General features: G+C 64.2%; 52 protein-coding genes (1 of these 52 running past the window's edge). 21 read left to right on the top strand and 31 right to left on the bottom strand.

The annotated features are described in order from the left end of the window. A protein-coding gene (locus PMI40_RS18740; protein ID WP_008118583.1) for an NUDIX hydrolase crosses the window boundary here: on the bottom strand, positions 1 to 73 show its beginning. The gene continues 419 nt to the left of window position 1, outside the view; 73 of the gene's 492 nt are visible here — the first part of the coding sequence; the start codon lies at positions 71 to 73; the stop codon falls past the left edge of the window. 165 nt (positions 74 to 238) lie between these two features. Between PMI40_RS18740 and PMI40_RS18745 the strand changes: the two genes are divergently transcribed. From PMI40_RS18745 to PMI40_RS18760, 4 genes are all read left to right on the top strand, one after another. Then, positions 239 to 1,354, top strand: coding sequence for a Re/Si-specific NAD(P)(+) transhydrogenase subunit alpha (locus PMI40_RS18745; RefSeq protein WP_008118585.1), 1,116 nt, complete (start codon positions 239 to 241; stop codon positions 1,352 to 1,354). A 63-nt stretch (positions 1,355 to 1,417) separates the two neighbouring features. Continuing rightward, on the top strand, positions 1,418 to 1,780 hold the full coding sequence (gene panD, locus PMI40_RS18750) for an aspartate 1-decarboxylase (RefSeq protein ID WP_008118587.1): 363 nt from the start codon (positions 1,418 to 1,420) through the stop codon (positions 1,778 to 1,780). Between the two features lie 42 nt (positions 1,781 to 1,822). Beyond that, positions 1,823 to 2,137, top strand: a complete 315-nt coding sequence (locus PMI40_RS18755; RefSeq protein ID WP_008118588.1) for an NAD(P) transhydrogenase subunit alpha — start codon at positions 1,823 to 1,825, stop codon at positions 2,135 to 2,137. After that, positions 2,134 to 3,573: an NAD(P)(+) transhydrogenase (Re/Si-specific) subunit beta gene (locus PMI40_RS18760; protein WP_008118590.1), complete on the top strand. Its 1,440-nt coding sequence runs from the start codon at positions 2,134 to 2,136 to the stop codon at positions 3,571 to 3,573. The genes PMI40_RS18755 and PMI40_RS18760 overlap by 4 nt, the downstream gene beginning before the upstream one ends. A 75-nt stretch (positions 3,574 to 3,648) precedes the next feature. On the opposite strand, the gene upp is transcribed toward PMI40_RS18760, so the two are convergent. The 5 genes from upp to PMI40_RS18785 all read right to left on the bottom strand — a co-directional run bounded on the left by upp (position 3,649) and on the right by PMI40_RS18785 (position 8,609). Then, positions 3,649 to 4,296 carry a uracil phosphoribosyltransferase gene (upp, locus tag PMI40_RS18765; RefSeq protein ID WP_008118592.1) on the bottom strand — a complete coding sequence of 216 codons (648 nt, stop codon included), beginning with the start codon at positions 4,294 to 4,296 and terminating at the stop codon, positions 3,649 to 3,651. A 63-nt stretch (positions 4,297 to 4,359) separates the two neighbouring features. Then, the gene (locus tag PMI40_RS18770) at positions 4,360 to 5,517 is read right to left on the bottom strand and encodes an FAD-dependent monooxygenase (RefSeq protein ID WP_008118595.1); all 1,158 of its coding nucleotides are present in this window, start codon (positions 5,515 to 5,517) and stop codon (positions 4,360 to 4,362) included. After that, positions 5,514 to 6,863: an aminopeptidase P N-terminal domain-containing protein gene (locus PMI40_RS18775; protein ID WP_008118597.1), complete on the bottom strand. Its 1,350-nt coding sequence runs from the start codon at positions 6,861 to 6,863 to the stop codon at positions 5,514 to 5,516. Before PMI40_RS18775 ends, PMI40_RS18770 begins: the two co-directional genes overlap by 4 nt. Further along, complete coding sequence (gene murU, locus PMI40_RS18780; RefSeq protein WP_008118599.1) at positions 6,860 to 7,576, bottom strand: N-acetylmuramate alpha-1-phosphate uridylyltransferase MurU; 717 nt, start codon at positions 7,574 to 7,576, stop codon at positions 6,860 to 6,862. Before murU ends, PMI40_RS18775 begins: the two co-directional genes overlap by 4 nt. Before the next feature lies 1 nt (position 7,577). After that, positions 7,578 to 8,609 carry an aminoglycoside phosphotransferase family protein gene (locus PMI40_RS18785; protein WP_008118602.1) on the bottom strand — a complete coding sequence of 344 codons (1,032 nt, stop codon included), beginning with the start codon at positions 8,607 to 8,609 and terminating at the stop codon, positions 7,578 to 7,580. Positions 8,610 to 8,706: 97 nt separating this feature from the next. Between PMI40_RS18785 and PMI40_RS18790 the strand changes: the two genes are divergently transcribed. From PMI40_RS18790 to PMI40_RS18810, 5 genes are all read left to right on the top strand, one after another. After that, a complete protein-coding gene (locus PMI40_RS18790) occupies positions 8,707 to 10,986 on the top strand; it encodes an LPS-assembly protein LptD (protein ID WP_008118604.1) in 2,280 nt (759 codons plus the stop codon). A 27-nt stretch (positions 10,987 to 11,013) separates the two neighbouring features. Beyond that, positions 11,014 to 12,555 carry a peptidylprolyl isomerase gene (locus PMI40_RS18795; protein ID WP_008118606.1) on the top strand — a complete coding sequence of 514 codons (1,542 nt, stop codon included), beginning with the start codon at positions 11,014 to 11,016 and terminating at the stop codon, positions 12,553 to 12,555. Positions 12,556 to 12,648: 93 nt separating this feature from the next. Then, positions 12,649 to 13,698: a 4-hydroxythreonine-4-phosphate dehydrogenase PdxA gene (gene pdxA / locus PMI40_RS18800; RefSeq protein WP_008118608.1), complete on the top strand. Its 1,050-nt coding sequence runs from the start codon at positions 12,649 to 12,651 to the stop codon at positions 13,696 to 13,698. Further along, positions 13,695 to 14,477, top strand: a complete 783-nt coding sequence (gene rsmA, locus PMI40_RS18805) for a 16S rRNA (adenine(1518)-N(6)/adenine(1519)-N(6))-dimethyltransferase RsmA (protein WP_008118610.1) — start codon at positions 13,695 to 13,697, stop codon at positions 14,475 to 14,477. The genes pdxA and rsmA overlap by 4 nt, the downstream gene beginning before the upstream one ends. Positions 14,478 to 14,624: 147 nt before the next feature. Then, the gene (locus PMI40_RS18810) at positions 14,625 to 14,984 is read left to right on the top strand and encodes a hypothetical protein (RefSeq protein WP_008118613.1); all 360 of its coding nucleotides are present in this window, start codon (positions 14,625 to 14,627) and stop codon (positions 14,982 to 14,984) included. 100 nt (positions 14,985 to 15,084) lie between these two features. Here the strand turns inward: PMI40_RS18810 and PMI40_RS18815 are convergent, their stop codons facing one another. Continuing rightward, on the bottom strand, positions 15,085 to 17,052 hold the full coding sequence (locus PMI40_RS18815; protein ID WP_008118615.1) for an AsmA family protein: 1,968 nt from the start codon (positions 17,050 to 17,052) through the stop codon (positions 15,085 to 15,087). A gap of 146 nt (positions 17,053 to 17,198) precedes the next feature. Beyond that, the gene (locus PMI40_RS18820) at positions 17,199 to 17,816 is read right to left on the bottom strand and encodes a biliverdin-producing heme oxygenase (protein WP_008118617.1); all 618 of its coding nucleotides are present in this window, start codon (positions 17,814 to 17,816) and stop codon (positions 17,199 to 17,201) included. Between the two features lie 533 nt (positions 17,817 to 18,349). On the opposite strand from PMI40_RS18820, the gene infA reads away from it, so the two are divergent. After that, positions 18,350 to 18,613: a translation initiation factor IF-1 gene (infA, locus tag PMI40_RS18825; RefSeq protein ID WP_008118619.1), complete on the top strand. Its 264-nt coding sequence runs from the start codon at positions 18,350 to 18,352 to the stop codon at positions 18,611 to 18,613. A 159-nt stretch (positions 18,614 to 18,772) separates the two neighbouring features. Here the strand turns inward: infA and gloA are convergent, their stop codons facing one another. Continuing rightward, positions 18,773 to 19,177: a lactoylglutathione lyase gene (gloA, locus tag PMI40_RS18830; RefSeq protein ID WP_008118621.1), complete on the bottom strand. Its 405-nt coding sequence runs from the start codon at positions 19,175 to 19,177 to the stop codon at positions 18,773 to 18,775. Positions 19,178 to 19,262: 85 nt separating this feature from the next. Then, positions 19,263 to 21,764, bottom strand: coding sequence for a DNA ligase D (ligD, locus tag PMI40_RS18835; protein ID WP_008118622.1), 2,502 nt, complete (start codon positions 21,762 to 21,764; stop codon positions 19,263 to 19,265). A 209-nt stretch (positions 21,765 to 21,973) separates the two neighbouring features. On the opposite strand from ligD, the gene PMI40_RS18840 reads away from it, so the two are divergent. After that, positions 21,974 to 22,855: a ZIP family metal transporter gene (locus tag PMI40_RS18840; RefSeq protein ID WP_008118623.1), complete on the top strand. Its 882-nt coding sequence runs from the start codon at positions 21,974 to 21,976 to the stop codon at positions 22,853 to 22,855. Between the two features lie 97 nt (positions 22,856 to 22,952). Next, complete coding sequence (locus tag PMI40_RS18845) at positions 22,953 to 23,960, top strand: SDR family oxidoreductase (protein ID WP_008118624.1); 1,008 nt, start codon at positions 22,953 to 22,955, stop codon at positions 23,958 to 23,960. A 69-nt stretch (positions 23,961 to 24,029) separates the two neighbouring features. Here PMI40_RS18845 and PMI40_RS18850 read toward each other — a convergent pair whose 3' ends face one another. The 12 genes from PMI40_RS18850 to PMI40_RS18905 form a co-directional block, all read right to left on the bottom strand. Continuing rightward, positions 24,030 to 24,818 carry an enoyl-CoA hydratase-related protein gene (locus PMI40_RS18850; protein WP_008118626.1) on the bottom strand — a complete coding sequence of 263 codons (789 nt, stop codon included), beginning with the start codon at positions 24,816 to 24,818 and terminating at the stop codon, positions 24,030 to 24,032. Beyond that, positions 24,818 to 26,020: a 3-oxoadipyl-CoA thiolase gene (gene pcaF / locus PMI40_RS18855; protein WP_008118627.1), complete on the bottom strand. Its 1,203-nt coding sequence runs from the start codon at positions 26,018 to 26,020 to the stop codon at positions 24,818 to 24,820. Before pcaF ends, PMI40_RS18850 begins: the two co-directional genes overlap by 1 nt. 30 nt (positions 26,021 to 26,050) lie before the next feature. Continuing rightward, positions 26,051 to 27,379 carry a phenylacetate--CoA ligase PaaK gene (gene paaK, locus PMI40_RS18860; protein WP_008118630.1) on the bottom strand — a complete coding sequence of 443 codons (1,329 nt, stop codon included), beginning with the start codon at positions 27,377 to 27,379 and terminating at the stop codon, positions 26,051 to 26,053. 45 nt (positions 27,380 to 27,424) lie between these two features. Beyond that, entirely contained in the window at positions 27,425 to 27,892 is a 468-nt protein-coding gene (gene paaI / locus PMI40_RS18865) for a hydroxyphenylacetyl-CoA thioesterase PaaI (RefSeq protein ID WP_008118631.1), read from the bottom strand. Continuing rightward, positions 27,885 to 29,414 (bottom strand): 3-hydroxyacyl-CoA dehydrogenase, encoded by a 1,530-nt coding sequence (locus tag PMI40_RS18870; protein WP_008118633.1) that lies wholly within the window; start codon positions 29,412 to 29,414, stop codon positions 27,885 to 27,887. The genes paaI and PMI40_RS18870 overlap by 8 nt, the downstream gene beginning before the upstream one ends. After that, positions 29,411 to 30,202, bottom strand: a complete 792-nt coding sequence (gene paaG, locus PMI40_RS18875; RefSeq protein WP_008118634.1) for a 2-(1,2-epoxy-1,2-dihydrophenyl)acetyl-CoA isomerase PaaG — start codon at positions 30,200 to 30,202, stop codon at positions 29,411 to 29,413. The genes PMI40_RS18870 and paaG overlap by 4 nt, the downstream gene beginning before the upstream one ends. A gap of 48 nt (positions 30,203 to 30,250) precedes the next feature. Further along, positions 30,251 to 31,324 carry a 1,2-phenylacetyl-CoA epoxidase subunit PaaE gene (paaE, locus tag PMI40_RS18880; RefSeq protein ID WP_008118635.1) on the bottom strand — a complete coding sequence of 358 codons (1,074 nt, stop codon included), beginning with the start codon at positions 31,322 to 31,324 and terminating at the stop codon, positions 30,251 to 30,253. Between the two features lie 31 nt (positions 31,325 to 31,355). After that, the gene (gene paaD, locus PMI40_RS18885) at positions 31,356 to 31,895 is read right to left on the bottom strand and encodes a 1,2-phenylacetyl-CoA epoxidase subunit PaaD (RefSeq protein ID WP_008118636.1); all 540 of its coding nucleotides are present in this window, start codon (positions 31,893 to 31,895) and stop codon (positions 31,356 to 31,358) included. Further along, a complete protein-coding gene (gene paaC, locus PMI40_RS18890; RefSeq protein ID WP_040502430.1) occupies positions 31,892 to 32,644 on the bottom strand; it encodes a 1,2-phenylacetyl-CoA epoxidase subunit PaaC in 753 nt (250 codons plus the stop codon). The genes paaD and paaC overlap by 4 nt, the downstream gene beginning before the upstream one ends. A gap of 20 nt (positions 32,645 to 32,664) precedes the next feature. Next, positions 32,665 to 32,949 (bottom strand): 1,2-phenylacetyl-CoA epoxidase subunit PaaB, encoded by a 285-nt coding sequence (paaB, locus tag PMI40_RS18895; protein ID WP_008118638.1) that lies wholly within the window; start codon positions 32,947 to 32,949, stop codon positions 32,665 to 32,667. Between the two features lie 45 nt (positions 32,950 to 32,994). Further along, positions 32,995 to 33,981 carry a 1,2-phenylacetyl-CoA epoxidase subunit PaaA gene (paaA, locus tag PMI40_RS18900; RefSeq protein ID WP_008118639.1) on the bottom strand — a complete coding sequence of 329 codons (987 nt, stop codon included), beginning with the start codon at positions 33,979 to 33,981 and terminating at the stop codon, positions 32,995 to 32,997. A 99-nt stretch (positions 33,982 to 34,080) separates the two neighbouring features. Next, on the bottom strand, positions 34,081 to 34,683 hold the full coding sequence (locus tag PMI40_RS18905; RefSeq protein ID WP_008118640.1) for a phenylacetic acid degradation protein PaaY: 603 nt from the start codon (positions 34,681 to 34,683) through the stop codon (positions 34,081 to 34,083). 398 nt (positions 34,684 to 35,081) lie between these two features. On the opposite strand from PMI40_RS18905, the gene PMI40_RS18910 reads away from it, so the two are divergent. The 8 genes from PMI40_RS18910 (at position 35,082) to PMI40_RS23435 (ending at position 45,030) form a co-directional block, all read left to right on the top strand. Further along, on the top strand, positions 35,082 to 35,702 hold the full coding sequence (locus tag PMI40_RS18910; protein WP_008118642.1) for a TetR/AcrR family transcriptional regulator: 621 nt from the start codon (positions 35,082 to 35,084) through the stop codon (positions 35,700 to 35,702). A 108-nt stretch (positions 35,703 to 35,810) separates the two neighbouring features. Next, positions 35,811 to 36,956: an ABC transporter substrate-binding protein gene (locus PMI40_RS18915; RefSeq protein WP_008118643.1), complete on the top strand. Its 1,146-nt coding sequence runs from the start codon at positions 35,811 to 35,813 to the stop codon at positions 36,954 to 36,956. 87 nt (positions 36,957 to 37,043) lie between these two features. Then, complete coding sequence (gene paaZ / locus PMI40_RS18920; RefSeq protein WP_008118645.1) at positions 37,044 to 39,095, top strand: phenylacetic acid degradation bifunctional protein PaaZ; 2,052 nt, start codon at positions 37,044 to 37,046, stop codon at positions 39,093 to 39,095. Positions 39,096 to 39,183: 88 nt separating this feature from the next. Next, on the top strand, positions 39,184 to 40,236 hold the full coding sequence (locus PMI40_RS18925; protein WP_040502403.1) for a branched-chain amino acid ABC transporter permease: 1,053 nt from the start codon (positions 39,184 to 39,186) through the stop codon (positions 40,234 to 40,236). A gap of 10 nt (positions 40,237 to 40,246) precedes the next feature. Continuing rightward, entirely contained in the window at positions 40,247 to 42,037 is a 1,791-nt protein-coding gene (locus PMI40_RS18930; RefSeq protein ID WP_008118649.1) for an ATP-binding cassette domain-containing protein, read from the top strand. Positions 42,038 to 42,051: 14 nt separating this feature from the next. After that, entirely contained in the window at positions 42,052 to 42,828 is a 777-nt protein-coding gene (locus tag PMI40_RS18935) for an ABC transporter ATP-binding protein (protein WP_051001850.1), read from the top strand. Between the two features lie 370 nt (positions 42,829 to 43,198). Beyond that, entirely contained in the window at positions 43,199 to 44,116 is a 918-nt protein-coding gene (locus tag PMI40_RS18940; protein WP_008118654.1) for a hypothetical protein, read from the top strand. 17 nt (positions 44,117 to 44,133) lie between these two features. Continuing rightward, positions 44,134 to 45,030 carry a hypothetical protein gene (locus PMI40_RS23435; protein WP_238540980.1) on the top strand — a complete coding sequence of 299 codons (897 nt, stop codon included), beginning with the start codon at positions 44,134 to 44,136 and terminating at the stop codon, positions 45,028 to 45,030. Positions 45,031 to 45,204: 174 nt separating this feature from the next. On the opposite strand, the gene PMI40_RS24120 is transcribed toward PMI40_RS23435, so the two are convergent. Continuing rightward, positions 45,205 to 45,642, bottom strand: coding sequence for a hypothetical protein (locus PMI40_RS24120; protein ID WP_157221612.1), 438 nt, complete (start codon positions 45,640 to 45,642; stop codon positions 45,205 to 45,207). A gap of 131 nt (positions 45,643 to 45,773) precedes the next feature. On the opposite strand from PMI40_RS24120, the gene PMI40_RS23445 reads away from it, so the two are divergent. Continuing rightward, complete coding sequence (locus PMI40_RS23445; protein WP_238540981.1) at positions 45,774 to 46,661, top strand: hypothetical protein; 888 nt, start codon at positions 45,774 to 45,776, stop codon at positions 46,659 to 46,661. 99 nt (positions 46,662 to 46,760) lie between these two features. Here PMI40_RS23445 and PMI40_RS18955 read toward each other — a convergent pair whose 3' ends face one another. The 8 genes from PMI40_RS18955 to PMI40_RS18990 all read right to left on the bottom strand — a co-directional run. Next, a complete protein-coding gene (locus tag PMI40_RS18955) occupies positions 46,761 to 47,708 on the bottom strand; it encodes a M48 family metallopeptidase (protein WP_008118659.1) in 948 nt (315 codons plus the stop codon). 30 nt (positions 47,709 to 47,738) lie between these two features. Further along, positions 47,739 to 48,542, bottom strand: coding sequence for a 1-acyl-sn-glycerol-3-phosphate acyltransferase (locus tag PMI40_RS18960; RefSeq protein WP_008118660.1), 804 nt, complete (start codon positions 48,540 to 48,542; stop codon positions 47,739 to 47,741). Between the two features lie 24 nt (positions 48,543 to 48,566). Next, positions 48,567 to 49,124, bottom strand: a complete 558-nt coding sequence (gmhB, locus tag PMI40_RS18965; RefSeq protein WP_008118662.1) for a D-glycero-beta-D-manno-heptose 1,7-bisphosphate 7-phosphatase — start codon at positions 49,122 to 49,124, stop codon at positions 48,567 to 48,569. Between the two features lie 64 nt (positions 49,125 to 49,188). Then, positions 49,189 to 51,309, bottom strand: coding sequence for a glycine--tRNA ligase subunit beta (gene glyS, locus PMI40_RS18970; RefSeq protein WP_008118664.1), 2,121 nt, complete (start codon positions 51,307 to 51,309; stop codon positions 49,189 to 49,191). Between the two features lie 62 nt (positions 51,310 to 51,371). Then, positions 51,372 to 52,283, bottom strand: coding sequence for a glycine--tRNA ligase subunit alpha (gene glyQ, locus PMI40_RS18975; RefSeq protein WP_008118666.1), 912 nt, complete (start codon positions 52,281 to 52,283; stop codon positions 51,372 to 51,374). A gap of 90 nt (positions 52,284 to 52,373) precedes the next feature. Continuing rightward, the gene (gene lnt, locus PMI40_RS18980; protein ID WP_008118668.1) at positions 52,374 to 53,960 is read right to left on the bottom strand and encodes an apolipoprotein N-acyltransferase; all 1,587 of its coding nucleotides are present in this window, start codon (positions 53,958 to 53,960) and stop codon (positions 52,374 to 52,376) included. Between the two features lie 22 nt (positions 53,961 to 53,982). Beyond that, positions 53,983 to 54,864, bottom strand: a complete 882-nt coding sequence (locus PMI40_RS18985) for an HlyC/CorC family transporter (protein WP_008118670.1) — start codon at positions 54,862 to 54,864, stop codon at positions 53,983 to 53,985. Positions 54,865 to 55,130: 266 nt separating this feature from the next. Continuing rightward, a partial coding sequence (locus tag PMI40_RS18990; protein ID WP_008118671.1) for a methyl-accepting chemotaxis protein occupies positions 55,131 to 55,640 on the bottom strand: 510 nt, incomplete at its 5' end.

The following is a 55,640-nucleotide window of genomic DNA, read 5'->3' on the forward strand; positions in this document are numbered from 1 at the left end:
CCACCATCAGGAAGCGACCCTGCTGTTCGATGATGGCCGCCACCGTGACGGAAGGTTTCCAGACTTCAGACATTGATTACCTCGTTAATTCGTTATTTTAACGCGTTGCGTGAGACTCTTCAGCGCAAAGCCCCGCCCGGTGGGCGCTTCACGCTGGCCTCATACCTGGCTGGAATTATCGTTTTTTAATTTTTGTCGTGTAAGATTCGGGTAAGAAATCAACTAACAGGAGCTTTGCATGAGGATAGGTATTCCCGCCGAAAGTCGGGATGGCGAAACGCGTGTTGCGGCGACTCCGGAAACAGTCAAGAAACTGGTGGCCGCCAAGCACGAGGTGATGATCGAGTCCGGGGCCGGCGTCAAATCCAGCATCCCGGACGACGCCTATATCGCCGTCGGCGCCAGTATCGGCAGCGCCGAGGCGGTCTATACCGCCGAGATCCTGCTGAAGGTGCGTGCTCCCAGCGAACAGGAGCGCGCGCGCATCAAGGCCGGCACGGTCGTCATCGGCATGCTCAACCCGTTCGACGCCGACAACAATGCCGCCATGGCCAGCGCCGGCCTGACTGCCTTCGCCCTCGAAGCCGCGCCGCGTACCACCCGTGCGCAGTCGCTCGACGTGCTGTCGTCGCAGGCCAACATCGCCGGCTACAAGGCCGTGCTGATGGCCGCCAATACCTACCAGCGTTTCATGCCGATGCTCATGACCGCGGCCGGCACCGTCAAGGCGGCGCGCATGCTGATCATGGGGGCCGGTGTGGCGGGCCTGCAGGCCATTGCCACGGCCAAGCGGCTGGGGGCGGTGATCGAGGCGTCCGACGTGCGTCCGGCGGTCAAGGAACAGATCGAGTCGCTCGGCGCCAAGTTCCTCGATGTGCCCTTCATCACCGACGAGGAAAAGGAAATCGCCCAAGGCGTGGGCGGCTATGCCCGTCCGATGCCGGCCGACTGGATGCGGCGCCAGGCCGAACTGGTGCACGAGCGCGCCAGGCAGGCCGACATCATCATCACCACCGCGCTGATCCCGGGCCGCAAGGCACCGGTGCTCATCAGCGAAGAGACCGTCAAGGCCATGAAGCCGGGTTCGGTGATTCTCGACATGGCGGTCGACCAGGGCGGTAACTGCCCGTTGTCGGAGTCAGGCAAGACCGTCGTCAAGCATGGCGTCCACATCATCGGCGAAGGCAACCTGGCAGCGCTGGTGGCAGCCGATGCCTCGGCGCTGTATGCCCGCAATGTACTGGACTTCCTCAAGCTGATCATCGACGCCGAAGGGCGCCTGGTGATCAACAAGGAAGACGACATCGTCGCCGCCACCCTGGTGTGCCAGGGTGGCGAGGTATTGCGCAAGTAAGGCCGTTGCCCGCCACGTGCAAGCGGCCGGCGGGCATGCCATGTTCAACAAGGAAATAAGCCCATGCAACGCATCATGCTGCGCGCCAAGATCCATCGCGCAACCGTCACCGAATGCGATCTCAACTACGAAGGCTCCTGCGGCATCGACGAGGACCTGCTGGAGGCGGCCGACATTCGCGAGTTCGAGAAGATCGAGCTGTACAACGTCAACAACGGCGAGCGTTTTTCCACGTATGCCATCCGTGGCAAGCGAGGCAGCGGCGAGATTTCACTCAACGGTGCGGCGGCCCGCCGCGCCCACCTGGGTGATCTGCTGATCATCTGCACCTATGCACCGATGAGCGAGGAAGAAGTCCGGCAGTACGTGCCCCGGATCGTGTTCGTCGACGCCGGCAACCGCATCACCAGTCTCAAGGCGATCTGACCCCGCGATGCCGCCATCGCGCAATAACCAGAGGAATCAATAATGGAAGTCAGCCATACCATCATCAACCTGATCATTTTCGTGCTGGCGATCTACGTCGGCTACCACGTGGTCTGGACCGTGACCCCGGCCCTGCATACACCGCTCATGGCCGTCACCAACGCCATCTCGGCCATCATCATCATCGGCGCCATGCTGGCCGCCGGCCTCACTGAAGGTCCGGTCGGGCGCATCGCCGGCACGCTGGGCGTGGTCCTGGCCGCGGTGAACGTGTTCGGTGGCTTCATGGTCACGCAGCGCATGCTCGAGATGTTCAAGAAAAAAGAACCCAAGGCCAAGGCAGGAGCATCGGCATGAGCATGAACCTCGTCACCCTGCTGTACCTGGTCGCCTCGATCTGCTTCATCCAGTCGTTGAAGGGCCTGTCGCACCCGGCCACCGCCCGTCGCGGTAACAACTTCGGCATGGCCGGCATGTTGATTGCGGTAGTGACCACGCTGGCGTTGATCGTCAAGTTGAAGGGCGATGGCGCCGATTCGGCCAGTAGCATCGGCTATATGCTGGTGGCTGCCGGCGTGATCGTCGGTGGCGGCATTGGGGCCTACCTGGCGCGCAGCGTCGAAATGACCAAGATGCCCGAACTGGTGGCGGCGATGCACTCGCTCATCGGCCTGGCCGCGGTGTGTATTGCCGTCGCGGCCGTGGCCGAACCGTGGGCGCTGGGCATTTCCGCGCATGGCGCGGCCATTCCCGTGGGCAACCGCGTCGAACTGTTCATCGGCACCTTCGTGGGCGCCATCACCTTTTCGGGTTCGGTGATCGCCTTCGGCAAGTTGTCCGGCAAGTACAAGTTCCGCCTGTTCCAAGGCGCGCCGGTCAGCTTCTCGGGCCAGCACTTCCTGAACCTGCTGCTGGCGGTGGCCATGCTCGGTTTCGGCATCATCTTCGTGCTCACGCAGGACTGGCTGCCGTTCATCATCATGGCGGCCATCGCCTTCGTGCTGGGCGTGTTGATCATCATCCCCATCGGCGGCGCCGACATGCCGGTAGTGGTGTCGATGCTCAACAGCTACTCGGGATGGGCCGCAGCCGGCATCGGCTTCTCGCTCAACAACTCCATGCTGATCATCGCCGGCTCGCTGGTGGGATCGTCGGGGGCGATCCTGTCGTACATCATGTGCAAGGCGATGAACCGTTCGTTCTTCAACGTGATCCTGGGCGGCTTCGGCGGTGAAGCGGCGGCCGCCAGCGGTGGCGCGCAGCAGCAGCGGCCGGTCAAGTCGGGTTCGTCCGACGATGCGGCGTTCCTGATGGGCAACGCCGAGACCGTGATCATCGTGCCCGGCTACGGCCTGGCGGTGGCGCGTGCCCAGCATGCATTGAAGGAACTGACGGAGAAGCTGACCCACAAGGGCGTGACCGTCAAGTATGCGATCCATCCCGTAGCCGGTCGCATGCCCGGTCACATGAACGTGCTGCTGGCCGAAGCCGAGGTGCCGTACGACCAGGTGTTCGAGATGGAAGACATCAACGGCGAGTTCGCCCAGGCCGACGTGGTACTGGTGCTGGGCGCCAACGACGTGGTCAACCCGGCCGCCAAGGACCCCAAGTCGCCGATCGCCGGCATGCCGATCCTGGAAGCCTACAAGGCCAAGACCGTGATCGTGAACAAGCGCTCGATGGCGGCCGGCTATGCCGGCCTGGACAACGAGCTGTTCTACATGGACAAGACCATGATGGTCTTCGGCGACGCCAAGAAGGTCATCGAGGACATGGTCAAGTCCGTCGACTGACAAGTGCCGCACCAACCATGAAAAACCCCGCTGCGATAGCCGTCGCAGCGGGGTTTCTTGTTGGGTGGTCCGGTCTTACTTGGTGCCGAAGATCCGGTCCCCGGCATCTCCCAGGCCCGGGACGATGTAGGCGTCCTGGTCCAGGTGCGAATCGAGCGAGGCGACGTAGAGCTTGACGTCGGGATGGGCGTCGCAAAACACCTGTACCCCTTCGGGCGCGGCTACCAGCGCCACGAACACGATGTGTTCGCTGGGCACGCCGCGCTTTTTCAGGGCATCGACCGCGTATACCGCCGAATTGCCGGTGGCCACCATCGGGTCGCACAGGATCATGGTGCGGTCCTGCAGGTCCGGCAGGCGCACCAGGTATTCGACCGGTTGATGGTCCTGGTCGCGATAGACGCCGATATGCCCGACGCGGGCCGACGGAATCAGTTCCAGCAGGCCGTCGCTCATGCCGACCCCGGCACGCAGCACCGGTACGATCGCCAGCTTCTTGCCGGCGATCACCGGTGCGTCGTAGGTCACCAGGGGCGTCTCGATCTTCTCGGTGGTCAGCGGCAGGTCACGTGTGATCTCGTAGCCCATCAACAAGGTGATTTCGCGCAGTAGGTCGCGGAAGGTACGGGTGGAGGTGCGCTTGTCGCGCATGTGCGTGAGCTTGTGCTGGATCAGCGGGTGATCGAGGATGAACAGGTTCTTGAAGCGCGGATCTTGTTTCATGTTGGCTGGCGTTGTGGCAGGTTGGATGACGGCATTGTCTCATGCCCGGGGCCCGGGGCATGCCTAGCGCCGGCCGAACATCATCTGCTGCGCCAACAGATCCCGGGCCGGCGAGACCAGGTCGATCATTCCCAGCGAAAACCCCAGGGCAGCCTGGATCAACGAACCTTGCGGCGCACTGGCGAAGACCCGTGCCATGGTATCGGTCAGCCCTACGGTAAGCCGGCGGTCGCTGCGGCGTCGCTGGGCGAACGTGCGCAGCGCCTGCGGCGCGTGGTCGTGCGCCAGCAGCCCGGCCAGCACGCGCGCGTCGCGCAGGCCCAGGTTGAGCCCCTGGCCGGCCACCGGGTGCAGGGTCTGCGCCGCGTTGCCGATGGCCACCACCCGGGCCCCGGGTTCGACGCCGGCGTTCAGGCCCAGTGGATAGGCATGGCGGGAACCGATGGCCGTGAACCGGCCCAGGCGCTGTCCGAAGGCCTGTCCCAGCGCCGCCAGGAAGGCGGCGTCGTCCAGCGCCTGCAGGGCGTCGGCACTGCCGGGACTGACGCACCATACCAGCGCGTAACCGTCGTCCTGGGGCAGCAGTGCCAGCGGACCCTCGTCGGTGAAGCGCTCGAAGGCGCGATGCGCGATGGCGCCGTCGACCTGCACATGGCCGATCAATGCGACTTGCCGATAGTCGCGCTGCATGTTCTTTTGCAATTGCTGGCCGAACACCCCGCCCTCGGCCTGTATCGCCAATGCCGCGGTCAGGCTGCGGCCATCGCGCAGCTGCACCGCCACATGGTCGTGGTGCTGTTCCAGTGCCACCACCTCGGCCGGACGCAACAGCTGCACGCCGCTGGCGACGACGACGCTGTCGAGCGCCTGGTTGAGCGTGCCGTAGCGGGCCACATAGCCCAGCGCCGGAAGTTGATAGTCGCGCCGGTCCAGCAGGGTGCGACCGAAATGTCCGCGGCGCGAGACGTGGATCTGCTCGATGGCAGTGGCGCTGCGCCCGACCGCTTGCCAGGCACCCAGTTCCTCGATGATCTGGCGGCTGCCGTAGGACAGCGCAATGGTGCGCGGGTCGGCCGCGGCCTGCGCCGCCGGTTTCTGGTCGACCAGCGCGATGCGCGAGACTTCTGCGCCGCGTGCGGCCAGCAAGGCCGCGGTGGCCAGGCCGACCGGGCCGCCGCCGCAGATGACGAGGTCGACATCGGGAGACGTATGGCTGGTCATGAGCCCTGGCGCATCAATGCCTCGATGTCGGCCACCGTCGATGGCACGCCGGTGGTCAGCAATTCGCAACCGCTGGCCGTGACATGGGCGTCGTCCTCGATGCGAATGCCGATGTTCCAGTACTGCTCCGGCACCCCTTCGGCCGGCCGCACATAGATGCCCGGTTCGATGGTCAGCACCATGCCCGGCTGCAGGGTACGCCAGGGTTTGCTGCCGTCGGCCGCCGGCGGGTCGCGATAGTCGCCCACGTCGTGCACGTCCATGCCCAGCCAATGGCCGGTACGGTGCATGTAGAACTGGCGGTAGGCACCCTGTTCGATCACATCGTCGCGCGTGCCCAGCTTGTTGCCATCGAGCAGCCCGGTATCGAGCATGCCCTGGGCCAGGATGCGCACGGCCGCATCGTGGCCGTCCATGAAGCGCTTGCCGGGGGCGGTCTCGGCCACTGCCGCGGCATGCGCGGCCAGCACGATTTCGTAGAGTTCGCGTTGCGGGCCCGAAAAACGGCCATTGGCCGGGAAGGTACGGGTGATGTCGGCGGCGTAGCTGTCGAGTTCGCAGCCGGCGTCGATCAGCACCAGGTCGCCATCCCTGAGTTCGGCGTCACCGGCCCGATAGTGCAGCACGCAGGCGTTGGCGCCGGTGGCCACGATCGAGCCGTAGGCCGGGAACTGCGAACCGTTGCGGCGGAACTCGTGCAGCAGTTCCGCCTCGAGATGGTATTCGCGCAGGCCGGGACGCGAGATGCGCATGGCGCGACAATGCGCCTCGGCCGAGATCACGCCGGCGCGCCGCATGGTGTCGATCTCGGTGGCATCCTTATGCAGTCGCATGTCGTCCAGCAACACGTTGATGTCGACGATGCGCCCGGGCGCGGCCACGCCGCTGCGGGCCATGCCGCGCACGCCCTGCAGCCAGTCCTGCAGTCGCGCATCGCGACCGCGGTCCTGTCCCAGCGAATAGAAGATCGCCGGCGCGTCCGCCAGCAGGGCCGGCATGCTCTTGTCGAGCTCATCGATCGGATGGGCGGCATCGAAGGCGAACTCCTGCTGCGCGGCCTGGGGCCCGAAGCGATAGCCGTCCCAGATCTCGCGTTCCAGGTTCTTGTCGCGACAGAACAGGATACTGCGTGGCTCGGACCCGGCTACCAGCACCATCACCGCTTCCGGTTCGGTAAAGCCCGAGAGATAGTGAAAATAGCTGTCATGCCGATACGGATAATCGGCGTCGCGGTTGCGCATCACCTCGGGCGCGGTGCCGATGATAGCGACCCCGCCGCCGGCAGCCTGCATGCTGGCGAGCAGGCGACGGCGGCGCTCGACGTGGGGAGTGGCATTGAAAGTCATGGGCGTTGGGCTCCGGGCGGCTGGTTCAGTTCTTCCAGTTGTTCGACGGTACCGACGTTATGCCAGGGGCCGCGATAGACATCGCCGCCGACCTGGCCGCGTGCGGCATATTCGCGTAGCAGCGGCCCCAGTTTGGCATGTTCGCCGGCGCTGATGGCGTCGAACATCTGTGGACGATAGACGCCGATATTGGCGAAGGTCAGGCGCGGCTGGCCCTCGTTGGCAATCGAGAAATTGTTCAGTGCGAAATCGCCCCCGGGGTGGAATGGAGGATTCTTGACCAGGTACAGCCAGGCCACGTCGCGCCGTTCCGGCGCCAGCGGATTGCCCCACGGGTCGTTGTCCTCCAGCACCGTCTTGACCTGTTCGTAGTCGAAATGAGGGCACCAGATGTCGCCCGAGACCGCCACGAACGGTTGCTCGCCCAGCAGGTGCCGGGCCTGGGCGATACCGCCTGCCGTCTCCAGCGCGCTGGCCTCGGGCGAGTAGTGCAGTTGCGCACCGAACTGGCTGCCGTCACCCAGGGTATCCTCGATCATCTGCCCCAGGTGGGCGTGGTTGATGACGATCTCGGTGATGCCGGCCCGCACCAGCGACAGGATCTGCCACACGATCAGTGGCCGGCCGCGCACCTTCAGCAGCGGCTTGGGACAGGTGTCGGTGAGCGGGCGCATGCGCGTGCCGCGACCGGCGGCGAAGATCATGGCCTTCATGTCAGAACGTATAGCCGAACTTGGGCGCCAGGTCCTTGTGCAGGGACTCGATCAGGCGCACCAGCGGCGAGAAGGCAACATAGCGGCGTGCCGTCTTGAGCACGTACTGCATCACCAGCGGAATGTCGTCGAGGTAGGCGTCCTTGCCATCCCGGTGATGCAGGCGGGCAAAGATGCCCAGTACCTTCAGGTGGCGCTGCAGCCCCATCCATTCGAAATCGCGATAGAAGCCGTCGATGTCGGGCGCCACCGGCAGGCCTGCACGGCGGGCCTTTTCCCAATAGCGGATGGCCCAGTCCAGCACCAGTTCCTCGTCCCACTGGATGTAGGCGTCACGCAGCAGCGACACCAGGTCGTAGGTGATGGGGCCGTACACGGCATCCTGGAAATCGAGCATGCCCGGATTGCCGCTGGGCAGCACCATCAGGTTGCGTGAATGGTAGTCGCGATGCACATAGACCTGCGGTTGCGCCAGGGTGTTGGCCAGGATGGCGTCGAACGCCTTGGTCAATACCGCGTTTTGTTCGTCCGACAGCGTCACGCCCAGGTGCTTGCCGATGTACCACTCGCGAAACAGCTCCAGTTCGCGCGACAGCAATGTCCGATCGTATTCGGGCAGGACGTCCGGTTTGCTTTGCGCTTGTAAAAGCACCAGGGCGTCGATCGCATCCATGTATAGTCTGTGCGCGCTGTCGACGTTGAGCTGGTGCAGGTAGGTGGTGGACCCGAGGTCGGACAGCAGCAAAAAGCCCTGTTCGACGTCTTGCGCCAGGATCCCGGGCACTGTCACCCCGGTGGCGCCGAACACCCCGGCGACGTGGATGAAGGGACGCACGTCCTCCTGGGGCGGCGGCGCATCCATGGCGATGACGCTGTCCCCGGCGATTGTGTCCACCCGGAAATACCGGCGGAAACTGGCGTCGGCGGAGGCCGGGCGCAGGGTGGAGAGGTCGACCGGGACGGAGTCGAGCGTAGCGAGCCAGGTTTGCAACAGCAACTGGCGATGATCTGGGGTAGAACTTGGTGAAGACATGAACAATCTGAGGAATTCGTTTGATGGGGAGGAGTTCTCATATAATAAGGGATTAACTTCAAAAAATCCGCCTGCACGGTGTCTTGCCACTCTTTTCATGATCCGGTTCCCCAAGTCTCTCTCTGAACGTACCGTCCACTGGCGGACCGCACGGCGTTTCTCATCGCTGCTGATGGCGGCATCGGCCGCCAGCCTGTTGCCCTTGACGGTGCATGCCCAGATGACGCTGCCCGCACCGGCGGCCACGCCGGTCGACGACAAGGACGCTCCCGTCAATGTCAGCGCCGAACAGATGACCGGCCGGCCGGATCGCCAGGTCAATCTCGATCGCGACGTCGAGATCGTCAAGGGCGGTACCACCATCAAGGCCGACCGCGCTGAATACCGCATCATCCAGGACGAGGTCGAGGCCACCGGGCACGTCTGGATGAAGCGCTTGCAGGACCGCTATACGGGCGATCATGCGCAGATGAACATGGGCTCGGGCGCCGGCTTCGTGACCAACCCGACCTACCTGATCGGCAAGAACGGCGGGCGCGGCCGGGCCGAGCGCATCGACTTCCTGTCGGACGACCAGGCCGAAGTGACCCAGGGCACCTACAGCACCTGCGAGGCCACCGATCCCGACTGGTACCTGCGGGCCAATACCATGGACCTCGATAGCGGTCGCGAGGTCGGCACCATGCATGGTGGCCTGCTGTACTTCAAGGGGGTGCCGATCCTGGGTTCGCCCTGGATGTCCTTCCCGCTGTCGGGCGAGCGCAAGTCGGGCGTGCTGCCGCCGACCATCGGCATGACCAGCAACGGCGGCGCCGAGATCTCGGTGCCGTATTACTTCAACCTGGCACCGAACTACGACCTGACGCTGTTTCCCAAGTACATCGCCCGTCGCGGCCTGCAGATGGGGGCCGAGACGCGCTACCTGGGCGAGAATTATTCAGGCATCACCCATGTCGAGGGGATCCAGGATCGGGTCACCGGCACCGGTCGCTATTCGTTGTCGTCACAGCACCAGCAGACCCTGGCGCCTGGCTGGTTGCTGAACTGGAACCTGAACAAGGCCTCGGACAACGACTATCCGTCCGACTTTGCCCATTCGATCACCGGCAGCACCCAGCGCTTGCTCACGCGAGAAGTCAACCTGAGCTACAGCAGCACGTATTGGAGCGTGACCGGACGGGTTTCCAAGTACCAGTTGCTGCAAGACGTCAATAGCCCCATCACCAAGCCATACGAACGGGTACCGCAGTTGGTCTTCAGCGGCAATCGCTATGACATCGGCGGCTTCGATTTCAGCACGGTGGCCGATTTCACCCGCTTCGCCAGCGGTGAGCTGGTGGGCGGCGACCGTGCATTCATCACGCAATCGGTGTCTTATCCCATTGTGCGCCCGGGGTATTTCATCACGCCCAAGGTCATGCTCGACGCCACCAGCTATCGCCTCAACAACCTGGCCGCGGGCGAACGCACCGACTATACGCGCACGGTACCCACCGCTTCGCTGGACAGCGGCATGATCTTCGAGCGCGAATCGTCGCTGCTGGGCCGCAGCATGACCCAGACCCTGGAGCCGCGCCTGTTCTATGTGCGCACGCCCTATCGCGACCAGTCGATGTTGCCCAACTTCGACTCCGGCCTGGCCGACTTCAACCTGGCCCAGATCTTTACCGAGAACCGCTTCGTCGGGCATGACCGTATCAGCGATGCCAACCAGGTGACCGCTGCCGTGAGCACCCGCTTCATCGAGCAGAACGGCCTGGAGCGACTGCGCGCCACGGTGGGCCAGCGCTTCTACATCAGCGATCCACGGGTGGTCATCAGTGGTACCACCGCCACCAGCCTGGGCAGCAAATCCGACCTGCTGCTGTCACTGGGTGGCCAGATCACGCGCGAGTTCTCCACCGACAACACGGTGCAGTACAGCGAGACACTGCGCCAGATGGTCCGTTCCACCTTCGGCGTGCGCTGGCAACCGGCGCCCAAGCGCGTACTGAACCTGCAATACCGGCTCGATCGCACCTACATCAATCCGCTCACGGGCTTGCTCGATCCGCTCAAGCAGGTCGACGTCTCCGGGCAGTGGCCGGTGTCGCAACGCTGGTATGCTGTGGGCCGCGTCAACTACTCGCTGCCTGACCGTACCGTCGCCGAAGGCTTGCTGGGCATGGAATACAAGGCCGATTGCTGGGTCTTCCGGGTCGTGGCGCAACGTATCCCTACGTCGTCGACCAAGGCATCCACGGGCTTCTTCTTCCAACTCGAACTCAACGGCCTGTCGCGCATCGGCTCCAATCCGATGGAAGCGATCAAGGCCAGCGTGCCCGGGTACCAGAACGTAAACCTGCCGGACCGCAACAATCCGAATGACAATTTCTAATCTATCGTGAACCAACGTCTTCTTGCCATGCGCAATATGCAAACACCACTCCTTGCCAAAACCAAAACAGCGACCGCGCTGCTGTGCATGCTGGGCGTGATCGGCAGCGCACATGCGCAATTTGCCGCCACGATCATCCCGACCGCCCCGTCCGAGACCACGGTGCCCGAACCCGTGCCCACACCGTCGTCGACTCCGGCGCCTACCCGCTCCCAGGGAGCCAGTCCGACCCGCCCGGCGCCCGCGCAGGCACCCGTGCGTGCGCCCGGCCCGCGCGTGGCGCCGGCAGCGCCAGCAGCACCGGCGCCTGCACCGACCACCAGTGCACGTCTCGAACCCCAGGCAGTCGACTCCATCATCGTGGTAGTCAACAACGAAGTGATCACGCGCCAGGAAGTGGCCGACCGCCTGCGCACCATCGAACAGCGCATGGCCGCCCAGAACGTGCCGGTGCCGCCCCGCAACCAGTTGGTGCGGCAATTGGTCGAGCGCATGATCGTCGAGCGCGCCCAGACCCAGATGGCCAAGGAAAGCGGCATCGCCGTGGACGACGCCATGCTCGACCGCGCCATGCAGCGTATCGCCGAGCAGAACAAGATTTCCATGGCCGCACTGCGGGTGCAGCTGGAAAAGGAAGGCATCGTCTATTCCGCCTTCCGCGAAGAGATTCGCCGTGAAATCCTCAGCCAGCGCCTGCGCGAGCGCGAGGTCGACAACAAGGTCACGGTGACCGAATCGGAAGTCGACAACTACCTCGCCGCCGAATCCAATGCCGGTGCCGCGCACCAGGAACTGAACCTGGCCCAGATCCTGATCCGGGTGCCCGAGAACGCATCGCCCGAACAACTGGCCCAGCGTCGCGAGCGTGCCGAGGACGTGCTGCGCCAGCTGCGCACCGGCGCCGATTTCGCCAAGACGGCAGCGGCCTACTCCGACGGCGCCGATGCGCTGACCGGCGGCGACCTGGGTTGGCGTGCGGCCGACCGGCTACCACAGCTGTTCATCGATGCCACGGCCAGCCTGCAGGATGGCCAGGTCAGCCCCATCGTCAAGAGCGGCAACGGTTTTCACATCCTCAAGCTGGTGGGCCGGCGTTCCGCCGACAACACCCAGGCCAGCGCGCCGGCGGTGCAGCAGACGCATGCGCGTCATATCCTGATCAAGGTCACACAGGTGGTGACGGCGGCCGAGGCCCGCCGCAAGCTGACCGAACTCAAGGAGCGCCTGGACAACGGTGGCAACTTCGAAGAACTGGCCAAGCTGTATTCCAATGACTTGTCGGCGGCCAAGGGCGGCGACCTGGGTTGGGTGTACCCTGGCGACACGGTACCCGAATTCGAGCGCGCAATGGATCAGCTCAAGCCCGGTGAAGTCAGCCAGCCGGTCGAGTCGCCGTTCGGCTTCCACCTGATCCAGGTGGTCGAGCGCAAGACCGACGATGCATCGCGCGAGCGCACCCGCGCGGCGGCCCGCCAGGCCATTCGTGAACGCAAGATCGAAGAGGCCAACGAAGATTGGCTGCGCCAGATTCGCGATCGCGCCTACGTCGAGTATCGTAACGACGAGTGATGCCGTCGCCGGCGGCGAAGCCGGCGCCCATCCAGCGAGAAGCCGGCCGTCGTGCCGGCTCTTGCTTTTTTATCACCTCACATCGTGCATGCCATGAACCGACCCATCATCGCGCTGACCTGCGGCGAACCGGCAGGTATCGGTCCCGAGATATCGTTGCGCGCGGCCTGGGCGCTGCGCCATGAGGCGCGTTGCGTGCTGCTGGGCGACGCCGCACTGCTGGCGCAGACCGCCGCCGACATCGATCCGGCCATGCGCGTGGCTGCCTTGTCGATACAGGCCTGGCGCAACAGCGGACTGCCGGCCTTCCCGGTGGACTGCCTGAGCGTCATCGACTGCCCGGTGGCCGAACCGGTGCGGCCCGGGCGGCTCGATTCCCGCAACGGGCGCGCCGTGCTGCAGACGCTGGACCTGGCGGTCGAAGGCACGCGGCGGGAGCAGGGCGGCTTCGTGGCCATGGTGACCGCGCCGCTGCAAAAGAGCACCATCAACGACGCCGGCATTGCCTTCACCGGCCATACCGAATACCTGGCCGAGGTCACCGCCACGCCGCAGGTGGTGATGATGCTCGCCGGCGGCGACGCACCGCATCTGCGGGTCGCGCTGGCGACCACCCACCTGGCGTTGAAGGACGTACCTGCGGCCATCACCGAGGCCGGCCTGGCGCGCACGATCGACATCATCGACGCCGACCTGCGCAGCAAGTTCGGCATCGAGCGCCCACGCATCCTGGTCACCGGCCTGAACCCGCATGCTGGCGAAAACGGCTACCTCGGGCGCGAGGAAATCGACGTCATCGGCCCCGCGCTGGTGGCGGCCCAGCAGCGTGGCATCGACGCCCGCGGCCCCTATCCGGCCGACACCCTGTTCCAGCCCAAGTACCTCGAGGATGCCGATTGCGTGCTGGCGATGTACCACGACCAGGGCTTGCCGGTGCTCAAGTTCGCCAGCTTCGGGCATGGCATCAATATCACCCTGGGCCTGCCGTTGATCCGCACCTCGGTCGACCATGGCACCGCGCTCGACCTGGCCGCACGCGGCCTGGGGCACGCCGACCACGGCAGCATGCTGGTGGCCATCCGGGCAGCGGTCGACATGGCGCGGCGCCAGAACCCATCCCATTCAGTAGCGAGCAAGACATGAAACACATTCCCCGCAAGCGCTTTGGCCAGAACTTCCTGACCGACGACCTGGTGTTGCACGACATCATCAGCGCCATCGCGCCCGAAGCCGACGACACGATGGTCGAGATCGGCCCCGGACTGGCCGCGATGACGGCGCTGATCCTGGAGCAGGTGCGTCACCTGCACGTGGTCGAACTCGATCGCGACCTGGTGGTGCGCCTGCAGAAGCGTTTCGACCCGGCGCGCCTGACGATCCATTCGGCCGATGCGCTCAAGTTCGACTTTGGCAGCATTGAGGTGCCGGCCGGGCGCAAGCTGCGGGTGGTGGGCAATTTGCCCTACAACATCTCCAGCCCGTTGCTGTTCCACCTGGCCAGCATCGCGCCGCAGGTCGCCGACCAGCATTTCATGCTGCAAAAGGAAGTGGTCGAAAGGATGGTTGCCGAGCCTGGCAGCAAGACCTATGGCCGCCTGTCGGTCATGCTGCAATGGCGCTACCGGATGGACCTGCTGTTCGTCGTGCCGCCCACCGCATTCGATCCGCCGCCCAAGGTCGACTCGGCCATCGTGCGCATGATTCCATTGGACCAGCCGCTGGTGTGCGAGCAGGGCCTGCTGGAGCAGGTGGTGACCAAGGCGTTTTCGCAGCGGCGCAAAGTGATCCGCAATTGCCTGGCAGGATTGTTCTCGGAAGAACAGTTGGCGCAGGCTGGCATCGACCCGCAACTGCGCCCCGAGACGATACCGATGGAACAATACGTGGCACTGGCCAACCAGTTGCAGGCGCGCCAGTCCTGAGGCCGGTCACCGGTTGCAGAAAGTCACAATCGGGCCGCCATTCGTAAGAACTGTAACCAAGTTATTTATTCGACGTATTTCGAGATCTGCTGGCCTATATTTGAACCGTGCCGCAAGCTAGCGGACTTTTCGAAACAGGAGCCAATCATGGCCAGCAAAAAAATCGCATCGGTATTGATCGCAACCACTCTTCTGGCTTCGGCTGCCGTGGTGAGCACGCCCGCGATGGCGCGCGACCACGGAGGCGGCGGCAACGGCCTGGCTATTGCCGCCGGCATCATCGGGGCGGTGGCGGTCGGATCGATGATCGCCAACGCCAATTCGGCGCCCGCGCCCCAGGCCTACTACCAGGCGCCTCCGCAGCAGGTGTATTACCAGGCGCCACAGCCGGTCTACTATGAGCAGCCGCGTTATTACGCGCCGCCACCCCGTCCGGTGCACTATGTGGAGCGCACCGAGGTGCGCAGCTACCGCTACGAGGACCGTCCTTATTATTACGGACGTTGATCGCAGTCAATCCGGTTGGTCGCGTTGACAGTGGTAGTTGGGCAAAGGCGGGCGACTCCCACGGGAGCGCCCGCCTTTTTCATGGACATCTCCTGTGCGATCAGTGCCGCTGGGCGCACACGTTGGGCAGTTCCTTGCCCATGCTGATCAGCGGTAGCGCCGCGGCCACCGGCGCCACCAGCGCCAGTGCCGCCGCCGCACCGGCACGCGCCAGCAGCGGGCCCTTGTAGGGGCCGATCTCGGGTTTGTTCAATGGCCCCCTGGCATACAGGGGCGTGCGCAGGGTGAACACGCGCAGTTCGCGCGATTGCGGGCGGATATCCAGGTCCAGCCGTTCGCGGCCGAGGTCGATCTGGCCGGTCACGTCGATCACTGCGTCGTCGGTATCGACCACGAACTGCTTGAAAAGCGCCTGGCCCGCCTTGACCTCGAGGTCGGCAACGGCGCAATTGAGATGCACCTGGCGGTCACGATACAGCTTGGCGAACACCGCATCGGCCACGTTGAGGCCGGCCGCTTCCAGGATGAACTTGCTGATGGCGCCCTCGCTCACGCGGGCCTTGACGCTGCCCTCGGCCGAGGCCAGCAGGTTGGCGATCGAGTTGCCGCTGCCGGCCAGGCGGGCATGGGCATCGAGCTGTCCGAAGCTGCCCTGCATCGATGCCAGCGACGGCAGCAGCTGGCGCAGGTGCAGCGCTCGACCATCGATTTCCGCCTGGGCGCGCATCTGCCGTTGGCGGGCGTCCATCGTCACCTGGCCCGCCACCTTGCCCCCGGCCGTGGCGAAGCGCAGCGGATCGACGGTCAGCAGCCGGTCTTTCAGGCGCAGCTCGAGATGCAGGTCCTGCAACGCGATATTGGGTGGCTGCTCGACGTGTTGCGCCGTGATGCTTACCTCGGCGTCCATGGCACCCCATTTTTCGGGATCGAACTGGCGCGCCGACAGGCTGCGCCCGCCCGCTGCGGCATCCTTCTTCTGCGTCTTGTCGCGTGGTGGCATCAGGTCGCCCGGCACCAGTTTTTCGGACCGTACCGTGGCCCGCAACACCGGGCGTGGATCGCGTTGCAGGTATTGCGCCTCGCCGTTGATGTCGCTCTGGCCGATGATGCCGGCGAATTTACGGTAATGCCAATCCCACTGCGTGGCCGTCAGGTCGGCGCGCTCGCCACTCAATTGGCCGCTGACCTTGAATGGCGCGGTCGCCGGCAGGGGGACATGGGTGGCGGGATAGAGGTCGGCCAGGCTGTTGCCCGACAGGGCCAGCTTCAATTCGAAATAGGTCAGGCGGCGCGGACTGGGCATGACGCCCGACAGCACGACATGGGCCTGGCCGACCTCGCCTTCGGCCCGTAGCGGAAACTGTCCGTCATCGTTGAGCAGGTCGATCAGGGCGCCGCCCTGGCCGGTGCCGGCAACGGTGGCGTCGCGAAACTTGCCGCTGATGCCGAACTGCACCTCCAGCCCCTTGACCTCATCCTTGAGGTTGACGCCGCCATTGCCCGGTAGCGGGGTGGTGTCGAAGCGCAGGTCGAGATCGAGCGGGCGGTCGACATAGCGGATATCGGCATGGTCGAACGCCAGGCGCCGTATATCGACGCTCCAGCGCGGCTCGCGGCGGTCGGTAAAGCGCCAGTTCTTGCGCCGCTCGGCGTCGCGTTCCATGACAATGACCGGTCGTTTCAGCTGCAGGTCGGTGATGTTCCAGCGCTGGCGCAGCAGCGGCAGGATGTCGAATGTCACGTCGACCGCCGCCGCGCGGGCCAGATGGTCGGCCGCCGTGGCCCAGGATGGATTGCCGATGGTGACATCGTATGCGACCAGGCGTAGCCGGGGAATGAAGCGGATCGACGCCGGTTCGCTGGCAGGGCCGCGGGCCCATCCCAGCTGGGCATCGCCGTCGATGCGGATCTCGCGCTTGAGCAAATCGGAGAAGCGTTGCGTCAGCCATGGCTTGGCATGGTTCCAGTTATAGGTCGCCACGAACAGCGCCAATGCGGCGGCCAGCGCCAGCAGGGCGGCCAGGGTCCACGACAGGATGCGCAAGAGCAGCAGGAACCGGTGATGCACGCGAGGTCTCCGTCTCGCCTGGCGTGCCAGGCGGATTGGTTAGAAGTGACGACCCGTGCCGTCGGCACGGATTGCTTCAGGCTCGACAGTATCGGGCCTGGACGGCTTCTAGCCTATAGGAACGGCGGCCATGCTGCTGTAGGTCATCAGGCAGGCTGGGCGAGACTGGCGTCGTGGCAGAACATGTCCATGTAGCCGGTCACCTGCTCGAAGGCGGCGATGGCGCCGGCGACCACCCGCGCCTCGTCGGACGGCGCCAGCACCACGCTGTCGAGCTGGCCGACGAAGGCGCGCCAACTGGTCGCGCGACCGTCCTCGTGCGGCGCCAGGTGCCGGGCGCCATGCTCGGCGCCCAGGCCCAGGCCAGCGGCGGCCTTGAACAGGAAGGCCGCACCCAGGTTCGACCCTTCTTCGACATACAGCCAGCCCAGGGCGGTGGGCAGGTCCAGCGCGGCGCCGCCGGCCAGTGCCGGCGGCGCCGCCAACATCGGCAGCGCCAGGCCAAGGTCGGCCAGGTCGCGCTCGACCTGCCGCAGCCGGGCTCGCGCGGCTAGTCCGGGAAACAGCTGGTTCAGCGTGGGATCGTCGAACAGCGCGGCGACATCGCGGTGAAACGCGTATTGCATCAGCACGAACGCGCCGTAGTGCTGCCGCGAGGCAAAGGGGTTGAATTTCATGATGCCGCCATCGAGGCGCTGGTGGGCGGCATGGGTCGCGGCCTTGAGGCTGGCGGCGCGGGAAGGAATATCGGCGGGGTTGCTCATCGTGGTCCTGGTAGGGTGTGGCAGCGACGATACCAAAACCGCCGCCATCGTGCTGGCTGGCGTGATCGCCTGCGACCAAATTTGCCTGGATTGATGGTTGATCCGAGGAAAGTCTCGTTTTTTTTATGGTCGACGCCGACAAAAAGGTTGCGCCATCGCGACGAAAGCCTTGCTTTCATCACAAAAGCTGGCTCGAAGAGGCCTTGTCCTGTATAATCAGCACCCTGCTTGCCAAGTAAGTTGAAAGTCTTTGGCTATTCTCACCTGTCTTGCCTGTCGGCAACGCTGTCTGATCCTCGCCCGATATCTTTCATCCGGTCTGCCATGAGGTCAAGCCGTGCTTCTGATCGCATCGCGTGAAGAATGCCACCTTGATTGGTCCGTTTTCGATGCTTCATGTCCGGCGGTTGGCGATTCAGCCCGGCGAGCATCGATTCTGGTTAAAATCTGCCAGCTTCGACATAACGTAATTATTAGCGTATCCAGCAGGGCCTTGGTGGCCTTGTATTCCGTACATCTGCCCAGGAGATTCAATGGCAAAAGAAGAACTGATCGAAATGCAAGGCCAAGTAGAAGAAGTCTTGCCCGACTCGCGCTTCCGGGTCAAGTTGGAAAATGGCCATTCCCTGATCGCATACACCGCAGGCCGCATGAAGAAGAACTTCATCCGTATCCTCGCCGGCGACAAGGTGACACTCGAGCTGTCCCCTTACGATCTGAACAAGGGACGCATCACTTTCCGTCATATCGAAAACCGCACTCCAGGCGGTCCGCGCACCAACTTCCGTCGTCGTTGATCGGCGTGGCCCGGGGCCACTGCAGTTGCCGATGAACCTGCGACGTCGAGCATGGGCGCCTGCTGCCGATGCTTCAATTGAAAAAGGCTGGTTCCTGAATTCATCAGGAACCAGCCTTTTTTGCTTTGCCGGTCGACCTTGCAGGGCGCCGGCGCGACGCTAGTCCGCGGCGTTGTACTGCTCTTTCTTCTGGATGAATTCGATCTTGTAGCCATCCGGATCGGTGACGAAGGCAATCACGGTCTTGCCGTGCTTCATCGGGCCGGCCTCGCGCGTGACCGTGCCCCCCTTTTGCTTGACGGCGTCGCAGGCCGCGTAGGCGTCCTCGACCTCGATGGCGATGTGGCCATAGCCGCTGCCCAGGTCGTAGCTCCCGGTATCCCAGTTATGGGTCAGTTCCAGCACCGTGGTATCGCTTTCGTCGCCGTACCCGACGAAAGCCAGGGTGAACTTTCCATCCGGGTAATCACTGCGACGCAACAGTTTCATGCCCAGCACGTTGATATAGAAATCGATGGACTTGTCGAGGTCACCGACGCGCAACATGGTGTGCAGCATTCTCATTTGGCTTTCCTTCCTTGGCTGTTTGCTTCAGACGTGCGCATTATCACCCATTTGCCGACATCCCGTGACCGCGCGCCGGGCGTACTCAGCGCTCGGCACCAGCGGCGGGCTTGAAATCCAGCGCGCGCATGGCCGGGCCCAGCGACTGGCGCTCGAAGCCGCAGTCGTCCCAGGGCTTATTGCCCACGTCGAGCCGCTCATGGATATTGCCGAGGTGCCACTGGGCGGCCGAATGCAGCCGGTCGAGTTCATCCCAGGCTACCGGCGTCGATATGCCCAGGCCGGGGCGCGCCCGTAGCGACCAGGCGCAGGCGGTGGTGGCGCCGAAGCCATTGCGCAGGTAGTCGACGAAGATCTTGCCGACCCGGTTGCGCCCGCCGCTCTTGGCGCTGAAGCGCTGCGGCAGCACGCTGGCCATGTGCTGCACGATGGCCTGCGAAAACGCCTTGACCACCTCGAACGAGTACTGGCGCCGGATCGGCACCACCAGGTGCAGGCCCTTGCCGCCACTAGTCTTGAGCAGGCATTGCAGGCCCAGTTCCTCGATGAAGCTGCGCACCAGCAGCGTGGCCTGCTTGATCTCGTCCCAGTGCACGCCCTGGCCGGGATCGAGGTCGAGGATGAAGCGGTCCGGCTTGATGGCCGAGGCGCGGGTGGTGTTCCAGGTATGGAATTCGAGCACATTCATCTGCGCCGCATTGAGCAGCCCCACCGGTTGCGCCACGATCATGTAGGGCGGATGGTCGGGGTCGAAGCTGTGGGCCATGCTGTTGACCCCCACCAGCTTGGCGCGTTCCAGGTGCTTCTGGAAGAACAGTTCTCCGGCTACCCCGGATGGGGCGCGCACCAGCGACACCGGCCGGTCCTTGAGGTGCGGCATGATCAGCGGCGCCACCAGGGCGTAGTAGCGCAAGACCTGGATCTTGGTCGCGCCGCTGGCGTCGTCGATGACGCGCTCGGGATGCGTGATGCGCAATCCTGCCAGCGGCGAGCCCGCGGCCGGCGCGGTTTCTTCCGCGTCGTGCGCACCCAGCGTCACCGGCTCTTCGCGCGCAATCACGCTGGCCGGCTTGTCGGTGCGCAAGCCGCGAAATACCGAATGGCGGATGTGGCCGTCGCGCGTCCAGTTGGCAAACGACACCTCGGCCACCAGCTCGGGACGGATCCAGTGCACCTTGCGCGCGGCGATGCCCGAGCCCTGCACCGTCGGGCTGGTGGCATGCAGCGCCCGCATCTTGCGCAACAGTTGCCGCAGCCGCTGGTCGTCGAAGCCGGTGCCGACGTTGCCCGCGTATTTCAGCTTGCCCTTGGCGTCGTGCACGGCCAGCAGCAGCGAGCCGAAGCCTTGGCGTGCACCGGCCGGCTCGGTGTAGCCGACGATGACGAACTCCTGCCGCTGCGCGCACTTGAGCTTGATCCAGTCCTGGCTGCGGCGGCTCGAATAGGTCGAGTCCTGCCGCTTTCCGATCATGCCTTCCAGTCCCATCTGGCAGGCCGAGGCAAGGATGTCGGTGGCGTCGACGTCGAAGCTGTCGCTGAAGCGCACGCTAGGTGGGGCGTTCTCCAGTAACGAAGCCAGCAGCTGACGCCGTTCGGCTAAGGGCCGCTGGCGCAGGTCGTAGCCGCCGCAGTAGGGCAGGTCGAACAGGTAGTAGACCAGGTGCGAGGTATCGCGACCGTCGAAGGCCTGCTGCAGCAGCTGGAAATCGGGCAGGCCTTCGGGCGAGGGCGCGATCACCTCGCCGTCGTACCAGCCATCGGGCAGCTTCATCTGCTTGAGGGTCTGCGCCAACGCCTGCAGCTGGGCGGTCCAGTCGTTGCCGTTGCGGGTGAAGAGCTTGATCGTCTTGCCCTCGATACGTGCCAGCATGCGGTAGCCGTCATACTTCAATTCGTAGGCCCAACCGGCATGGTCGCTGGGGGGGCGCTCCACCAGCGTGGCCAGTTGCGGGGCCAGGGTGGGCGGCAGGTCGGACTGCACCGGCGCCGCTCCCGCAGGGGCCTGGCTCACCTCGGGCGGCGGCAGTGCCGCCACGCTATCGGGGTGCTCGTCGACCACGCTGAAGGCCTCCGCCGGCTGGGCGTGGTTGTCCTTTTCCTTGATCAGCAGCCACGGGTCGCGTTTGTCGTCCTTGCCGCGCATGCGTACCAGTGCCCACGCGCCGCGCAACTTGTGACCGTGCAGTTCGAACTTCATGCGTCCGCGCCGGTAGTCGCCGGCCGGGTCCGGGCCCAGTGGCATCCAGACGCCCTTGTCCCAGATGATGACCTTGCCCGCTCCGTACTGCTTGGCCGGTATCTCGCCTTCGAAGTCGTTATACGAGATCGGGTGGTCCTCCACATGCATCGCCATGCGCTTATCGGCGGGATCGAAGCTCGGGCCCTTGGGCACGGCCCAGCTCTTCATGGCACCGTCGAGCTCCAGCCGGAAATCGTAATGCAGGCGGGTCGCCCAGTGCTTCTGGATCACGAAGCGCAGATGGCCGGTGGAGCGTTGTCCTTCGGCAGAAGGCTCGGGGGTGATGTCGAAGTTGCGCTTTTCCTTGTAGCGTTTGAGCGCATCCTTGGGGGCGGCAGTCTTGGTCATGGCGGTCCCGTTCAAAGCACGCGTGCAGGATTAGGAGGATGCAATTCTAGGCGGCAACGCGCAAGCGCGACATCGGCGATCCACCTAAACCGCTGGTGATGATGCGCCAACAGGCATGTCGGACTGTCGAGATGGACGATTCAGAGTTCGTCCGATAGGGGCGCCCATCCCTCGGCGCTAGACTGCATCATTTACATCGAAGGGTCGTCATGCACAGCAAGGTCGACGCGCTGGCCCCGCCGCAGCAGGATATACAGGTCAACTGGCCAATCGTGGCCGTGCTCCTGCTGCTGGGCTTTGCACTGCTGGGATGGTGGAGCGCGTCCGACACCCGTGTCTGGAACGCCCTGTCGGGCGGTCTGGCGGCTGCCGGCGCTACCGCGCTGGGGACCTTGCCGTTGTGTTTTTCCAAGCGCTTCTCCACGCGCGCTGCCGATTGCTGCATGGGTTTCGGCGCCGGCGTGATGCTGGCGGCCTCGGTGTTCTCGCTCATCGTGCCGGGCCTGGAAGCGGCCCGCAACGGCGGCGCCACCCAGCAGATGGCCAGCATCATCATCGGTGCCAGCGTCATCGGCGGGGCTGCATTGGTGTTGCTGCTGCAGAGCATCGGCCATGCGGGCGACGATCAAAAATCGCGCGAGCAGGCCGCACTGCGCCGTGTCTGGCTCTTCGTGCTGACGGTGGGGTTGCACAACCTGCCCGAAGGCCTGGCCATCGGCGTGGCCTTCGGCGGCGTGGCACCCGAGCAGGCGTCGGTGCTGACCTTCGGCATCGCCTTGCAGGACATCCCCGAAGGCATGATCGTGGCCACTGCATTGCTGAGCATCGGTTATTCGAAGACCGATGCGGTCGCCTGCGGCATCCTGTCCGGGCTGGTCGAGCCGTTGGCCGCCGTGGCGGGCGCGGCGCTGGTGTCGGTATCGACGGCATTGTTGCCGTGGGCGTTGGGGGGCGCCGCCGGCGCCATGCTGTTCGTGCTGGCCCATGAAGTGATTCCCGACCCGCACCGCCGGCATTTCGCGCTGCCGACCACCTGCTGCCTCATCGGTGGCTTCGTGCTGATGATGGGGCTCGACACGGCGCTGTCGTGATCGACACCCCGAAGATGAGACGATGTCCGATACCGCAGACCGTTGCCACTTCCTATGATCGGTGCTTGTCACCCCGTCCACCTCGCAAGGAACAAGCATGCAGATCAAGCTCAAGAATATCGCCGACCAGACCATCGTCATCACCGGTGCCACCAGTGGCGTAGGGCTGGCCACCGCACGCCTGGCGGCGGCGCGCCGCGCCAATGTGGTCCTGATCGCGCGCGACGCCGACGCGTTGGCGCGGGTGGCGACCGACCTCGACCCCAGCGGGCGCAAGGTGCTCACCGTCACCGCCGACGTGGCCGACTTCAATGCACTGCAGGCAGCCGCGTCCAAGGCAGTCCAGCAATTCGGCGCAATCGATACCTGGGTCAACAATGCCGGCGTGTCGATCTTCGGACGCAATGAAGAGGTGTCGCTGGAAGATCATCGACGTCTCTTCGAGACCAACTACTGGGGCGTGGTCAACGGTTGCCTGGCGGCCTTGCCGCACCTGAAGGTCAATGGCGGTGCGCTGATCAACCTGGGCAGCGAGCTGTCCGATGTCGCGGTGCCGCTACAGGGCGCCTATTCGGCATCCAAGCATGCCATCAAGGGTTTCACCGACTCGCTGCGGGTGGAGCTGGCCGAGCAGCAGGCACCGGTATCCCTGACCCTGATCAAGCCGGCCGCCATGGATACCCAGTTTGCCCGCAACGCCAAGAACTACATGGAGGTCGAGCCCAAGCTGCCGGCGCCGGTTTACTCGCCAACCATCGCCGCCGAGGCGATCCTGGTGGCGGCCCAGTGCGTGCGACGCGACATCTACGTCGGCGCCGCCTCCAAGCTGGTTTCGTCGGCCAACAAGTGCACGCCGGAGCTGGTCGACATCTATCTGCGCAAATGCATGTTCGCCCAGCAGCGCAGCGATCGGCCGCGCACCGATGAAGGCGACGCGCTGCATGCACCCAAGCCCAATGGCGCGGTGCAGGAGCGGGGCGGGGAGTCGGCCGTGATTCCGATTTCACCTTACACATGGGCCAGTTCGCGTGCGCCGATGGCGACCAAGCTGGCGCTGATCGGGGTGGCGTATGCGCTGGTGCGCGGTGGTGGCCGCCGCAAATAACGGCAGCAGTCAAGTCAAGGGCGCAGGTGCCGCGATGGCCGGTGGCGACACATGGCAGGCAAGGCGGCTTTAGCGACCGGTGAAGACCGCGGGGCGTTTCTCCTTGAACGCTGCAATGCCCTCGCGCCTGTCGTCGCTTGCCGCCAGCAGTGAAAAGGACTTGCGCTCGAACTGCAGTCCGGCCTCCAATCCCAGTTCGAACGACTTGAGCAACGCCTCCTTGGCCAGTCGCAGCGCCAGCGGTGACTTGCCGGCGATCGTGGTGGCCAGCGCCAGCGTGCGTGCCAGCACTGCGTCGTCGTCCACCACTTCGGCCACCAGGCCGGCCGCCAGCGCCTCGTCGGCGCCGATCAACTCTCCCGACAGCACCATCTTCATCGCCAGCGGTTTGCCCACCGTGCGCACCAGGCGTTGTGTGCCACCGGCGCCCGGGATGGTGCCCAGGTTGATCTCGGGCTGGCCGATCTTGGCGCCACGCCCGGCGACGGCGATGTCGGCGTGCATCAGCAATTCGCATCCCGCGCCCAGCGCATAGCCGTTCACGGCCGCCAGCAGCGGCTTGCCGAAGCTGGCGATGGTGCGCCAGTAATGCGGGCGTACGTCGAGCTGGGTCTCGACCGCACCGCGTTGGGCCAATTCATTGATGTCGGCACCGGCGGCAAAGACCTTGGGGTTGCCGCTGATGACGACCACCCGCACCTCGGCGTCGGATTCGGCCGCCGCCAGCACATGGGCCACTTCCATCAGCGTCTGGTTGCGCAAGGCATTGCGCACGTCGGGGCGGTTCAGCACCAGGTGCAGCAGGTACGGTGCTGGCCGTTCGAGCAGGATGTCTTGCAGGGCCTGGTTCATCTGCATCACACCCGTTCGATCACCAACGCAATACCCTGGCCCACACCGATGCACATGGTGCACAGGCCATAGCGGCCGCCGGTCTTTTCCAGCTGGTTGATGGCGGTGGTCACCAGGCGTGCCCCGGAAGCGCCCAACGGATGACCGATGGCAATCGCGCCGCCATTGGGGTTGACCCGGGCGTCGTCGTCGGCCAGTCCCAGGTCGCGGGTCACCGCCAGCCCCTGCGCGGCGAAGGCTTCGTTGAGCTCGATCACATCCATCTGCGCCAGGCTCAGGCCGGTCAGCTGCAGCACGCGGCGCGAGGCCGGCGACGGCCCGAAGCCCATGATGCGCGGCGCCAGGCCGGCGGTGGCCATGCCCAGCACCCGCGCCCGAGGTGTCAGGCCATGCTGTTTCACGCCAGCGGCCGAGGCCAGCAGCAGCGCGCAGGCGCCGTCGTTGACGCCCGATGCATTGCCGGCGGTCACGCTGCCGTCGGGCCGCACCACGCCCTTGAGGCGCGCCAGGCTGTCGATGGTGGTGTCGGGGCGGGGGTGTTCGTCGACGGCGACCACTTTCGGGTCGCCCTTCTTCTGGGCGATGCTGACCGGGGCGATCTCGCGTTCGAAATAACCGGCTTCATGGGCGGCAGCCCAGCGCTGCTGGCTGCGCACAGCGAAGGCATCCTGGTCGGCGCGACCGATGCCGAATTCCTGCGCCACGTTCTCGGCCGTCTCGGGCATCGAATCGACGCCGTATCGGGCCTTCATCAGCGGGTTCACGAAGCGCCACCCGATGGTGGTGTCGAACATGGCGGCGCTGCGGGCGAAGGCACTCTCGGCCTTGCCCATGACGAACGGTGCGCGGGTCATGCTTTCCACGCCGCCGGCGATGAGCAACTGCGACTCGCCGGCCTTGATGGCGCGCGCGGCCATGCCCACGGCGTCCAGGCTGGAGCCGCACAGGCGATTGATGGTGGTGCCCGGCACCTCCACCGGCAGCCCGGCCAGCAGGCCTGCCATGCGGGCCACGTTACGGTTGTCTTCGCCGGCCTGGTTGGCGCAGCCGTAGAGGATGTCGTCGAGTTGCGACCAGTCCACGCCGGCGTTGCGCCGGATCAACGCGCGGATGGGCTCGGCGGCCAGGTCATCGGCGCGGACCGTGGCCAGGGCGCCGCCGAAGCGACCGAAGGGGGTGCGGATTGCGTCGCAGATGAATGCATCCATGGTATTCCTTGCCAATGTAGTTGAGGGGCCTCAGGCCGGCTGGGCGATCTTCGGACGCTGGTCGATCACGCGCCGGGCCTTGCCCACGGCGGTGCGTTCGATCTTGCCCGATTCGACGATACTGACCTGGGTGCTGATGCCCACATAGGTCTTGATGTGATGTTGCAGTTCGCACTGCAGGGCATCGATCTGCTCGCTGGAACTGGGCGCGCCGGGACGCAGTTCGGCCAGCACCGCCAGGGTGTCGAGGTGGCCGTTGCGGTTGACCAGCAACTGGTACTGGGGCGCCAGTTGCGGCATCTTCAGGATCAGTTCCTCGATCTGGGTCGGGAACACGTTCACGCCGCGGATGATCAGCATGTCGTCCGAGCGGCCAGTGATCTTGCCGATGCGGCGCATCGAGCGCGAGGTCGGCGGCAGCAGGCGGGTCAGGTCGCGGGTGCGATAGCGGATGATCGGCAGTGCCTCCTTGGTCAGCGAGGTGAATACCAGTTCGCCCTCGGACCCGTCGGGCAGCACTTCGCCCGTATCGGGATCGATGATCTCGGGATAGAAGTGGTCTTCCCAGATCACCGGCCCGTCCTTGCTCTCGATGCACTCGCTGGCCACGCCCGGACCCATCACTTCCGACAGCCCATAGATATCGACCGCATCGATCCCGGCGCGGGTCTGGATCTCGGCGCGCATGGCATCGGTCCACGGCTCGGCGCCGAAGATGCCGACCTTCAGCGAGCTCTTGGCCGGATCCAGTCCCTGGCGCTGGAACTCCTCGATCACGTTGAGCATGTACGAAGGCGTGACCATGATGATGTCGGGCTTGAAGTCCTGGATCAGTTGCACCTGCTTCTCGGTCTGCCCGCCCGACATCGGGATCACGGTGCAGCCCAGCTTCTCGGCGCCGTAGTGCGCGCCCAGGCCGCCGGTGAACAAGCCGTAACCGTACGAGATATGCACGATGTCACCCCGGCGACCGCCGGCGGCGCGAATCGAACGCGCCACGACCGTGGCCCAGGTATCGATGTCGTTGCGGGTGTAGCCGACCACGGTCGGCTTGCCGGTCGTGCCGCTGGAGGCATGCACCCGCACCACCTGCTCGCGCGGCACGGCGAACATGCCGAACGGATAGTTGTCGCGCAGCGCCTTCTTGCCCGTGAACGGAAACTTGGACAGGTCGGCCAGCGACTTCAGGTCGTCCGGGTGTACCCCGGCGGCGTCGAACTCGGCACGATAGTGCGGCACGTTTTCATAGGCGTGCTTCAAGGTCCATTGCAGGCGTTGCAATTGCAGCGCCTGCAGTTCGTCGCGGCTGGCCGTTTCGATGGCTTCGAGTTCGCCCGCCTCGGGCTTTTGCTTGGGCATGATGGTCTCCAAATTTAATTGTCTGTTCTGTATCGCGGCCGGGCCCTAGCTCGCCGCGGGTACGACCTCGCCCTTGATGCGATAGGACTTGCCGCGAAACAGCGCGATCTGCTTGCCGTCCTGGTTGCGCACGGTGATGTCGTAGACCCCGGTGCGTCCGGCCAGCGCGCGCTCCTGGGCCTCGGCTGTGAGCACGTCGTCGGCGAAGGCCGGCGCGACGAATTCGATACTGCATCCGGACGCCACCGTGTTGAGGTTGCGACTGTTGCACGAGAACGCAAAGGCGCTGTCGGCCAGGGTAAAGATGAAGCCACCATGGCAGGTCGCGTGGCCGTTGAGCATGTCGCGCCGCACCAGCATCGACAGGCGCGCATAGCCCGGACCGACCTGGTGGATCTTCATGCCCAGCGACTGGGTGGCGTTGTCGCGCGCATACATCGCCTGGGCGGCGGCGTCGGCCAGTGCCTGGGCCTGTTCGGGCGTGGGTTCCTGGGGTGTGGCGATATCAGGCATGAAAGTTTCTCCCGCTGGCGGTGAGGCGTTGGATCAGGGGCGAGACCCGATAGCGGTCTTCGCCATAGGTCATGCCCAGATGGGTCAGTACCCGGGCCACGTTGGCCACGCCGATGGCATCGGCCCAGGCCAGCGGCCCACGCGGATAGTTGACGCCCTTTTGCATCGCCATGTCGACGTCGGCCAGGCTGCACACGCCCTGGTGCACGGTGTCGGCGGCCTCGTTGGCCAGCATCGCCACGGTGCGCATGACCGCCAGCCCGGGGATGTCGTCCAGGCGCGTGACCGTGTAGCCGGCGCCTTGCAACAGTGCCACGATGGCATCGTATGCGTTGTCGCTGCATTGATCGGCACGCGCCACGGCAAGGCGCCGGGCGCTACCGTAGTCGAGCGCCAGGTCGACCAGGACGATGTCGCCATGGCCCTCGTCGTGCGCGCGCCGGGTAGCGCTGCGACCATCGGTCAGGTATAGCCGGGCAGGCCCGACCTTGGCCACCAGCCCATCGTCGCTGGCGGCCAGCTGCACCAGGCCGCCCCGCTGGGCCAGGATGCCGGCTAACGGGTGCTGGCCGAACACCTGCGCGGCTTGCGGTGCGGCCGGGCGCGGCGCCTCGGCATGGGCCTCGGGCAGGCTGCTGCCGTCGTAGCGATAGAAGCCGCGTCCGCTCTTGCGACCCAGGAAGCCGGCCTCGACCAGCTCCTGCTGGATCAGCGACGGGGTGAAGCGTGGGTCGGTGAAGTAGGCATGGAACACCGATTGCGTGACCGAGAAATTGACGTCGTGCCCGATCAGGTCCATCAACTCGAACGGCCCCATGCGAAAACCACCGGCTTCGCGCAACACGGCATCGATGGTGGCCGGTGTGGCGGCCTGTTCGTTGAGCAGGCGCAAGGCCTCGGCGTAGTAGGGGCGCGCCACCCGGTTGACGATGAAGCCCGGCGTCGACCTGGTGTGCACCGCATTCTTGCCCCAGGCACTGGCGGTATCGGCCACGCGCTGTGCCAATGCCGCATCGGTGGCCAGGCCGCTGATGATCTCGACCAAGGCCATCAGCGGCACCGGATTGAAGAAATGCATGCCGACCAGCCGCTGCGGCAGGCGCAAGGTGGCGCCGATACTGGTGATCGAGATCGACGACGTATTGCTGGCCAGGATGCAGTGGTCGTCGACGATGCTCTCCAGTTGCGAGAACAATGCACGCTTGACGTCCAGGTTCTCGACGATGGCTTCCACCACCAGCGCCGTGCCGCCCAGGTCTTCCAGCCGGTTGGCCGCCTGCAGGCGGGCACTGGCGTCGCTGGCGGCCTGGGCCGTCAGCTTGCCTTTGGCGGCCAGCTTGGTGAACATGGCGGCGATGTCGGCGATGGCGCGCTCGACGGCGCCGGGGCGGTTGTCGAACAGTTGCACGGTGTGACCGGCGGCGGCCGCCACCTGGGCAATGCCGGCACCCATGGTGCCGCTGCCGATGACGGCGATACGCGCGCTGGCGGGTAGGGGATTGGCGCTCTGGCTCATGCTCATTGCCCGGTGAATTGCGGTGCCCGCTTTTCGAGGAAGGCCGCTACGCCCTCGCGGTAGTCGCCGCTGGCGCCGAGTGCGCGCATGCTGTCGCGTTCCAGGTCCAGCTGTTGCTCGAGCGTATTGGCCGGGCTCTGGTAGAGCGCGGCCTTGGTATGTGCCAGGCCCAGGGTCGGCGCCTTGGCAAAATGCTGCGCCATGGCGCGCGCCTGCGGTTGCAACTGGTCGTCGTCGATGCACTTCCAGATCAGGCCCCATTGCTCGGCCTGCTCGGCGCTGATCTTCTCGCCCAGCAGCGCCATCCCCATCGCCCGCGCGGTGCCCAGCAGGCGCGGCAGGAAGTAGGTGCCGCCGGTGTCGGGGATCAGGCCCAGCTTGCAGAACACTTCGACGAACGACGCCGAGCGCGCCGCCAGCACGATGTCGCAGGCCAGCGGGATATTGGCGCCGGCGCCGGCGGCCACGCCGTTGACCGCGCAGATCACCGGCATCGGCAAGGCGCGCAGGGTCTTGACCAGCGGGCCGTAGTATTTCTCGATCGATTGGCCCAGGTCGACGGTCGCCTCGCCCGGCTTGACGGCCCGGTCCGACAGGTCCTGGCCGGCGCAGAACCCGCGACCGGCGCCGGTCAGCAACAGCACCCGCACGCTGCCGTCGGCCTTGACCCGGTCCAGCGCATCGCGCAGTTCGAGATGCATTGCCACCGTGAAGCTGTTGAGCTTGTCGGGGCGGTTGAGGGTGATGACGGCCACGCCGTCGGTGTTTTCAAAGAGGATCGATTCGTAGGTCATGGCGCTGGGAATGAAAGGGGAGGAGAAAGCCGGCGCAAGCGCGACCGATCAGGTGTCCTGGTCGAAATCCACCAGCAATTTGTCGGTGACCGGAAAGCTCTGGCACGACAGCACGAAGCCACGCGCGATCTCGTAGTCTTCGAGGCAGTAGTTGGCGTCCATGTCGACCTTGCCATCGACCACCTTGCAGCGGCAGGTGGCGCACACGCCGCCCTTGCACGAATAACGCATGTCGATGCCATGGCGCAGGCCGGCGTCGAGCAGCGATTCCTTTTCCTTTTCCATGGTGAACACGGTGTGGTAGCCGTCCACCACCACCGTCACCTCGCATTCCTGCCTGCCCACCACCGGGCGCGCAGCCTGGGCCTTGTGCTTGGGCGTACTGGCAGCGAACAGCTCCGTCTTGATGCTGGCCTTGTCCAGGCCGTGCGCCTGCAGCGACTGCGACGCCGCCTGCAGCATGTCTTCCGGTCCGCACAGGAAGGCGGCGTCGATGTCGTCCAGGTCGATCCACTTGGCGAAGAACTGGTCGCACTTCTCGCGGGTGATGCGGCCATTGAACAGTTCCACGTCCTGCTGTTCGCGGCTCATCACATAGACCACGTTGAGACGTTGCAGGTAGGTGTCCTTGAGGTCGGTCAGTTCTTCCTTGAAGATCACCGACGACGAGGCGCGGTTGCCGTACACCAGCGTGAAGCGGCTGTGCGGCTCGCTGTGCAGCGTGGTCTTGATGATCGACAGCATGGGCGTGATGCCGCTGCCGGCGGCAAAGGCCAGGTAGTGCTTGCGGTTGGCGGCGTCCAGCGGCAGGTTGAAGTGGCCCATGGGCGGCATGACCTGGATGCTGTGGCCGGCCTTCAGGGTCTGGTTGGCCCAGGTCGAGAACACGCCGCCCTGGGTGCGCTTGATGGCAACCCGCAGTTGCCGGTCCTGCACGGCCGAGCAGATCGAGTACGAGCGGCGCAGGTCCTCGCCGTCGACGTCGCTGCGCAAGGTCAGGTGCTGGCCCTGCTGGTACTGGAAGGTATCCTTGAGCTCGTCTGGAACGTCGAAGGCGACCACGATGGTATCGCGCGTCTCGTTCTTCACGCTGGCGATGGTGAGTGGGTAGAATTTGCTCATGATGTCGATTCTTTTTGGTCGATGGCGACGCTCAGTGCGCCTTGAAATAATCGAACGGTTCCTTGCAATCCCGACACTGGTAGAGCGACTTGCAGGAGGTCGATCCGAACTGGCTGATCACCGACGTATTGTGCGAACCGCAATGCGGGCAATCGACTTGGGCCGCGCGCATGCCGCGCCGGCTGATGCCGCTGATGTCGATCACCTGCTGTGCCGGTGGCGCGATACCGTAGCCCTTCAGTTGCGACTTGCCGTGCTCGCTCATCCAGTCGGTGCTCCAGGCCGGCGCCAGCTGCGTACGGATCTCCACCTGCTGCACGCCATGCCGGCCGAGCACGGCGACGATATCGTCGGCGATGACGCGCATGGCCGGGCAGCCCGAATAGGTGGGCGTGATGACGATGGTGCAATGCGCCTGGCCAGCACCGTCCTCGGTGATTTCGACTGCACGCACGATGCCCAGGTCGACCACCGAGATCACCGGGATCTCGGGGTCGGGAACCTGTTCCAGCCAGCGCCACACCTGCGCGTGCAAGGACGGGTCGGCCAGCCGCTGGGCGCAGGTGCTCACCAGGTCGCTCCCGGATAGGCGCGTTGCAGGAATTGCATTTCGGCCAGCAGGTAACCCAGGTGTTCGCTGTGCCGGCCCTGCTTGCCACCGCTCTGCATCCAGGCCTCGGGCGAGGGCATCTGCAAGGTCGCCTCGCCCAGCACCTCGGTGACGTGTTCGATCCACTTGCCGCGCAGTACATCGGCGGCCGGTGCCACGCCCGCGTCGATGACGGCACCGTCGACGGCGTCGACGGCAAACATCTCGCCCGTATACATCCACAGCCGATCGATGGCCTGTTGCATCCGGCGCTGCGACAACTCGGTGCCGTCGCCCAGGCGCACCACCAGGTCGGCGCTGCGGCGCACGTGATAGGTCACTTCCTTGATCGACTTGCCGGCGATCTCGGCGATACGCGGGTCGCTCGAGCCCATCAAGCCTTCCAGCAGGAAGTAATGCCAGGTATCGAACAGGAACTGGCGCGCCACCGTATCGGCGTAATTGCCGTTGGGCTGTTCCACCAGCAACAGGTTGTTGAACTGGTGGGCGTCGCGCAGGTAGGCCAGTTGATCTTCGGTACGCCCTTCGCCTTCCAGCTCGCCGGCGTAGCTGAGCCACATGCGGGCCTGGCCGATCAGGTCCAGCGCGACGTTGGTCAGCGCCATGTCTTCTTCCAGCGCCGGTCCCTTGCCGCACCATTCCGACAGGCGCTGCGACAGGATCAGCGCGTTATCGCCCAGGCGCCGTACGTAGTGTGCCTTGTCTGACATGCCGTTCTCCTCGATGCCCATCACAGGTTCTTCACTTCTTCCGGCATCGGGAAGAAGGTGGGATGGCGGTAGACCTTGTTGTTGGCCGGTTCGAACAGGGCGCTCTTGTCGCCGGGGCTGCTGGAGACGATGTCGGCCGCGCGCACCACCCAGATGCCGACGCCTTCGTTGCGGCGGGTATAGACGTCGCGCGCATTGTTGATCGCCATCTCGCCGTCAGGCGCATGCAGGCTGCCCACGTGCTTGTGGGCCAGGCCATGCTGGCTGCGGATGAACACTTCCCACAGGGGCCATTCTTTACTCATCATCTCTTCCTTGTCTGGCGTGTTGTTCTTGGAACCGGCCTGGCCTCAGGCGGCCTGGCGCGACTGTTTCTTCTCGGCGTGCGCCACCAAGGCATCACGGAACCACTCGCCGTCGTCGTAGGCCTGCTTGCGGGTCTGCAGGCGTTCGCGGTTGCACGGGCCGTTGCCGCGCAATACATTGTTGAATTCGTCCCAGTCGATGGCGCCGAAGTCGTAATGGCCGGTGGCCTGGTTGAACTTGAGATCGGGGTCGGGGATGGTCAGGCCCAGGTATTGGGCTTGCGGCACGGTCTGGTCGACCATGCGCTGGCGCAGCTCATCGTTGGAGAACAGCTTGATGCGCCATTGCGCCGATTGCGCACTGTTGACCGAGGCCGCGTCGGATGGGCCGAACATCATCAGCGACGGCCACCACCACCGGTTCAATGCGTCCTGCGCCATCTGCTTCTGCTCAGCGCTGCCGCGCGCCAGGGCCATCATGATGTCGTAGCCCTGGCGCGCATGGAACGACTCTTCCTTGCACACGCGCACCATGGCGCGGGCATAGGGGCCGTACGAACAGCGGCACAGCGGGATCTGGTTGATGATCGCCGAGCCATCCACCAGCCAGCCGATGGCGCCCATGTCGGCCCACGACAGGGTGGGATAGTTGAAGATGCTCGAATACTTGGCTTTTCCGCTGTGCAGGTCGCCCAGCAACTGGTCGCGCGACACGCCCAAGGTCTCGGCGGCGCTGTAGAGGTACAGGCCGTGGCCGGCCTCGTCCTGGATCTTGGCCAGCAGCACGGCCTTGCGTTGCAGCGTGGGCGCGCGCGTGACCCAGTTGGCCTCGGGCAGCTGGCCGACGATTTCCGAGTGGGCATGCTGCGAGATCTGGCGCACCAGGGTCTTGCGATAGGCGTCCGGCATCCAGTCCTTGGGTTCGATCTTGACGCCTTCGTCGATACGGGCCTGGAAGGCCTGCTCTTCGGGACTCATGTCTTCCCGGCCCTGGACCTTCTTGATGCCCGTCTCTACCAGTTGTGCGTACATGGTGCATTCCTCCATGAAATGAATGGTGTGGCCAAGCCGAGCGCACCGGGCCTGGCCGGCCCGCCGCCAGCGTCGAGGTGCGTTCTCGCCGGGCCTGTCTCAGGCCTGCTTGGCCGAGATCAGCGGTTCGACGAACGGCGCGGCCAACGTCGGCCGCTCGGCTTCGATCGCCGCCAGCGGTTGTACTTCCTGCATGCTGGCCAGGCAGCGCCGGGTCAGGTCCTGGTAGGTGCGGGTACCTTCCTGCTTCCAGGCGATCTCCTGCGTGCTGAGCTCGCGGATCTGCTTGGCCGGCACCCCCGCCACCAGCGTGCGTGGGGCGATCTTCATGCCGGCGCGCACGAAGGCGCTGGCCGCCACGATGGCCTGCTCGCCTACCTCGGCGTCGTCCATCACGACCGCGTTCATGCCTACCAGCGCATCGCGGCGCACGATGCAGCTGTGCAATACGGCGCCATGGCCGATGTGGCCGTTTTCTTCGATGATCGTGTCGTGCGCCGGGAAACCATGCACCACGCAGGTGTCCTGCACGTTGGCGCCGCGTTCCAGCACGATGCGGCCGAAGTCGCCGCGCAGGCAGGCGGCCGGGCCGATATAGCAATCGGGGCCGACGATGACGTCACCGATCAGCACGGCAGTGGGGTGCACGTAGGCGCTCGGGTCCACCACCGGGATCACACCTTCTATCGAATAGCACGGCACTGCGGTCTCCTTAAGCTTGGCTGCCCCGGACTGGTGGCTGCGCCCGGCGGGCTTTCATGGTCTTGGCAGCGGGGTCTTTCGGCATCCCCTGGATGCCGAAAAAACCATTTGCCTGACGCCGGTTTTTAGGGAATAATAATTTCAACCGACCGGTCGGTCAATAATGTTTTGAAGTTTTTTTGTGCATGAGCACCGTTTCGGTCAAGGCCGCAGAGGAAGTCGTGGCGGTGGCAGCAGGGTCGGGCAGGGCAAGCACGGTCATTGCCGGTTTTTTGCATCCAGGACACGCCGGGACGCCAGTGCCGCGCGCGCGTTGGCGCGGTTCACGGGCGATGTCGCGATTGGCGGCCGATTTGCGGCACAATCACGGCTTTGCAAAAAACATAAGGACACAGGCCATGCCACGCAAGCGTGCAGCAGGATTCGATAACCAGCGCGAGCACATCATCGAACAGGCCGCCGCCCTGTTCGCGCGCAACGGGTTTGCCGGCACCTCGATGAATGGCGTGGCCGAGGCATGTGGCTTGTCCAAGGCGGCGCTGTATCACTACGTGCCGGATAAGGTGCAATTGCTGATGTGCATCTGCGAAGGCCACATCGAGCGCCTCGGTGCGCTGGTCGATGAGGTGGCGCAGTTGAACCTGGCGCCCGAGCCGCGCCTGCGGCTGATGGTGCAGCGCTTCGTGGAGGAATACGCCGATGCCCAGAACGAGCATCGGGTGCTGACCGAAGACGTGCGCTTCCTGGAGCCGCAGGACCAGGAACGCATCTACGCCGGCGAGCGGCGGGTGGTGGAAGCGATGGCGCAGGCGATGGTGGGCGTGCGGCCCGAGCTGCAGGCCGCGCGCATGGCCAAGCCACTGACCATGCTGTTGTTCGGCATGATCAACTGGATGTTCATGTGGTTGAAGCCGGACGGCGAGCTGACCCATGAACGGATGGCGTCGGTGGTGTCGGACCTGCTGTTCGGCGGCATTGGCGCAGTCGACCTGGAGCCGCAGGCGAAGAACAAGAAGTGACGTGAACCCTCCGCAGAGGTGGTGGCGTCATTTCGGCAGGACGTGCAGCGCCGGCAGGCAAGCCGGCGCCACGAGAAGTGACAAGAACATCAACCAAGGAGACTGTTCATGAAATTCGTTCGCAAGCTGACTGCGCTGGTATTGCTGGGCTGCACCGGTGCCGCCATGGCCGACATCAACGTTGGCGTTACCGTGTCCACCACCGGTCCGGCCGCCTCGCTGGGGATCCCCGAGAAGAACACCATTGCCCTGCTGCCGACCACCATCGCCGGCCAGAAGATCAACTACATCGTCCTCGACGATGCCTCCGATACCACCCAGGCGGTCAAGAACACCCGTCGCTTCATCACCGAGAACAACGTCGACCTGATCATCGGTTCGACCGTCTCGCCCAATTCGCTGTCGATGATCGAAGTGGTCTCCGAAGCGCAGACCCCGATGATCTCGCTGGCGGCCTCGGCGCGTATCGTCGAGCCCATGGATGCCAAGAAGAAGTGGGTCTTCAAGACACCGCAGAACGACATCATGATGTCGCTGGCCATCGTCCAGGACATGGTCGCGCGCGGCTACAAGCGGGTCGGCTTCGTCGGCTTCTCGGACGCCTACGGTGAAGGCTGGTACACCGAGTTCAGCAAGGCAGCGGCCCTGAAGAAGGTCGAGGTGGTCGCCAACGAACGCTTCGCCCGCACCGATACCTCGGCCACCGCGCAAGCGCTCAAGCTGGTCGCGGCCAAGCCCGACGCGATCCTGATCGCCGGTTCCGGCACCCCCGCCGTGGTGCCCCAGCGCGCCCTGGCCGAACGCGGCTACAAGGGCCAGGTCTACCAGACCCATGGCGTGGCCAATGCCGACTTCCTGCGGGTGGGCGGCAAGGTACTGGACAACACCTTGCTGCCGGCCGGCCCGGTGCTGGTGGCGGCGCAACTGCCCAGCGACAATCCGATCCGCAAGGTGGCGCTGGACTACACCACCAAGTACGAGACCGCGCATGGCAAGGACAGCGTCTCGCTGTTCGGCGGCTACGCGTGGGATGCCGGCCTGCTGCTGCAAGCGGCCGCGCCCGAGGCATTGAAGAAGGGCAAGCCCGGCACGCCTGAATTCCGCGCCGCGCTGCGCGATGCGCTGGAAGCGTCGAAGAATGTCAACGGCGTGCATGGCGTCTACAACATGTCGGCCACCGACCACCTGGGCCTGGACCAACGCGCCTCGGTGATGGTCAAGATCGTCAACGGCACCTGGAAGTACCAGCCGTAACCGCACTACCGCGAAGTGCGCCGGCCACGACCGGCGTACTTCGTTCCAGCATCCAAGGCAATCGACTTGCCGCCATCAGGAACCGCCATGACTGCACAATCCACGCTCTTGCAGAGCTTCATCGCCGGCCGCTGGTTCGGTGAAACCCCGGCCCAGGCGCTGCACAGCGCCGTCAACGGCCGCCAGATCGCCAGCACCCACGCCGAGGCGATCGACTTCGGCGAGGCGCTCGAGCACGCGCGTCGCAGCGGCCTGCCTGGCCTGCTGAAGCTGGATTTCCAGCAACGTGCGGCGATCCTCAAGGCCTTGGCCAAGTATCTCAACGAGCACAAGGAAAAGTTGTACACGGTCTCGGCCCACAGCGGCGCCACCCGCGCCGACAGCTGGATCGACATCGAAGGCGGCAGCGGCACGCTGTTTGCCTATTCCAGCGTGGGCGGCAACGAGTTTCCCTCGTCCAACCTGGTCCACGAGGGGCCGGCCATCCCGTTGGGCAAGCAGGGGCGCTTTGCCGGTACCCATATCCTGGTGCCGCGCGGTGGCGTGGCGGTACATATCAATGCGTTCAATTTCCCGGTCTGGGGCATGCTCGAAAAGTTTGCGCCGACCTTCCTGGCCGGCATGCCCTGCATCGTCAAGCCGGCCACCGCCACCAGCTACCTGACCGAAGCGGCGGTACGGCTGATCAATCAATCGGGCCTGCTGCCGGCGGGGAGCCTGCAGCTGGTCATCGGTTCCACCGGCGACCTGCTCGATCGCCTGCAGGGCCAGGACGTGGTGACCTTCACCGGCTCGGCCGACACCGCCGCCAAGCTGCGGGTGCATCCCAACCTGGTTGCACGGTCGATTCCCTTCAATGCCGAAGCCGATTCGCTCAACTGCGCCATCCTCGGCCCCGATGTCACGCCCGACGATGAAGAGTTCGACCTGTTCGTCAAGGAAGTGGCGCGCGAGATGACCACCAAGGCGGGCCAGAAGTGCACCGCGATCCGGCGCGCCATCGTGCCGCGCCAGCACATCGATGCGGTGGCCGAGCGCTTGCGCGCGCGACTGGCCAAGACGGTGGTGGGCGACCCATCGGTGGAGGGCGTACGCATGGGGCCACTGGCATCCAAGGCGCAACAGCGCGATGTGGCCGAACGGGTAGCCCTGCTCAAGCAGGGCGCCGAGCAGGTATTCGGTGCGCAGGACGGCTTCTCGCCGCAGGGCGATGGGGTGTCCGATGGCGCCTTCTTCGCGCCGACCCTGCTGCTGTGCCGCGACGGCGCCAACGACGCGGTACACGACGTGGAAGCCTTCGGACCGGTCAGCACCCTGATCGCCTATGACGACCTGGATGGCGCGCTGGACCTGGCCGCTCGCGGTCGTGGCAGCCTGGTGGGCAGCCTGGTCACGCGCGACCCGGCCGTGGCGGCCAAGGCCATCCCGGTGGCAGCGGCCTGGCATGGTCGCCTGCTGATCCTGGATCGCGAGGCCGCCGTCGAATCGACCGGCCACGGCTCGCCACTGCCGCAGTTGAAGCATGGCGGCCCGGGACGCGCCGGTGGCGGCGAAGAACTGGGTGGCTCGCGCGCCGTGAAGCACTACCTGCAACGCGCGGCGGTACAGGGTTCGCCCACCATGCTGGCGGCGGTCGTGGGCGAGCACGTGCGGGGCGCGGCGGTGCGCGAAGCGGCCATCCACCCGTTCCGCCATCATTTCGAAGACCTGCGGATCGGCGACTCGCTGCTGACCCATCGGCGTACCGTCAGCGAAGCCGACATCGTCAATTTCGGCGGCCTGTCAGGCGACTTCTTCTACATGCACTTCGACGAGATCGCGGCCAGGGAATCGGTGTTCGGCAAGCGTATCGCGCACGGCTACTTCGTGCTGTCGGCCGCCGCCGGCTTGTTCGTCTCGCCCGCACAGGGACCGGTGCTGGCCAACTACGGCCTCGACACCCTGCGCTTCGTCAAGCCGGTCGGCATCGGCGACACCATCCAGGCGCGCCTGACCTGCAAGCGCAAGATCGATCGCAACAAGACCGACGTCAATGGCGTCGGCCAGGGCGTGGTGGCATGGGACGTCGAAGTCAGCAACCAGGACGGCGAGCTGGTGGCGTCATACGACATCCTGACGCTGGTGGCCAAGAAGCCGTAATAAGCCGCATCAGACGGCAATTCGTAGCACACCCCATGGCACGTCGCGGGAACCGACGTCGCCATGATGGCAAAACCGGGAGGAAGAAGTGGACGCAAGCATCATGACGGTGCTGATCCAGGACGGCATCACGACGGGCGCGATCTATGCCCTGCTGTCGCTGGCATTGGTATTGGTATTTTCGGTAACCCGGGTCATTTTCTTGCCGCAAGGCGAGTTCGTGGCCTTCGGTGCGTTGACGCTGGCGGCGATCCAGGCCGGCCAGGCGCCGCTGACCGCGCTGCTGCTGGTGGCGCTGGGGGTGGTGGCACTGGTGGTCGAACTGATCGACAACCTGCGCGTGGCCGAGCGCCGTACGCGCCTGGCTCCCAGGCTGCCGCTGTTGCTGGGCAAGACCCTGGTGTTCCCGCTGGCGCTGTATGCGCTCACCCGCAGCGTGGCGCTGCAGGACCTGCCGATGCTGGTGCAGATCGGATTGACGCTGGCCATCGTGGTGCCGATGGGCCCGATGATCTACCGCGTGGCCTACCAGCCGTTGGCGCACGCCAGCATCCTGGTGTTGCTGATCGCCTCGCTGGGCGTGCACCTGGCCATGGTGGGCCTGGGCCTGTTCATGTTCGGCCCGGAAGGCTCCAATACCAAGCCCTTCACCGACCTGCAGTTCAGCCTCGGCGACAGCATGGTGTCGGGCCAGAGCGTGATCGTGGTGGTCACGGTGGCGGCGCTGATCACGGCCATCTATTTCTATTTCGAGCGCACGTTGTCGGGCAAGGCCTTGCGCGCCACCGCCGTCAACCGCCTGGGTGCGCGGCTGGTGGGCGTGGGCATCAACCAGGCCGGCAAGCTGTCGTTCACCATGGCCGCCGGCATCGGGGCGCTGTGCGGGATCCTGATCGCACCGTTTACCATCGTCAACTACGAGTCCGGCTTCCTGATCGCGTTGAAGGGCTTCGTGGCCGCCATCTTCGGCGGGCTGGCCAGTTACCCGATTGCCGCGCTGGGCGCGTTGTCGGTCGGGCTGGTCGAGAGTTTCTCGTCGTTCTGGGCCAGCTCGTTCAAGGAGCTCATCGTATTCACCGTGATCATCCCGGTGTTGCTGTGGCGTTCGCTCACCAGCAACCATGTCGATGAAGAAGCCTGAGGGAGCCGCCATGTCATTTCCAACTTCCCTGCGCGCGGCCGTGCCGCTGGTGTTCTTCGCCCTGGTACTGCTGTTGCCGCAACTGGGCGTGCCGCCGTTCTGGATCACCCTGCTGTCGTATGTCGGCCTCTACAGCATCGTGGCGCTGGGCCTGGTGCTGCTGACCGGGGTGGCCGGCCTGACCTCGTTCGGGCAGGCGGCCTTCGTCGGGATCGGCGCCTACACCACGGCCTACCTGACGACCCAGTACGCCTTGTCGCCCTGGATCGGCCTGCTGGCCGGCGTTGCCATCACCGGCGTGTCGGCCTTGCTGATCGGCGCGGTGACCATGCGCATCTCGGGCCACTACCTGCCCCTGTCCACGATTGCCTGGGGCTTGTCGCTGTACTACCTGTTCGGCAACCTGGAGGTGCTGGGCAAGCATGACGGCCTGGGCGGCATCCCATCGATCTGGCTGGGCAGTGTCGAGTTCTCCAACGGGCCGTCGATGTACGTGCTGATCTGGATCGTCGCCATCCTGGCGTTGCTGTCGGTGCAGAACTTCCTCAACTCGCGTGCCGGACGGGCAGTGCGCGCGCTCAAGTTCGGCCAGGTGATGCCGGAGGCGATGGGGGTCGACACGGCGCGCATGAAGATCGTCATCTTCGTCTACGCCGCTATCCTGGCCGGCATCTCCGGCTGGCTGTATGCGCATCTGCAGCATGCGGTCAACCCGACCCCGTTCGGCCTGAAGTACGGCATCGACTACCTGCTGATGGTGGTCGTCGGCGGCGCCGGCTATGTCTGGGGCGCGTTGCTGGGCGCGGGCCTGATCACGCTGCTGGGCAACTTCCTGCAGGAATGGCTGCCGGGCGTACTGGGCACCGGCGGCAACTTCGAGGCCGTCGTGTTCGGCATTGCGCTGGTGATCTTCCTGCAGTACGCCAACGAAGGCCTGTGGCCATTCATCCAGGCCCGCCTGGGCAACCGGTCGCCGGTGCGTGCGCCGGACGACGCGCCAGCGCTGGCGCATGCCTCCAAGCCGGCCGCGGGTGAAGTGATCCTCGAGGTCGAAGCGGCACGCAAGCAGTTCGGCGGCCTGGTGGCGGTCAACGATGTCAGCTTTTCGGTCAAGGCCGGCGAAGTGGTCGGGCTGATCGGCCCCAACGGCGCCGGCAAGTCGACCACCTTCAACCTGGTCACCGGCGTGTTGTCCATCACCAGCGGCCGGGTCGACTATCGCGGCAAGTCGATTGCCGGATTGTCCTCGCGCGAGATCGCCAGTCGCGGCATCGCCCGCACCTTCCAGCACGTACGCCTGGTGCCCGGCATGACGGTGCTGGAGAACGCTGCCATGGGCGCCTTCCGGCGCGGTGACTTCTCCCCCCAGGGCGGTATCCTGGCCGGCATCCTGCGCGCCAATCGCAAGGAAGAGGCCAAGATCCTGGCCGAGGCGCGGCGCCAGCTGGAACGGGTAGGCCTGGGTGACATGCTGTATCGCCAGGCGGGCAGCCTGGCGCTGGGCCAGCAGCGCATACTCGAGATCGCCCGCGCGCTGTGCTGCGACCCGGCGCTGCTGCTGCTGGACGAACCCGCCGCCGGTTTGCGGCTCAAGGAAAAGCAGGCGCTCTCGGCGTTGCTGGCCAAGCTGCGCGGCGAAGGCATGGCGGTGCTGCTGGTGGAGCACGACATGGACTTCGTGATGCAATTGACCGACCACATCGTGGTCATGGAATTCGGCACCAAGATCGCCGAGGGAACCCCGGCCCAGATCCAGGTGCACCCGGCCGTGCTGGAAGCCTATCTTGGAGGAGCTCAATGATGAATGCCGAAACCATGATCGCCCATGCCGAGGTGGCCGCGACTGCGCAGGCCGGGCCGGTGGTGCTGGAAGTCGAAGGACTGTCTGCCCGCTACGGCAAGGTCGAAGCCTTGCACCAGGCCGCGCTCAAGTTGCGCGCGGGCCAGATCGTGACCGTGATCGGTCCCAACGGCGCCGGCAAGTCGACCCTGCTCAATGCCATCATGGGCGCCTTGCCGGTCAATGCATCGGCCAGCGGACGGGTGCTGTACCAGGGCCATGACCTGTCCAGCCTGGAGGTCGAGGAAAGGGTCGCGCGCGGCCTGTCGCTGGTACCCGAGAAGCGTGAGCTGTTCGCCACCATGAGCGTGGAGGACAACCTGCAACTGGGCGCCTACAAACGCCACCGCAATGGCGAGCGCGATTACCTGGACCAGCTCGATGCGGTCTTTTCGCTCTTTCCCCGTCTCAAGGAGCGGCGCAGGCAAGCCGCCGGCACCCTGTCGGGCGGCGAACGCCAGATGCTGGCAGTGGGACGGGCGCTGATGGCCAAGCCGCAAGTGCTGATGCTCGACGAACCCAGCCTGGGCCTGGCGCCGCTGATCACCCGCGAAATCCTGGGCATCATCAGCGCCTTGCGCGACACCGGCGTGGCCACGCTGCTGGTGGAACAGAATGCCCGTGCTGCCTTGCAGGTGGCCGACTACGGATATGTGCTGGAGATGGGCGAGCTGGTCAAGGAAGGGCCGGCCGATGTGCTGGCGGCCGACAGGCAGATCGTCGAGAGTTACCTTGGGTTGGCACGACATTGAACTGGCCACATTGAACTGCGCAGATCGATCATTGAAACAAGGATATCCGTGCATCCTGCAGGACGATCGACATTGATCGGGCCCGGGCGCGCTGCTTTGGCACACACCATGGCAGACCAGGAAATTGGCTTGGTTGCGGTGGCACAGGATGGAACACATTCCAACATGACAACGCGTCGGATGTTGCAATAAGATCAATAGCTAATTCTCGATATGTGGGAACTTCGGAGCTTGTCTCGTTCTAATAAACGACAATCCGCCGGGTTCGAACATGGGAAGGGCGCCATTGATGGGCAATTCGTGGGCAGCGCAATCACAGACAAATACAAAAGAACGTTCTTCCAAAGAACTTAAATGTGATTGCAACTTGATGTGGTCGCTGATCCAGCAAATGAGCACCAGGCGGTTGTGCCAAACGCATGGGCGCAATGAAGGCACCTTCATTCCAGTCTACAGCGACCGTGCTCGGCGTATTGCAGCCAGCTATGCCCGGTTCTATCTGGAAACCGAGCAATACGGTGACCCCGCCAAGAAAGGACGCTTCTACTGGATGGCACTGGGCGCCTTTGCCAGCAAGACCGTGGCCTGTTCGCTCGATGACATGCGGGTGCCGGTCATCGATTCGGTATTCAAGGGACTGGCGAAAGGCAACCTGTGGTTGTTCTTCGACATCAGCGGATGGCATTGGTATTACACGCGCTTTAACGGCAGCTTCGATACATGTATCGCCCAGCGCGATGCGTCGGCCTACGTCAAGCCGGTGAAAGACCAGATGCAGCATTATCCGTGGAAGGATGATGCGCTTGCCAGGGTCAAGAACATGCATGAGCATGCAGACATTGCGCGGGGCTTTGCCCTGTTGAAGGAGATTGAGGACAGCGAGAACGAGCGCGTCCGGGCAAATCTCCAACTGGAGCACTTGCTTGCCATTGCTGACCATGAGCAACGCGTAATCTTGCAGCCGTTGATTTATGACGACCCGGATTTTGCGAAATGGGTAAAGCGCCAGCGCTTGCCTGTTATCAATCTTGTCTCTCCAGCGCTTCAACTTGCGTTTACGAGTGCATGTGACACCAAGGATGCGCAATTGAAGTCGGTAGCCCCTTCCGAGACCAGATTGGAGGAATTCGAAAGTCGGATGAAATGGATCAATGATGCAGCCAAGCGTTTCCACCGGCTGATGCAAGCGCAGGCGGCGTATATGGAAGAGCAACTTCACGCAATGGCCGGATGGGTAGAGATGGACCAATCGGCTCAACAGCAGTATGTTCCGGTGACAATTCCCTAAATGGCTCTCGAAATATCGTGCAATCTATTTCTAAAAGAATCATTCCACTAAAGCTGCTGGCGATATTTTTTATCGTCGGATTGAATGGTTGCGACACCCACCAGCCAGGAGAAGGATCGAAAATGAAGGAGCACGTGGAACTTCGTCTCAACCAGTCAGGCGACGATCTGCTGAAAAAATACCCTGGCCGATTTAGTGTGAGTAAACATCCGACGGGGCTGAATTTTTATGTGGCGGACTGGAATAGCGATGCGCGCGGCAGCGTAGTAATCGGACAGCCGGATCATGCCGTCACACTTCCCTATATATTAGGCGCGACGGGAAGCGATGACTCAAATTTTCCTGACGAACATATTATCCACTGGGAGGTTACTGCCGGAATCGCGGACGGTAGTCCGATCGGGCATGACGAGGCCAGGCAACGATTCTTTTCCATTCTGCAATCGCTGCGCAATGCGGGCTGGGTGCGCGCTACGGATATCAGCGAGCCACGGCTCAACGGCAAGGATGCATTAAATTATCGACAAACCAGAGCTTCGGTCTATAGTCTTGATACAAACTATGTCTTGTCGCTTCAAGAGTGGATGAGCTTAAGGAGTCGGACTACCTGGAGTCTGTATTCTGATCATGCCTACCTGGATGTCAGCATCACGCGGGATCCCTCAAAAAACGATGTTACAAAACCGGGTGCCTACTTTTTGGAATATTCCTTGCAATCCCAAAACGAGTATTGGCGATCCGTTGTAGGCTCCAGTAAGCGCTTGAATTGGAAATCCGAACTGCCGGCGGTCGTTGCCAAGGGATTGATATCGCGTAAATCTAAAGAAGATGAGTTAAAGAAATCTCACATCCCCATCGACGAAGCCTACCGTGACCCTCCAGTCCCCCAACTTGGCCCTCAGTCAAATCAATAACATCACCCGTTTTATGCCAGGCCCGAAGCTAATCAATTCGCCCTTGCCTGGGCAGGCCACGGCTTGCCACTACTGAGGTTTATGCACGGCGGCTAGGGGGCGCCGGTGGCAGCGAAGAACTTGGTGGCTCGCGTGCCGTGATGCACTACTACCGAAGAGCAAGGGGAGACCCAATCAGGAAAGGACGCTTCTACTGGACGGCAATGGCGCCTTTGCCAGCAAGACCGTGGCCTGTTCGCTCGATGACATGCGGGTGCCGGTCATCGATTCGGTATTCAAGGCACTAGCGAAAGGCAACCTGTGGTGTTCTTCGACATCAGCGGATGGCATTGGTATTACACGCGCTTTAACGGCAGCTTCGATACATGTATCGCCCAGCAAAAGCGGTGACCCTTGCAACCGTTGATTCATGACGATGCGGATTTTGCGAAATGGGTAAATCGCCAGTGCTTGCCTGTTATCAATCTTGTCTCTGCAGCGCTTTAACTTGTGTTTACGAGTGCTTGTGACATCGACGACAAGACCATGAAATCCGTGGCTCCCAAGGAGACGATGCTCGAGGATTTTCAGAGCCGGATGAAATGGATCGTGAGCGCTGCTTATACCTTTCATGGGATGATGCAAAAGCAAACGTCTTATATGGAAAGCCAGCTAAATGCTATTGCCGCATGGGTTGACGTCGATCAATCCAGAGACATGCAGGCATATACACCACCGTCGCCTTTTTAATTGTAATTATGGTTTTGTCAAAAATATTGCCTGGACTAAGTCGTGCCAGAATCATTTTTTACGGCTTGATGATTTTTTCATCCATTGGGTGCAGTCCACAAAATCTTGAAGAGACGGTATCGATGCCTCGGAAAATTGAAATTCATGCTAATCAATCGGCCAAAGAACTACTCAAGCTTGGCGGAGATCAAGTGAAGGTGATCAATCGTCCTCCAGGCGTAAATTTTTATTCGATAGATTGGCCTCGATCCAGCCTTGGGACGGTACAAATTCGCTCCGGTGCCCATGTCGTAGAGATTCCATCTGTACTGGGAGTGGCAGGGAGCGATGATCCGAATTTTGCTGAAGAAAATATTATCAATTGGCAGATATATGCGGGTATTTCTGACCAAGAGCTTATGAATCACGATGAGGCCAGGCAACGATTCTTTGCCATTCTTCAATCGCTGCGCAATGCGGGGTGGGTGCGCGCTGTTCGCGTAAGTGAGCCACGGCTCAAAGGCAGGGAGGCATTGCATTATCTGCAAACAAGAGCATTGGTCTACAGTCTCGATCCCGACTATGTATTGTCGCTGAAAGAATGGATGAGCCTGGAAGACAGGACCACCTGGAGTTTTTACTGCGATCATGCCTATCTGGATATCAGCATCACGCGCGATCCTTCTCGAAACGACCTGGCAAAGCCGGGCGCCTATTTCGTCGAGTATTCGTTGAGAAGCGAAAATGAACGATGGCGGGCGGTCGTCGGCCCTGCCAAACGTGTGAACTGGAAGGCTGAATTGCCGGCAGCGCTCTCTGCGCAACAGAGGTTGCGAGCATTGGCAGAGGATGAATTAAAAAAGAATCACATCCCCATCGACGAAGCCTACCGTGACCCTCCCGTCCCCAGACTTGGTCCTTAGCTTGATCGATAACGTACACGTTTCGTACCAAGCCCAAAAGACAATCACCCTCCTTGCCTGGACTGGACTTCGGTCCGTCCGTGGAGGCATGAACAGGCACTAGAAAACCGGCAAAGTCTCCGGCGCACTGTCGCGCAAGGCCTTCTTGGCCATCGCGAACTCGGGAAAGATCGATTGCACCGTGGCCCAGAATTGCGGGCCGTGGTTCATCTCGCGCAGGTGTGCCAGTTCATGGGCGATCACGTAGTCGATCAGCGGCAGCGTGAAATGCATCAGGCGCCAGTTCAGGCGGATGCGACCGTCGGCCGTGCATGAGCCCCATTGGGTGGTGGCCGACGACAAGGCAAACGAGCGGAAAGTCACACCGAGCTTGTCGGCATAGACCAGCAGGCGGCGACCGAACAGTTCTTCGGCGCGCGCCTGCAACCAGCCCTGTACGCGATCCTTCAATTGCTGTTCGCCAGCGCCGGCCGGCAGGCTGACGTTGAGTTCCCGCGTGTCCTCGTCGAGGAACACGGCGGCGCGCTGGCCGCTGCGAATGCGCAGCGTGATGTCCTGGCCCAGGTAGGGCAGGGTGGCGCCGTCGCACCATTGCATCTGCGGTTGCAGGCGGCGCGCCGAACGCTCGCGGTGTTCGTTGAGCTTGGTCAGGATCCAGCGCTGCTTTTCACGCACCGCATTGTCGATCTCGGTCAGCGTGACCCACTTGGGCGCGGTCACCCGCAAGCCTTCGTCGCTGACCAGGAAACCGATGGTGCGGCGTTTCGAACGCAGCAGTGCATAGTCCAGCGTGTGCTCGCCCAGCACGATGCGGCGGCGTCCATCGGCCGGCCGGGTCGAGGGCGGCGTATCGGGCAGCAGCGTGGGCGGCAGGGGCGCTGCGTGCACCACCGGATGGGGAGTGACGATGAGCGGTGTCTGTTCGGTCGGCGACGGCAGGGCCGGACCGGGATCGGGAGTGACGACAGCCGGCGCGGCCGGTTCGATGGCGAACAGGTCCAGCGATAGCTGGTCGGGATTGGCTTTGGGTTTGCGCAGCAGGTTCAAGGCAGTCGCAGCGGTTATCTCACATGAAGTTCAGGACCGTGCCGGATCGCGCGAGGCGGGGGCTGCGGCGGCTTGCCGGGGCGCGCTGTTTTTATAGGCTGCCGGCGAAATCACGCGCATCTCCGATTCTATCCAGTTTTCGACCCGTTCGTTCATTTCCGCGGCGGTCATGGCGCCCGGCGCGATGGGCTTGCCGATCGACACGATGATGGTGCCCGGTTTCTTGATGAACGAACCCTTGGGCCAGCACTCGCCCGAGTTGACCGCAATCGGCACCACCAGGGTGCTGGTCTCGACGGCCAGGCGCGAACCGCCCGCCTTGTACTTGCCCTGGCTGCCCACGGCGGTGCGGGTGCCCTCGGGAAACATCATGATCCACTGGCCGCTGGCCAGCCGCTGGCGACCTTGCTCGAGCACCTGGGCGAAGGCGTCGCGCCCTTTCTTGCGGTCGATCGGGATCATGCGCAACAGTGCGATGCCCCAGCCGAAAAAGGGAATGTAGGTCAGTTCCTTCTTGAACACGAACACCAGCGGACGTGTCATCTGGATCACATAGAAGATGGTTTCCCACGCCGATTGATGCTTCGACAGCAGCACCGCCGGCGCGTCGGGCAGGTTTTCCATGCCGCGTACTTCGTGGCGCACGCCGCAGATCACGCGCAGCGACCACAGCACGAACACGTTCCAGCGCGAAGTCCACCAGTAGCGCTTGGGGTAGGACAGCGGCGCCGACAGCAGGCAGGCGAACGACCACACCATGGTGGCGATGGCCATGACCACCAGAAAGACAGCAGAACGCAGGATCAGGATAAAACGCAAGATATTGTCTCCCATGCACCAGGCATGAAGGGGTGCCGATCAGACCGATACGTCGACCGGCGATTTGAGGATGAAGTCGACCACGGCCGACAGGTTGGGGTAGACCAGCGTGCCCGGTGGCAGGCCGCCCTTGGCCTGGGTCTTCTCACCCTTGCCGGTCAGCACCAGGTAGGGCGCGCAACCGGCCACGAAGCCCGCCTGCAGGTCGCGTAGCGAGTCGCCCACGGTCACCACGCCACCACGCAGGCTGATGCCGAAGCGGCGGCCGATCTCGGTGAACATGCCCGGCTTGGGCTTGCGGCAGTCGCAATTGTCGTCAGCCGAATGCGGGCAGAAGAACACGGCGTCGATGTCGGCCCCGACCTGCTGGGCCGCGTTGTGCATCTTCTGGTGGATGGCGTTGAGGGTCTTGATATCGAACAGGCCACGCGCCACGCCCGACTGGTTGGTGGCCACCACCACCCGGTAACCGGCCTGGTTGAGGCGGGCAATGGCTTCCAGCGAACCCTTGATCGGAATCCATTCGTCCGGCGACTTGATGAAGGCGTCGGAGTCCTGGTTGATCACGCCGTCGCGATCGAGAATGATCAGTTTCATGCGATTGGCTTCCCTCAAAGCCGGCCGCCCCGGTGCGCCGGGGCAGCCGAAAGTTGCCGGCCGCTCAGGCGGCCAGCTTGGAAATGTCGGCGACCTGGTTGAGCATGCCGTGCAGTTCGGCCAGCAAGGCCTGGCGGTTCTTGCGCAGTTGCTCGTCCTCGGCGTTGACCATCACGTCGTTGAAGAAGCCGTCGACGTCCTGGCGCAACTGCGCCAGCGCCTTGAGCGCTCCGGCGAAGTCGCCGCCGGCATAGGCCGTCTGCACTTGCGGGCGGGTCGCTTGCATGGCCGCGTACAGGCCTTGCTCGGCGGCTTCGGCCAGCAGGTCGGGACGCACCGCGCCGTGACCGTCGATGGCCACCCCTTCGATCTTCTTCAGGATGTTGGTGATGCGCTTGTTGGCCGCGGCCAGCGCTTCGGCCTCGGGCAGGGCGGCAAACGCCTTGACCGCATCCAGGCGTTCGACCACGTTGTCGAGCACGTCGGGTTGTTGCGCCACCACTGCCTCGACCTCGTTCTGGGCAAAGCCGCGTTCGCGCAGCATGCCGCGCAGGCGGTCGAACAGGAACGCCTGGACCTCGGCGCGCGGGTCCTTGAAGGCGGCGTTGCCGGCGAACAGGGCCACGGCGGTGTCGAGCAACTTGCCCAGCGACAGCGGCAGGCGTTTCTCGACCAGCATGCGCAACACGCCCAGGGCATGGCGACGCAGGGCGAACGGGTCCTTGTCGCCGGTGGGTTGCAGGCCGATGCCCCAGATCCCGACCAGGGTCTCGAGCTTGTCGGCCAGCGCGACGATGGTGCCGGTGCCGCTGGCGGGCAGGGCGTCGCCGGCAAAGCGCGGCTGGTAATGTTCGCTGGCGGCCAGCGCCACCTCGTCGGCCTCGCCGTCATGGCGTGCGTAGTAGGTACCCATGATGCCTTGCAGCTCGGGGAATTCACCCACCATGTCGGTCAGCAGGTCGGCCTTGGCCAGTAGCGCGCCGCGCTCGGCCAGGGCGACGTCGGCCGACAACTGGCTGGCGATGGCGCCGGCCAGCGCACGTACCCGTTCGCTGCGCTGCAGCTGGTTGCCCAGCTTGTTGTGGTAGACCACGTTGGCCAGCAGCGGCACGCGCTCGGCCAGCGGCTTCTTCTTGTCCTGCTCGAAGAAGAACTTGGCGTCCGACAGGCGCGGGCGCACCACCCGCTCGTTGCCCTGGATGATGTGCCGGGGCGTATCGGTGGCCAGGTTCGACACGATCAGGAAGCGCGAACGCAGGCGACCGTTGCCGTCGGTCAGCGCGAAGTACTTCTGGTTGGTCTGCATGGTCAGGATCAGGCATTCCTGCGGCACTGACAGGAATTCATCCTCGAAGCGGCACTCGTACACCACCGGCCATTCGACCAGGGCCGTGACTTCGTCGAGCAGGCTGTCGGGCATCAGCACCAGGTCGTCGCCGGCCTGCGCCAGCAATGCGCTGCGGATCTTCTCGCGACGCTCGGTAAAGCTGGCGATCACCCGTCCCTGGTCGGACAGCGTCGCTGCATAGCTGTCAGGGCTGGCGATCTGCAGTGCACCCTGCGACAGGAAGCGGTGGCCCAGCGTCGTGCGGCCGGCGTCCAGGCCGAGGATGGTCAGCGGTACGACGTCCTGGCCCAGCAGCGCCACCAGGTAATGCGCCGGGCGCACGAAATGCACCGTCTGTCCGGCGGCGTGGCCCGATTGGCGCTGGTAGCTCATGACCTTGGGGATAGGCAGCTTGGCGAGCGACTCTTCGAGCGCGGCCTGCAAGCCCTGCGCCAGCGGCGAACCCTTGGCGGTGTAGGTGAAGAAGAAGCTTTCGGCCTTGCCGTCCTGGGCCCGTTCGAGTTGCGCCGGGGTGATCTCCGGCACGCCCGTCTGGGCGGCCAGCGCTGCCAGTTTCTTCACCAGCGGGGCGGCGGGCTTGCCTTCGGCGTCCAGGCCGACCGATACCGGCAGCACCTTTTCGCGGATGGCCTTGTCGGGCGAGGCGGCATGCACGCCGGTGATGGAAACGGCCAGGCGGCGTGGCGTGGCATAGGCGGTGGCGGCGGCTTGCGCATCGAGGTAGCCGCGCGCCTTGAGGCCGTTGAAGATGCCGGCGGCGAAGGCATCACCCAGTTTGGCCAGGGCCTTGGGTGGCAGTTCTTCGGTGACGAGTTCTACGAGAAGTGTCTGGGTCATGTTGTCTGTCTTGCTGTCTTGCACAGTGTGCCCGCCAGGCGGGCGCGGTTCGTTGATCTGCTTCAAGCCGCGGCGGGGGTGGCGCCCAGCATCGGAAACCCGAGTCGCTCGCGCGATTCGAAATAGGCCTGCGCCACCGCGCGCGACAGGTTGCGGATACGGCCGATATAGGCGGCCCGCTCGGTCACCGAAATGGCGCCGCGGGCATCGAGCATGTTGAAGGTATGGGCCGCCTTGAGCACCTGCTCGTAGGCCGGCAGCGCCAGCGGTACATCCATCAGGCGACGGGCCTCGGTCTCGTAGTTGGTAAACAGCGAGAACAGGAAATCGGTATTGGAGTATTCGAAGTTGAAGGTCGATTGCTCCACTTCGTTCTGGTGGAACACGTCGCCATAGGTCAGGCGCTTGGTGACGCCATTTTCATCCCACTCGGTCCACACCAGGTCGTACACGTTCTCGACGCCCTGCAGGTACATCGCCAGGCGCTCGATGCCGTAGGTGATCTCGCCCAGCACCGGCTTGCAGTCGAGCCCGCCGACCTGCTGGAAGTAGGTGAACTGGGTCACTTCCATGCCGTTGAGCCAGACTTCCCAGCCCAGGCCCCAGGCACCCAGGGTCGGGTTTTCCCAGTCGTCCTCGACGAAGCGCACGTCGTTCTGCTGCAGGTCCAGGCCCAGGGCCGAGAGCGAACCCAGGTACAGGTCGAGGATGTTTTCCGGGGCCGGCTTCAACACCACCTGGTATTGGTAGTAGTGCTGCATGCGGTTGGGGTTTTCGCCGTAGCGGCCATCCTTGGGGCGGCGCGAGGGCTGCACATAGGCGGCGCGCCAGGGCTCGGGGCCGATGGCGCGCAGGAAGGTGGCTGTATGCGAGGTACCGGCGCCGACTTCCATGTCGTAGGGTTGCAGCAGCGCGCAACCTTGGGCGTCCCAATATTCTTGCAGCTTGAGGATGATTTGTTGAAATGTCAGCATCTTGAAGTGGTTGCCAGGGAAGCCGGCGAGGAATTGCCAAAACCCTGGATTTTAGCGCCTTTTGGGTCACTTGATCCGGGTTTCGGGGGTTCAGTGACGCAGGCGCGCGCGCTTGTTGCGGCCCCAGGCCACCAGCAGCATCAGCAGCGACAGGCCGACCACCAGGGCATTGCCCAGCAGAATGTACGGGGTCTGGCCGCTGTAGCCGGGTACGCTGGCGCTGAGCACGCCGCGGGTAAACGGCGCCAGCTCCCGGGTGGCGCCGTCGCCGGGCAGGATCACGGCGGTGGCGCCGGTATTGGTGGCGCGCAGCATCGGGCGGCCGGTCTCGAGGGTGCGCATGCGGGAAATCTGCAAATGCTGGGGCAGGGCGATGGAGTTGCCGAACCAGGCGATGTTGGACAGGTTGAGCAGGATACTGGCCTGGGGCAGTCCCTGGCGATAGGCACTGCGCAACTGGCCAGCGATCTCTTCGCCGAACAGGTCTTCGTAGCAGATATTGGGCAGCACCCACTGCTCCTTGACCGCCAGCGGCGCCTGGGTCGGGCCGCCGCGGGTCATGTCGCCCAACGGGATGCGCATCATGTCGACGAACCAGCGGAAGCCGGGCGGGATGAATTCGCCAAACGGCACCAGGTGATGCTTGTCATATCGATAAGGGGCACTGCCGTCAGCCGCGTCGGGACTGAAGCCGAGCACGGCGTTGGCATACTGCCCGGGACCGTCCGACAACGGAATGCCGAGCGCCAGGTGGCTGCCGCTGTGCCGGGCATGGCGCACCAGCCGCTCCAGGTAGTCGGGCGGGAGCTGTTGCGGCAGCAACGGGATGGCGGTCTCGGGTGTGGCGATCAGGTCGGCCGGCGCTGCGCTGATCATCTGTTCGTACATGCTCAGCGTCGACACCAGCGCTTCATTGGAGAACTTCATTTCCTGCGGCACGTTACCCTGCAGCAGCCGCACCGAAACAGGGGCGCCGGTCGGCGCGGTCCAGGCGACCGCGCGCAGTGCCTGGCCCGCCGCCAGCAGCACCAGGCCGGTCGCCAGCGGCAGGCCCAGGCGCATGGCACCGGCCAGGTTGCCGCGCCGGCGCAGCGCCTGCCACAGCAAGGCCAGCGCACCGGCGAGCAGCGCCGCCACCCAGCCCACGCCGTAGACACCGGCCACCGGCGCGAACCCGGCCAGCGGGCCGTTGGTGTGCGCATAGCCCGACACCAACCAGGGAAACCCGGTGAATACCCAGCCGCGCAGCCACTCCGACAAGGCCCACAGCGCCGGCAGTATCAACAAGCCCAGGATGCGCGGCGAAGACGACCAGCGTGCCCGCAGCCAGACCGCCAGCGCGGCCGCGGCGCCGGCGTACAGGCCCACGTAGAGCGCCAGCAGCGCCACCGCCAGGGCCGCCATCCAGCCCGGCATGCCGCCGTAGTCGTGCATGCTGATATACAGCCAGTGCACGCCGGCGGCCGACCAGCCGAAGCCGTACAGCCAGGCGCGCACGAAATGGCGCCGGGCGCCGGCCTGGGGCGCGCTGAGGATGCCATGGAACAGCCATGCCAGCGCCGCGATCTGCAGCGGCCACAGTCCGAACGGTGCGAACGCCAGCACATTGAGCGCGCCGGCGGCCACTGCCAGCAGCGCAGGTGCGCCGGGCAGCTTGCGGGAGATCGGGGGATTCACGCCAACGTCACTTCGGTTGCGATCATTCTTCGTCGATCGGCGCGGGAGGCAGGGTGGAGACCAGCAGGACGTGCGTCTGGCGGGCGTCGGCCCGCAGCACTTCGAAGTGCAGGCCGTCGATGTCGAATTCGTCGCCCTTGCGCGGCACGCGACCGACATGATTGGCGACCAGGCCGCCGATGGTGTCGGCGTCCTCGTCCGAGAAGCGGCTGCCGATTTCTTCGTTGAACTGCGAGATCTCGGTCAGGCCCTTGACGCGCCAGCGGGGGCCGGTGGCGCTGTCCTTGAGGGCCAGCACGTTGTCTTCGGCTTCGTCGAAGTCGTATTCGTCCTCGATGTCGCCGACGATCTGTTCGAGCACGTCCTCGATGGTGATCAGGCCGGCGACGCCGCCGTATTCGTCGACCACGATGGCCATGTGGTTGCGGTTGGCGCGAAAGTCGCGCAGCAGCACGTTGAGGCGTTTCGATTCGGGAATGAAGATGGCGGGACGCAGCATGTCGCGCACATCGAAGGATTCTTCCGCGTAGTAGCGCAGCAGGTCCTTGGCCAGCAAGATACCGACCACCTTGTCACGTTCACCGTCGACCGCCGGAAAGCGCGAGTGCGAGGTCGACAGCACGTCGGGCATCCAGGTTTCGATGGGCTTGCCGATGTCGATCGTATCCATCTGCGAGCGCGGCACCATGATGTCGCGCGCGGCCAGGTCGGACACCTGGAACACGCCTTCGATCATCGACAGGGCGTCGGCGTCGATCAGGTTGCGCTCGTGTGCATCGTGCAGCACTTCGAGCAACTCTGCGCGGTTTTCAGGTTCGGGGGAGATCAGGGCGGTGAGACGTTCGAACAACGAACGGTGGGGTTTAGCGTCAATTGATTTGACGCTACTAGAGTGATCTTGCATAGGGCTGGGTTGCTGACCCGTGGTAGTGGCTAAGGACCATAGGATACAACAATTATGTGACATGTCCACTAAGCCGCCGATTGCGGTCGAGCTTGCATTTTGCGCAGAAATGGACGTGGTTGCATGCCGGAAACGATGATTTGCCGTCCATTGCCACCACGAAAAAAAACCGGCATCCATCGATGCCGGCCAAGTACTACCCTCAGGGATGTCACTGCAAAGCGGTCGGCCCCGTCATCAATCACTGTGGTGCGGGGCCGGGTAGATCAGGCATAACCCAGCGTGCCGGTGCGCATGCCGCCCAGGGCGGGCGCCGGGTTGACGTGCACCATCGGCGCGTTGGCGGCGGCCGGCAGCGGGATGGTGTCGTCCAGCTTGAACACCGAGACCAGGCCCGACAGGCTGTTGGTCTGGTCCTGCATCGACGCGGCGGCGGCGGCTGCCTGCTCGACCAGGGCGGCGTTCTGCTGGGTGGCTTCGTCGATCAGGGTAATGGCGCGGTTGATCTGTTCGATGCCCATGGTCTGCTCGGCGCTGGCGGCGCTGATGTCGTGCATGATGGTGGTGACGCTCTTGATGCTGTCGACCACTTCGGTCATGGTGGCGCCGGCTTCGTTGACCAGTGCCGAGCCTGCAGCGACCTTGTTCACCGAGTCGTCGATGAGCTGCTTGATTTCCTTGGCGGCGGTGGCCGAGCGCTGGGCCAGCGAGCGCACTTCGGAGGCCACCACGGCGAAACCGCGTCCCTGTTCGCCGGCCCGGGCCGCTTCCACGGC

The sequence above is a fragment of the Herbaspirillum sp. YR522 genome (assembly GCF_000282575.1).
In the GTDB taxonomy this organism is placed as follows: domain Bacteria; phylum Pseudomonadota; class Gammaproteobacteria; order Burkholderiales; family Burkholderiaceae_D; genus Herbaspirillum.

Excerpts from the sequence above, each read along its gene's own strand:
- PMI40_RS18870 (WP_008118633.1), bottom strand. The coding sequence starts at position 29,414 with ATGAGCATGAGCCAGAGCGCCAATCCCCTACCCGCCAGCGCGCGTATC.
- PMI40_RS18985 (WP_008118670.1), bottom strand. The coding sequence starts at position 54,864 with ATGCAAGATCACTCTAGTAGCGTCAAATCAATTGACGCTAAACCCCAC.
- glyS (WP_008118664.1), bottom strand. The coding sequence starts at position 51,309 with ATGACCCAGACACTTCTCGTAGAACTCGTCACCGAAGAACTGCCACCC.
- PMI40_RS18795 (WP_008118606.1), top strand. The coding sequence starts at position 11,014 with ATGCGCAATATGCAAACACCACTCCTTGCCAAAACCAAAACAGCGACC.
- PMI40_RS18775 (WP_008118597.1), bottom strand. The coding sequence starts at position 6,863 with ATGACTTTCAATGCCACTCCCCACGTCGAGCGCCGCCGTCGCCTGCTC.
- PMI40_RS18930 (WP_008118649.1), top strand. The coding sequence starts at position 40,247 with ATGTCATTTCCAACTTCCCTGCGCGCGGCCGTGCCGCTGGTGTTCTTC.
- PMI40_RS18840 (WP_008118623.1), top strand. The coding sequence starts at position 21,974 with ATGCACAGCAAGGTCGACGCGCTGGCCCCGCCGCAGCAGGATATACAG.
- pdxA (WP_008118608.1), top strand. The coding sequence starts at position 12,649 with ATGAACCGACCCATCATCGCGCTGACCTGCGGCGAACCGGCAGGTATC.
- PMI40_RS18770 (WP_008118595.1), bottom strand. The coding sequence starts at position 5,517 with ATGACCAGCCATACGTCTCCCGATGTCGACCTCGTCATCTGCGGCGGC.
- PMI40_RS18845 (WP_008118624.1), top strand. The coding sequence starts at position 22,953 with ATGCAGATCAAGCTCAAGAATATCGCCGACCAGACCATCGTCATCACC.
- upp (WP_008118592.1), bottom strand. The coding sequence starts at position 4,296 with ATGAAACAAGATCCGCGCTTCAAGAACCTGTTCATCCTCGATCACCCG.
- PMI40_RS18790 (WP_008118604.1), top strand. The coding sequence starts at position 8,707 with ATGATCCGGTTCCCCAAGTCTCTCTCTGAACGTACCGTCCACTGGCGG.
- gloA (WP_008118621.1), bottom strand. The coding sequence starts at position 19,177 with ATGAGAATGCTGCACACCATGTTGCGCGTCGGTGACCTCGACAAGTCC.
- PMI40_RS18810 (WP_008118613.1), top strand. The coding sequence starts at position 14,625 with ATGGCCAGCAAAAAAATCGCATCGGTATTGATCGCAACCACTCTTCTG.
- paaB (WP_008118638.1), bottom strand. The coding sequence starts at position 32,949 with ATGAGTAAAGAATGGCCCCTGTGGGAAGTGTTCATCCGCAGCCAGCAT.
- PMI40_RS18755 (WP_008118588.1), top strand. The coding sequence starts at position 1,823 with ATGGAAGTCAGCCATACCATCATCAACCTGATCATTTTCGTGCTGGCG.
- PMI40_RS18910 (WP_008118642.1), top strand. The coding sequence starts at position 35,082 with ATGCCACGCAAGCGTGCAGCAGGATTCGATAACCAGCGCGAGCACATC.
- paaZ (WP_008118645.1), top strand. The coding sequence starts at position 37,044 with ATGACTGCACAATCCACGCTCTTGCAGAGCTTCATCGCCGGCCGCTGG.
- PMI40_RS18745 (WP_008118585.1), top strand. The coding sequence starts at position 239 with ATGAGGATAGGTATTCCCGCCGAAAGTCGGGATGGCGAAACGCGTGTT.
- pcaF (WP_008118627.1), bottom strand. The coding sequence starts at position 26,020 with ATGGATGCATTCATCTGCGACGCAATCCGCACCCCCTTCGGTCGCTTC.
- rsmA (WP_008118610.1), top strand. The coding sequence starts at position 13,695 with ATGAAACACATTCCCCGCAAGCGCTTTGGCCAGAACTTCCTGACCGAC.
- murU (WP_008118599.1), bottom strand. The coding sequence starts at position 7,576 with ATGAAGGCCATGATCTTCGCCGCCGGTCGCGGCACGCGCATGCGCCCG.
- paaG (WP_008118634.1), bottom strand. The coding sequence starts at position 30,202 with ATGACCTACGAATCGATCCTCTTTGAAAACACCGACGGCGTGGCCGTC.
- PMI40_RS18850 (WP_008118626.1), bottom strand. The coding sequence starts at position 24,818 with ATGCAGATGAACCAGGCCCTGCAAGACATCCTGCTCGAACGGCCAGCA.
- infA (WP_008118619.1), top strand. The coding sequence starts at position 18,350 with ATGGCAAAAGAAGAACTGATCGAAATGCAAGGCCAAGTAGAAGAAGTC.
- ligD (WP_008118622.1), bottom strand. The coding sequence starts at position 21,764 with ATGACCAAGACTGCCGCCCCCAAGGATGCGCTCAAACGCTACAAGGAA.
- paaK (WP_008118630.1), bottom strand. The coding sequence starts at position 27,379 with ATGCCCAAGCAAAAGCCCGAGGCGGGCGAACTCGAAGCCATCGAAACG.
- PMI40_RS18940 (WP_008118654.1), top strand. The coding sequence starts at position 43,199 with ATGTGGTCGCTGATCCAGCAAATGAGCACCAGGCGGTTGTGCCAAACG.
- paaE (WP_008118635.1), bottom strand. The coding sequence starts at position 31,324 with ATGAGCAAATTCTACCCACTCACCATCGCCAGCGTGAAGAACGAGACG.
- PMI40_RS18785 (WP_008118602.1), bottom strand. The coding sequence starts at position 8,609 with ATGTCTTCACCAAGTTCTACCCCAGATCATCGCCAGTTGCTGTTGCAA.
- PMI40_RS18960 (WP_008118660.1), bottom strand. The coding sequence starts at position 48,542 with ATGGGAGACAATATCTTGCGTTTTATCCTGATCCTGCGTTCTGCTGTC.
- paaA (WP_008118639.1), bottom strand. The coding sequence starts at position 33,981 with ATGTACGCACAACTGGTAGAGACGGGCATCAAGAAGGTCCAGGGCCGG.
- PMI40_RS24120 (WP_157221612.1), bottom strand. The coding sequence starts at position 45,642 with ATGAAAGGTATAAGCAGCGCTCACGATCCATTTCATCCGGCTCTGAAA.
- paaI (WP_008118631.1), bottom strand. The coding sequence starts at position 27,892 with ATGCCTGATATCGCCACACCCCAGGAACCCACGCCCGAACAGGCCCAG.
- PMI40_RS18935 (WP_051001850.1), top strand. The coding sequence starts at position 42,052 with ATGATCGCCCATGCCGAGGTGGCCGCGACTGCGCAGGCCGGGCCGGTG.
- gmhB (WP_008118662.1), bottom strand. The coding sequence starts at position 49,124 with ATGAAACTGATCATTCTCGATCGCGACGGCGTGATCAACCAGGACTCC.
- PMI40_RS18820 (WP_008118617.1), bottom strand. The coding sequence starts at position 17,816 with ATGAGCAACCCCGCCGATATTCCTTCCCGCGCCGCCAGCCTCAAGGCC.
- paaC (WP_040502430.1), bottom strand. The coding sequence starts at position 32,644 with ATGTCAGACAAGGCACACTACGTACGGCGCCTGGGCGATAACGCGCTG.
- PMI40_RS18760 (WP_008118590.1), top strand. The coding sequence starts at position 2,134 with ATGAGCATGAACCTCGTCACCCTGCTGTACCTGGTCGCCTCGATCTGC.
- glyQ (WP_008118666.1), bottom strand. The coding sequence starts at position 52,283 with ATGCTGACATTTCAACAAATCATCCTCAAGCTGCAAGAATATTGGGAC.
- PMI40_RS18915 (WP_008118643.1), top strand. The coding sequence starts at position 35,811 with ATGAAATTCGTTCGCAAGCTGACTGCGCTGGTATTGCTGGGCTGCACC.
- panD (WP_008118587.1), top strand. The coding sequence starts at position 1,418 with ATGCAACGCATCATGCTGCGCGCCAAGATCCATCGCGCAACCGTCACC.